Annotated in this window: 54 protein-coding genes, 1 tRNA gene and 1 pseudogene (1 of these 56 running past the window's edge); 23 read left to right on the top strand and 33 right to left on the bottom strand. The window is 48.7% G+C overall.

The features are described from left to right. Together AYK67_RS06650 and tnpA are read left to right on the top strand one after the other, a co-directional pair. Positions 1–665 carry the 3' portion of an acetyl-CoA carboxylase carboxyltransferase subunit alpha gene (locus tag AYK67_RS06650; protein ID WP_068084048.1) on the top strand. 292 nt of this gene lie to the left of the window's left edge, so 665 of the gene's 957 nt are visible here — the last part of the coding sequence; its start codon lies beyond the left edge, outside the window; its stop codon occupies positions 663–665. Positions 666–804: 139 nt separating this feature from the next. After that, a pseudogene (gene tnpA, locus AYK67_RS17770) lies at positions 805–1,200 on the top strand (IS200/IS605 family transposase). Positions 1,201–1,388: 188 nt separating this feature from the next. Here tnpA and AYK67_RS06645 read toward each other — a convergent pair. After that, positions 1,389–1,724: a hypothetical protein gene (locus AYK67_RS06645; RefSeq protein WP_068084045.1), complete on the bottom strand. Its 336-nt coding sequence runs from the start codon at positions 1,722–1,724 to the stop codon at positions 1,389–1,391. Positions 1,725–2,124: 400 nt separating this feature from the next. Between AYK67_RS06645 and AYK67_RS06640 the strand changes: the two genes are divergently transcribed. Both AYK67_RS06640 and AYK67_RS06635 read left to right on the top strand, forming a co-directional pair. Beyond that, complete coding sequence (locus AYK67_RS06640; protein ID WP_068084043.1) at positions 2,125–3,372, top strand: Y-family DNA polymerase; 1,248 nt, start codon at positions 2,125–2,127, stop codon at positions 3,370–3,372. A gap of 93 nt (positions 3,373–3,465) precedes the next feature. Beyond that, positions 3,466–3,717 (top strand): hypothetical protein, encoded by a 252-nt coding sequence (locus AYK67_RS06635; RefSeq protein WP_068084039.1) that lies wholly within the window; start codon positions 3,466–3,468, stop codon positions 3,715–3,717. A 315-nt stretch (positions 3,718–4,032) separates the two neighbouring features. Here AYK67_RS06635 and AYK67_RS06630 read toward each other — a convergent pair whose 3' ends face one another. The 4 genes from AYK67_RS06630 to AYK67_RS06615 all read right to left on the bottom strand — a co-directional run bounded on the left by AYK67_RS06630 (position 4,033) and on the right by AYK67_RS06615 (position 8,645). Continuing rightward, positions 4,033–5,076, bottom strand: coding sequence for an esterase-like activity of phytase family protein (locus AYK67_RS06630; protein WP_068084036.1), 1,044 nt, complete (start codon positions 5,074–5,076; stop codon positions 4,033–4,035). Continuing rightward, a complete protein-coding gene (gene cobT / locus AYK67_RS06625) occupies positions 5,076–6,959 on the bottom strand; it encodes a cobaltochelatase subunit CobT (protein WP_068084033.1) in 1,884 nt (627 codons plus the stop codon). The genes AYK67_RS06630 and cobT overlap by 1 nt, the downstream gene beginning before the upstream one ends. Positions 6,960–6,969: 10 nt before the next feature. Further along, positions 6,970–7,956 carry a cobaltochelatase subunit CobS gene (gene cobS, locus AYK67_RS06620; RefSeq protein WP_068084030.1) on the bottom strand — a complete coding sequence of 329 codons (987 nt, stop codon included), beginning with the start codon at positions 7,954–7,956 and terminating at the stop codon, positions 6,970–6,972. A gap of 68 nt (positions 7,957–8,024) precedes the next feature. Then, positions 8,025–8,645: a J domain-containing protein gene (locus tag AYK67_RS06615; protein ID WP_068084027.1), complete on the bottom strand. Its 621-nt coding sequence runs from the start codon at positions 8,643–8,645 to the stop codon at positions 8,025–8,027. Between the two features lie 121 nt (positions 8,646–8,766). On the opposite strand from AYK67_RS06615, the gene AYK67_RS06610 reads away from it, so the two are divergent. After that, complete coding sequence (locus AYK67_RS06610) at positions 8,767–9,039, top strand: BolA family protein (RefSeq protein ID WP_338012329.1); 273 nt, start codon at positions 8,767–8,769, stop codon at positions 9,037–9,039. A gap of 5 nt (positions 9,040–9,044) precedes the next feature. On the opposite strand, the gene AYK67_RS06605 is transcribed toward AYK67_RS06610, so the two are convergent. From AYK67_RS06605 to AYK67_RS06595, 3 genes are read right to left on the bottom strand one after another with little or no spacing between them, the layout of a single operon-like run. Beyond that, positions 9,045–10,346, bottom strand: coding sequence for an HlyC/CorC family transporter (locus tag AYK67_RS06605; protein ID WP_068084021.1), 1,302 nt, complete (start codon positions 10,344–10,346; stop codon positions 9,045–9,047). After that, on the bottom strand, positions 10,343–11,467 hold the full coding sequence (gene aroB / locus AYK67_RS06600) for a 3-dehydroquinate synthase (protein ID WP_068084019.1): 1,125 nt from the start codon (positions 11,465–11,467) through the stop codon (positions 10,343–10,345). The genes AYK67_RS06605 and aroB overlap by 4 nt, the downstream gene beginning before the upstream one ends. A 2-nt stretch (positions 11,468–11,469) precedes the next feature. After that, on the bottom strand, positions 11,470–12,102 hold the full coding sequence (locus AYK67_RS06595) for a shikimate kinase (RefSeq protein ID WP_068084016.1): 633 nt from the start codon (positions 12,100–12,102) through the stop codon (positions 11,470–11,472). A gap of 203 nt (positions 12,103–12,305) precedes the next feature. Here AYK67_RS06595 and AYK67_RS17260 point away from each other — a divergent pair, with 203 nt between their 5' ends. After that, complete coding sequence (locus tag AYK67_RS17260; RefSeq protein ID WP_173645105.1) at positions 12,306–12,446, top strand: hypothetical protein; 141 nt, start codon at positions 12,306–12,308, stop codon at positions 12,444–12,446. A gap of 8 nt (positions 12,447–12,454) precedes the next feature. Beyond that, positions 12,455–13,417 carry a site-specific tyrosine recombinase XerD gene (locus tag AYK67_RS06590; RefSeq protein ID WP_068084014.1) on the top strand — a complete coding sequence of 321 codons (963 nt, stop codon included), beginning with the start codon at positions 12,455–12,457 and terminating at the stop codon, positions 13,415–13,417. Positions 13,418–13,510: 93 nt separating this feature from the next. Here the strand turns inward: AYK67_RS06590 and AYK67_RS06585 are convergent. Next, a tRNA-Leu gene (locus AYK67_RS06585) sits at positions 13,511–13,596 on the bottom strand. Positions 13,597–13,913: 317 nt separating this feature from the next. On the opposite strand from AYK67_RS06585, the gene AYK67_RS06580 reads away from it, so the two are divergent. Together AYK67_RS06580 and AYK67_RS06575 are read left to right on the top strand one after the other, a co-directional pair. Next, complete coding sequence (locus AYK67_RS06580; RefSeq protein ID WP_068084011.1) at positions 13,914–14,492, top strand: YqaA family protein; 579 nt, start codon at positions 13,914–13,916, stop codon at positions 14,490–14,492. An 11-nt stretch (positions 14,493–14,503) separates the two neighbouring features. Next, positions 14,504–15,037 (top strand): disulfide bond formation protein B, encoded by a 534-nt coding sequence (locus AYK67_RS06575; protein ID WP_068084008.1) that lies wholly within the window; start codon positions 14,504–14,506, stop codon positions 15,035–15,037. Positions 15,038–15,106: 69 nt separating this feature from the next. Here AYK67_RS06575 and ppa read toward each other — a convergent pair whose 3' ends face one another. After that, positions 15,107–15,646, bottom strand: coding sequence for an inorganic diphosphatase (gene ppa, locus AYK67_RS06570; protein WP_068084005.1), 540 nt, complete (start codon positions 15,644–15,646; stop codon positions 15,107–15,109). Between the two features lie 453 nt (positions 15,647–16,099). On the opposite strand from ppa, the gene AYK67_RS06565 reads away from it, so the two are divergent. Further along, entirely contained in the window at positions 16,100–16,480 is a 381-nt protein-coding gene (locus AYK67_RS06565) for a DUF2794 domain-containing protein (protein ID WP_068084002.1), read from the top strand. Between the two features lie 126 nt (positions 16,481–16,606). Here the strand turns inward: AYK67_RS06565 and AYK67_RS06560 are convergent, their stop codons facing one another. The 3 genes from AYK67_RS06560 to AYK67_RS06550 form a co-directional block, all read right to left on the bottom strand. Beyond that, positions 16,607–17,395, bottom strand: coding sequence for a Bax inhibitor-1/YccA family protein (locus tag AYK67_RS06560; protein WP_068083999.1), 789 nt, complete (start codon positions 17,393–17,395; stop codon positions 16,607–16,609). Between the two features lie 211 nt (positions 17,396–17,606). Further along, positions 17,607–20,183 carry an ABC transporter permease gene (locus tag AYK67_RS06555; RefSeq protein WP_068083996.1) on the bottom strand — a complete coding sequence of 859 codons (2,577 nt, stop codon included), beginning with the start codon at positions 20,181–20,183 and terminating at the stop codon, positions 17,607–17,609. Continuing rightward, entirely contained in the window at positions 20,180–20,887 is a 708-nt protein-coding gene (locus AYK67_RS06550; RefSeq protein ID WP_068083993.1) for an ABC transporter ATP-binding protein, read from the bottom strand. The genes AYK67_RS06555 and AYK67_RS06550 overlap by 4 nt, the downstream gene beginning before the upstream one ends. Before the next feature lie 172 nt (positions 20,888–21,059). Between AYK67_RS06550 and AYK67_RS06545 the strand changes: the two genes are divergently transcribed. The 3 genes from AYK67_RS06545 (at position 21,060) to thpR (ending at position 23,536) form a co-directional block, all read left to right on the top strand. After that, positions 21,060–21,707 (top strand): arylesterase, encoded by a 648-nt coding sequence (locus AYK67_RS06545; protein WP_068083991.1) that lies wholly within the window; start codon positions 21,060–21,062, stop codon positions 21,705–21,707. Positions 21,708–21,785: 78 nt separating this feature from the next. Then, on the top strand, positions 21,786–22,838 hold the full coding sequence (locus AYK67_RS06540) for an aldo/keto reductase (RefSeq protein WP_068083988.1): 1,053 nt from the start codon (positions 21,786–21,788) through the stop codon (positions 22,836–22,838). Between the two features lie 161 nt (positions 22,839–22,999). Continuing rightward, positions 23,000–23,536 carry an RNA 2',3'-cyclic phosphodiesterase gene (gene thpR / locus AYK67_RS06535; protein WP_068083985.1) on the top strand — a complete coding sequence of 179 codons (537 nt, stop codon included), beginning with the start codon at positions 23,000–23,002 and terminating at the stop codon, positions 23,534–23,536. Between the two features lie 108 nt (positions 23,537–23,644). On the opposite strand, the gene AYK67_RS06530 is transcribed toward thpR, so the two are convergent. Both AYK67_RS06530 and AYK67_RS06525 read right to left on the bottom strand, forming a co-directional pair. After that, on the bottom strand, positions 23,645–23,965 hold the full coding sequence (locus AYK67_RS06530; protein ID WP_068083981.1) for a hypothetical protein: 321 nt from the start codon (positions 23,963–23,965) through the stop codon (positions 23,645–23,647). A 242-nt stretch (positions 23,966–24,207) separates the two neighbouring features. After that, positions 24,208–25,884 carry an acyl-CoA dehydrogenase family protein gene (locus AYK67_RS06525; RefSeq protein WP_068083978.1) on the bottom strand — a complete coding sequence of 559 codons (1,677 nt, stop codon included), beginning with the start codon at positions 25,882–25,884 and terminating at the stop codon, positions 24,208–24,210. 170 nt (positions 25,885–26,054) lie between these two features. Here AYK67_RS06525 and AYK67_RS06520 point away from each other — a divergent pair, with 170 nt between their 5' ends. After that, a complete protein-coding gene (locus AYK67_RS06520; RefSeq protein ID WP_082735680.1) occupies positions 26,055–26,963 on the top strand; it encodes a YihY/virulence factor BrkB family protein in 909 nt (302 codons plus the stop codon). Here AYK67_RS06520 and AYK67_RS06515 read toward each other — a convergent pair. Beyond that, positions 26,902–27,789 (bottom strand): DMT family transporter, encoded by an 888-nt coding sequence (locus tag AYK67_RS06515; RefSeq protein ID WP_208976231.1) that lies wholly within the window; start codon positions 27,787–27,789, stop codon positions 26,902–26,904. The two genes, AYK67_RS06520 and AYK67_RS06515, sit on opposite strands and share 62 nt — an antisense overlap. 192 nt (positions 27,790–27,981) lie before the next feature. Between AYK67_RS06515 and AYK67_RS06510 the strand changes: the two genes are divergently transcribed. After that, positions 27,982–29,172: an NAD(P)/FAD-dependent oxidoreductase gene (locus AYK67_RS06510; RefSeq protein ID WP_068083975.1), complete on the top strand. Its 1,191-nt coding sequence runs from the start codon at positions 27,982–27,984 to the stop codon at positions 29,170–29,172. An 84-nt stretch (positions 29,173–29,256) separates the two neighbouring features. Here AYK67_RS06510 and AYK67_RS06505 read toward each other — a convergent pair whose 3' ends face one another. After that, a complete protein-coding gene (locus tag AYK67_RS06505; protein ID WP_068083973.1) occupies positions 29,257–30,045 on the bottom strand; it encodes an alpha/beta fold hydrolase in 789 nt (262 codons plus the stop codon). Between the two features lie 335 nt (positions 30,046–30,380). Here AYK67_RS06505 and AYK67_RS06500 point away from each other — a divergent pair, with 335 nt between their 5' ends. Further along, positions 30,381–31,004, top strand: a complete 624-nt coding sequence (locus AYK67_RS06500) for a L,D-transpeptidase (protein WP_068083970.1) — start codon at positions 30,381–30,383, stop codon at positions 31,002–31,004. Positions 31,005–31,234: 230 nt separating this feature from the next. Here AYK67_RS06500 and AYK67_RS06495 read toward each other — a convergent pair whose 3' ends face one another. The 5 genes from AYK67_RS06495 to AYK67_RS06475 all read right to left on the bottom strand — a co-directional run bounded on the left by AYK67_RS06495 (position 31,235) and on the right by AYK67_RS06475 (position 38,133). Next, positions 31,235–32,074 (bottom strand): DUF4167 domain-containing protein, encoded by an 840-nt coding sequence (locus AYK67_RS06495; protein WP_156453080.1) that lies wholly within the window; start codon positions 32,072–32,074, stop codon positions 31,235–31,237. Positions 32,075–32,499: 425 nt separating this feature from the next. Next, a complete protein-coding gene (gene prmC / locus AYK67_RS06490; RefSeq protein ID WP_208976230.1) occupies positions 32,500–33,363 on the bottom strand; it encodes a peptide chain release factor N(5)-glutamine methyltransferase in 864 nt (287 codons plus the stop codon). Then, positions 33,364–34,437 carry a peptide chain release factor 1 gene (gene prfA, locus AYK67_RS06485; RefSeq protein WP_068083967.1) on the bottom strand — a complete coding sequence of 358 codons (1,074 nt, stop codon included), beginning with the start codon at positions 34,435–34,437 and terminating at the stop codon, positions 33,364–33,366. Positions 34,438–34,515: 78 nt separating this feature from the next. After that, entirely contained in the window at positions 34,516–36,783 is a 2,268-nt protein-coding gene (gene ptsP, locus AYK67_RS06480; protein ID WP_068083965.1) for a phosphoenolpyruvate--protein phosphotransferase, read from the bottom strand. Positions 36,784–36,882: 99 nt separating this feature from the next. Beyond that, positions 36,883–38,133: an aspartate kinase gene (locus AYK67_RS06475; RefSeq protein ID WP_068083964.1), complete on the bottom strand. Its 1,251-nt coding sequence runs from the start codon at positions 38,131–38,133 to the stop codon at positions 36,883–36,885. A 157-nt stretch (positions 38,134–38,290) separates the two neighbouring features. On the opposite strand from AYK67_RS06475, the gene ubiG reads away from it, so the two are divergent. From ubiG to eno, 4 genes are all read left to right on the top strand, one after another. After that, a complete protein-coding gene (gene ubiG, locus AYK67_RS06470; RefSeq protein ID WP_068083963.1) occupies positions 38,291–39,061 on the top strand; it encodes a bifunctional 2-polyprenyl-6-hydroxyphenol methylase/3-demethylubiquinol 3-O-methyltransferase UbiG in 771 nt (256 codons plus the stop codon). Positions 39,062–39,094: 33 nt separating this feature from the next. After that, entirely contained in the window at positions 39,095–39,787 is a 693-nt protein-coding gene (locus AYK67_RS06465) for an alpha/beta fold hydrolase (RefSeq protein ID WP_068083962.1), read from the top strand. A gap of 238 nt (positions 39,788–40,025) precedes the next feature. After that, positions 40,026–40,799 (top strand): hypothetical protein, encoded by a 774-nt coding sequence (locus tag AYK67_RS06460; RefSeq protein ID WP_068083961.1) that lies wholly within the window; start codon positions 40,026–40,028, stop codon positions 40,797–40,799. Positions 40,800–40,871: 72 nt separating this feature from the next. Beyond that, on the top strand, positions 40,872–42,164 hold the full coding sequence (gene eno, locus AYK67_RS06455; RefSeq protein ID WP_068083960.1) for a phosphopyruvate hydratase: 1,293 nt from the start codon (positions 40,872–40,874) through the stop codon (positions 42,162–42,164). Between the two features lie 191 nt (positions 42,165–42,355). On the opposite strand, the gene AYK67_RS06450 is transcribed toward eno, so the two are convergent. The 4 genes from AYK67_RS06450 to AYK67_RS06435 form a co-directional block, all read right to left on the bottom strand. Further along, entirely contained in the window at positions 42,356–42,961 is a 606-nt protein-coding gene (locus AYK67_RS06450) for a DUF1178 family protein (RefSeq protein WP_068083958.1), read from the bottom strand. Beyond that, positions 42,954–43,808, bottom strand: coding sequence for a carbon-nitrogen hydrolase family protein (locus tag AYK67_RS06445; RefSeq protein WP_068083957.1), 855 nt, complete (start codon positions 43,806–43,808; stop codon positions 42,954–42,956). The genes AYK67_RS06450 and AYK67_RS06445 overlap by 8 nt, the downstream gene beginning before the upstream one ends. A gap of 18 nt (positions 43,809–43,826) precedes the next feature. Next, positions 43,827–44,087: a glutaredoxin 3 gene (gene grxC, locus AYK67_RS06440; RefSeq protein WP_068083955.1), complete on the bottom strand. Its 261-nt coding sequence runs from the start codon at positions 44,085–44,087 to the stop codon at positions 43,827–43,829. A 230-nt stretch (positions 44,088–44,317) separates the two neighbouring features. Further along, positions 44,318–45,115 (bottom strand): ComF family protein, encoded by a 798-nt coding sequence (locus tag AYK67_RS06435; RefSeq protein ID WP_068083953.1) that lies wholly within the window; start codon positions 45,113–45,115, stop codon positions 44,318–44,320. A 153-nt stretch (positions 45,116–45,268) separates the two neighbouring features. Here AYK67_RS06435 and AYK67_RS06430 point away from each other — a divergent pair, with 153 nt between their 5' ends. Further along, complete coding sequence (locus AYK67_RS06430) at positions 45,269–46,150, top strand: methyltransferase domain-containing protein (RefSeq protein WP_068083951.1); 882 nt, start codon at positions 45,269–45,271, stop codon at positions 46,148–46,150. Here AYK67_RS06430 and AYK67_RS06425 read toward each other — a convergent pair. The 5 genes from AYK67_RS06425 to AYK67_RS06405 form a co-directional block, all read right to left on the bottom strand. Then, positions 46,147–46,377: a Flp family type IVb pilin gene (locus AYK67_RS06425; RefSeq protein WP_082735678.1), complete on the bottom strand. Its 231-nt coding sequence runs from the start codon at positions 46,375–46,377 to the stop codon at positions 46,147–46,149. The genes AYK67_RS06430 and AYK67_RS06425 overlap by 4 nt on opposite strands. A gap of 14 nt (positions 46,378–46,391) precedes the next feature. Then, on the bottom strand, positions 46,392–46,799 hold the full coding sequence (gene mutT / locus AYK67_RS06420) for an 8-oxo-dGTP diphosphatase MutT (RefSeq protein WP_068083949.1): 408 nt from the start codon (positions 46,797–46,799) through the stop codon (positions 46,392–46,394). 48 nt (positions 46,800–46,847) lie between these two features. Then, positions 46,848–47,663: a GNAT family N-acetyltransferase gene (locus AYK67_RS06415; RefSeq protein WP_068083947.1), complete on the bottom strand. Its 816-nt coding sequence runs from the start codon at positions 47,661–47,663 to the stop codon at positions 46,848–46,850. Further along, the gene (gene argJ / locus AYK67_RS06410; RefSeq protein WP_068083945.1) at positions 47,644–48,876 is read right to left on the bottom strand and encodes a bifunctional glutamate N-acetyltransferase/amino-acid acetyltransferase ArgJ; all 1,233 of its coding nucleotides are present in this window, start codon (positions 48,874–48,876) and stop codon (positions 47,644–47,646) included. Before argJ ends, AYK67_RS06415 begins: the two co-directional genes overlap by 20 nt. A 102-nt stretch (positions 48,877–48,978) precedes the next feature. Next, a complete protein-coding gene (locus AYK67_RS06405; RefSeq protein ID WP_068083943.1) occupies positions 48,979–49,851 on the bottom strand; it encodes a peptidylprolyl isomerase in 873 nt (290 codons plus the stop codon). Positions 49,852–50,118: 267 nt separating this feature from the next. On the opposite strand from AYK67_RS06405, the gene secA reads away from it, so the two are divergent. Beyond that, entirely contained in the window at positions 50,119–52,914 is a 2,796-nt protein-coding gene (gene secA, locus AYK67_RS06400; protein WP_068083940.1) for a preprotein translocase subunit SecA, read from the top strand. Between the two features lie 73 nt (positions 52,915–52,987). Here secA and AYK67_RS06395 read toward each other — a convergent pair whose 3' ends face one another. Continuing rightward, a complete protein-coding gene (locus AYK67_RS06395) occupies positions 52,988–53,743 on the bottom strand; it encodes an MOSC domain-containing protein (RefSeq protein WP_068083937.1) in 756 nt (251 codons plus the stop codon). A 281-nt stretch (positions 53,744–54,024) separates the two neighbouring features. Here AYK67_RS06395 and clpB point away from each other — a divergent pair, with 281 nt between their 5' ends. Next, on the top strand, positions 54,025–56,607 hold the full coding sequence (clpB, locus tag AYK67_RS06390; RefSeq protein ID WP_068083934.1) for an ATP-dependent chaperone ClpB: 2,583 nt from the start codon (positions 54,025–54,027) through the stop codon (positions 56,605–56,607). A gap of 319 nt (positions 56,608–56,926) precedes the next feature. Here clpB and AYK67_RS17360 read toward each other — a convergent pair. Beyond that, on the bottom strand, positions 56,927–57,269 hold a 343-nt coding region (locus AYK67_RS17360), incomplete at its 5' end, for a hypothetical protein (RefSeq protein WP_206597509.1).

Below are 57,269 nucleotides of genomic sequence, written 5' to 3'. Positions count from 1 at the left end.
TGATTGCCGGATTCGGTCGTTTTCGCGGGCAATCCGTTGCAGTTCTCGGGCAAGAAAAAGGCAACGATACTCAGTCCCGCCTTGAGAGAAACTTCGGCATGGCACGCCCAGAAGGGTACCGTAAAGCTGTCCGTATTATGGAGCTTGCCAATCGTTTCCAAATTCCGGTTGTCTCGTTTGTTGACACCGCTGGCGCTTATCCCGGTATTGGTGCCGAGGAGCGCGGACAAGCAGAAGCAATTGCGCGCTCTACAGCCGCTTGTCTGGATTTAGGCGTTGCAAATGTATCGCTCGTAATTGGTGAAGGTGGATCAGGTGGTGCTATAGCCATAGCCACAACAAATCATGTAGCCATGCTGGAACACGCTATTTATAGTGTAATTTCTCCAGAAGCAGGTGCTTCAATCCTATGGCGTGATAGTACGCGTGCACAAGATGCTGCCACCAATATGAAAATCACTGCTCAGGATTTAAATAGCATGGGTGTGATTGATGAAATCATTAGTGAGCCGGTTGGTGGTGCTCATCGGGCGAAAGAAATTGTTATCGACCGTGCTGGTTCAACAATTGAAAAAGCGCTAGCGCAGTTTTCTGGCATGAACAGCCAGGAGATCACCAAGCATCGAAAAGATAAATTCCTGCGCATTGGTCGCGAGCTGCCTTAGGCACCTATTAAAATACACGTGTGATAAGAATCGTAAGTACTAAGGGCGCATCCAGCGCCCTTTTTTTGTTGTAGGCAAAATAAGCGCCCACCCTTGGTGGAGGACTGGAAGAGTTTTATATTTTAGTTATGGGACCCTCCTGCTTGGGCCGCTGTTTTTTAGCAGTAAATACCGCACAAAACGGCTTTATAGTGAGTTGCGAAGAGAGCTGTAAGACCAGTTTATCAGATTGGCGCTGGAAAAGGATGCCGTTTTGAAGAAGGCGAGCTCATGCCTGACCAGGTGCATATGCTTATCTCTCTTCCACTTAAGTAATCGGTGGCGCATCTCGTTGGATTTTTGAAAGGCAAAACGTCTCTTTATATTGCCATTAAGTATGCGAGGAAACGGCCCCATAAGGGATATCATTTTGGCGCGAGGATACTTCGTTTCAACGACGGGCTATTAAGAACAGGTCGTTAGACACTATATCCAAAATCAGGAGAAGAAGGATAAGGCAAGTGACGGCGACGATCTGTTTAAAGTTAGCTATTAAAGGCAAGAAAAGCTACTTCACAGTGGTGCAAGCGAAGCGTTTTAAAGCTCCCACGCTCATATGTATTAGTCAGTAGAGGGACGTTATGTTGGATGGTTTGAAGCATTGAAACCTAATTTTCTGTACAAAGCGAAAATTCACCTATAATTTTTGTGATTGTCCGATTATGCGCAAATGAGGCGGTAAAGTTAAGATACCATTTTATTATAAAGGCTCTGAAGTTGCTCTCTCATTATTGTATTGGGTGGAAAATTACTCTTTTGTTCGTTTTTAGGATTTGAAATATTACAGTTAATTGACTTTGTTTTTATATCTTTATTTATTTTTCTAAGATATTTACGTTTTTTGTTCTCAAGTCGCTTAAGAAGCTTTAACTCTTTTTCTTTTCTTCTGTATTGGTCTCTTATTTTTTCTGCAGCTATTTCCTCATCGGTCTGAATACGAGAAGATACAAGGTATTGTTCAGGGGATTTACTTCTACAAGGTCCGTAGGGTGAGCCATAAAACATTTTGCCATTTCCCATTGTCATCTCCTTATATAAAGATAATCATCTTATCTATACAATAAAAATCACATTGTTTGAACTGAGTAAATTTTGGTGTACTTTAGTTACTTAGATAAAATGAGTAGTTTATCTTCATATTATCATTTATTGGTAAGTTATTTTGGTTCTTATCTATAAGGATATAATATAGTAAGGTTCAGTGCCCATAAAAATATTTGTATTTGAGCTGAGTTGTGTTTCAAGCTCTCCAACTGGAGATTTTGATGTCAGGTGACCATTTTAGGCTTTCACCAGAACAGTTCGATCAAATATTGCTATCGTCATATAGATTGGTTCAGTTTAGACAGCTCATCCGCTGATATCGTTTGATTGACTCTGTTCTTTATATGTTCTATTTTTGTTCTATGCAGAGGACAAAATGCGACAGCCGACTCAAGTAGAACATTTATATCTGGATTTTGATGGTTTTTTTGCCTCGGTGGAGCAGCAGGCAAGGCCAAATCTACGTGGCCGCCCTGTGGGGGTTGTACCTTTTGCCGGTACGGACCGTACTTGCGTGATTGCGTGCTCGAAAGAGGCAAAAGCGCGCGGGGTTAAAAGCATCATGCGGGTGAATGATGCCTTGAAACTTTGCCCCTCGCTTGTCTTGGTGCCGCAATCTCCGGATTTGTATCGACGGGCGCACAATGCATTGCTATGCGAAATTGAAACGGTGGTGCCTATTGATGCCATCAAGTCTATCGATGAGCTGGCGTGTCGCGTCGCTTTAGCAGACCGTACGAACCCCGAAGGGATTGCACAACGCATCAAAGCACGTATTGCAGCCAATGTGGGGCCGCATATTACTTGTTCTATCGGTTTTGCCGCCAACAGGCAGCTTGCTAAAATAGCCGGTAAACTAAATAAGCCAGATGGGGTGACCATTTGGCAGCCCTCACAAATGCCAGAGCCTTTGTTTCAAGTAGCGCTGGCAGATATTCCGGGTATCGGCAAGCGTATTGACCAGCGACTAGCGCGAGCACATATTGGCACCACACGCCAGCTTTACGAAACCTCTGCCAAACAGTTGAGAGCTATTTGGGGTAATGTGACCGGTGAGCGCTTGTGGTATGCACTGCATGGTTATGATGTCGCATCGCCTCCGTCTCACCGTGGTATGTTTGGCCATAGCCGTGTGCTGCCACCCGAAGCGCGTAGTCTTGAGGGGGCACGAGAAATATCGCGCTTGCTTTTGATTAAAGCTGCAAGACGTTTGCGTCGTGAAGGGTTTTATGCCAGCGGTCTCGGACTTGGACTCAGTCTCTCTCAAAACCACTGGGGTGAAGCCTACAGCTTGCCTGTTGTGCGCGATGACCAAGCTTTTTTGGCGGCACTAGAGCGGCTCTGGGAACAGGCGCGGCAAGGTGTGCAGGCGCGGGCAAAGGTTTTCAAGGTTTCAGTCGTATTATTCGATCTGTCCGCTGCGCAAGAGCGGCAGCTGGATATGTTTTTAGATGATGATCGGGAGCGGCAGAACTGGGAGCGGCTTTCTTCTTTGAGTGATGATTTGAACATGCGCTATGGGCGCACGCTGGTGTCTATGGGCCATTGGGCACCACCTGCCGGGGGACATGTCGGCGGGAAAATCTCTTATACCCGCGTGCCGGATGCCGAGGACTTTTGGTAGCTGGCAGGTGTACGGGCTTTTGGTGCTGCGTCTACCCCGCCTAAGATTGCGCTCTGTGCAGTGGGCTTATGACTTGAGGTGAAAGGATAGTGTATGAGCTGGAAAGATAATATTCAATTACAAGACTTGGAGCCTGATCAACGGCTTGAGTTCACCTGTAAAACGTGCGGACATGTTTTTTTCCGCCCTGTAGCGGAGTATTTAACAAAGGAAGAGCAACGCTACTTGTATTTAAGCGAGGTTGAGGAGCGGCAGGTCTGTGTTCAACGGGGATGCGGAGGTACTGTGCGTTTGGCAGTTTCGCACAAAAGCAAGATGAGTGCGTTTGTAGGTGGGCTAGCTTAAGAATAGCTTTTGTAGTGTTTTTAGCGCACTCACTTACGTTGGTAATGCTCTTGCTTTCTAAACCAAATAGCCGAGTTTTTTGAGACCCAACTGTATACAGGCAACTGCCAGCCAAAAGGTATCAATAACGCCATATAGTGATTTTGGAGAGGTATTGAGAGTTTGCGAGAGGGTGATCTACATCTGACTAGACAACAGGTATGTGAAACCAGTTTTCTAATTAATATGCCGGTTAGCTAAGCTATGATAATCCACGCCCTGCAATAGATAGGACAGGGCATGGTATGGTCCTGCATGAATAAGGGTTACGTGCTTTTACATCGCGAGTTTAAAGCGCAGAAGCAAGGTACGCTGGATCATGTTATGGTTATCATCGGAGAGCAGGGTCAAGATGGCATCACCGTTCTGATCGCTATGGATAGCCAGCGCCTCAAAGTTATCAATCCGCTTGCTCATGCCCACATCAAGAAGAACGTCTCCTGTGACTTCCGCTCCGGGCTTGATATCCTTGGCAGCAATACGACGCATGCGAAAATTCAAGCCGACTGAAATACCTATTTGACGCTCAAGAAAGATAAGATCACCATTAGGCAAAAAGGCAGCATCGGTAATATCATAGCCATCTATATCTTTGATGATGAATTTATTCGATCTGGCAGGGTGCTCAAGATTAATCTCATAGGCCAACCGGTCATCTGTCGAGCTTCCAGATCTCTCAGACAAAGCAAATACGCTGCCTGCATGTATGGAACCGCGCGGGGCATAGGCAAGAGCCTCAATGCCCTTGTTTTTTTCCAACATATGCAGATCTTGCGGTACGGAAAGGTCTTCAGGTGCGGCTAGTTTACCATTGGCTTTATATTTGTAAGCGAGAATCCCGCCGTAGCCTTCATAGGAGACCAGCAAGCGGCCTTTGCCGTCTACTGTAAGGGCCTCAGTATCCGATTTATCTGTACTGGCAAGTGCAGTTTTGCCTATTCCATCCATCGGTTCCATGTAGGCATTGGTGAGCTTTAATGGGGCACCATTTTTTGCTTGCACCAAATCAGCCGTAAACCAGAGAGCACGGTCAGATACAGCTGTGAGTTTTTTACCGTCGGGGCTGACGATTAAGCCGGAAAAGCCGCCAAACCAGCGTTCATTGGAGTTTAACTCCAAACCTCCGAGAAAAGTCAGCTTTCCAAAGGAGGTTTCAGCTGTATCGTCCGGGTCAAAACCATCCAGCTTTGCGGCTGTTATTTCGATTGTCTGGCCATCAGGACGATATGTTGACCATACGGGCTGCAAATCAATGATGATAATTACGAGTGCAAAGGTGAAGAGAAGCGCAGAAAAAATAAATGTTTTTGAATATTTCATTAGTGTTTGCGCCCTCTCCCTTTGGCGGTATCCAGATTTTCATCAAACAGGTCTGCAAGTTGATCGGTCATCGCACCTGCAAGTTCTTCTGCATCAACAATTGTAACGGCTCTTTTGTAATAGCGTGTGACATCGTGGCCGATCCCGATTGCAATGAGTTCGACCGGCGATCGGTTTTCAATATCATCGATGACTTTACGCAGGTGCTTTTCAAGGTAATTGCCGGGATTAACCGAAAGGGTTGTGTCATCAACAGGGGCACCATCAGAGATCATCATCAAAATGCGGCGCTGTTCAGGGCGTGCTAATAGGCGTTGGTGGGCCCATTCCAGCGCTTCACCATCAATATTTTCTTTTAAAAGTCCTTCACGCATCATGAGGCCTAAATTGCGCTTGGCGCGGCGCCATGGGGTGTCAGCGGCTTTGTAAATAACATGGCGTAGATCGTTCAGCCGTCCAGGGTTGGCAGGCTTACCATCAGCCAACCACTTTTCACGTGATTCGCCGCCTTTCCAAGCTTTTGTTGTGAAGCCGAGAATTTCGACCTTAACGCCGCAACGCTCCAATGTTCTGGCCAGTATATCGGCGCAGGTGGCGGCAACTGTAATTGGGCGGCCGCGCATGGAGCCTGAATTATCAAGCAGTAGTGTCACCACAGTATCGCGGAACTGCGTGTCGCTTTCCCACTTGAAGGCCAAGGGCTGTAACGGATCAGTGACCACGCGGTAAAGACGGGCTGTATCCAACATGCCTTCGTCCAAATCAAAATCCCATGAGCGATTCTGCTGTGCCATGAGCTTGCGTTGCAAGCGGTTGGCTAGCCTAGCAACCGCTCCAGACAGATTCACCAGTTGCCGATCCAAAAAGCCGCGCAATCGGTCAAGCTCTTCTTGGTCGCATAGCTCATCAGCTGCGATTATTTCGTCAAAGCCATGTGTATAGGCCTTATAGACCTCAGGGTTCGGCTGATTGGTAAACGGGAGTTCGCGGCGCTCTTGCTGGCCCGGCTCTTCAGAAGGGCTGGCCATATCCTCAGGCATTTCCTGATAGTCGCCATCAGCGCCTTCGGTCTCGCCAAGTTCTTGCTCATCACCAGAAAGCTCCTGCTCTTCCGGTGCGCCTTCCTGTTCGCCGCTGCCCTGCTCTTTATCGCCTGCAGCATCCGCCCGCTGCTCGTTCTCTTCTGCTGGTGCTTCTTCTTCTGCCTCTTCGTCTTGCGGGTCGTCACCGACTTCATCGGACATGTCTAGCGAGCGCAACAGATCGCGGGTCTGGTTGGCAAACTCGGCTTGGCTTTCGATAGATGACACCAGATGATCCAGTGCGCCATCAGCCTTATCGTTAATCCACTCACGCCACATGCCAACTAGATGTTGGGCGTTTTCCGGTATAGGGCGACCTGTGAGTTTTTCGCGCACCATCAAAGAGAGGACATCATGGAGCGGTGCCTCAGAACGATTGGTGGCTGTGGCGAATTCTTCACGCGCGTAGCGGGCATTTAACATGGCATCAATATTGTCGCCAACGCCGGTCATGCGTAGAGAGCCGAGGGAATCGCAGCGTGCCTGCTCCAGACTGTCAAAAATTGCCTTCGCATTTGTGCCAACTGGCGATAATTTGCGATGGACACTGTTATCGTGACAGGCTTGGCGCAAAGCCATTGAATCGCCAATACCACGAGTGACAGCAATATCTTCATACGTGGCGCTACGGTTTAGGTCTGGTAAGCGAACACGGTTGCCCGCCATGCCAGCCTTGTCTTGTGTGAACTGCACCTCAAGCTCTGAGTTGGCAGCAATAGCCCTAACGGTTTGGCTTATGGCCTGCTTCAGAGGCAAGGTGGCGGATTTACTTTTTTGCACCAAGTACTTGCGGTCCGCCATGGGAATGTCCTTAGCTCATAACAACGTTGGCAGCAGATTCTGGCAGTTCCTCACCAAAGCAGCGCTGGTAGAATTCCGAAACTAGAGATTGCTCGGTTTCATCGCATTTATTCAAGAACGTTAGACGGAAAGCAAAGCCGAGATCGCCGAAGATATCCGCATTTTCAGACCAAGTGATGACCGAGCGCGGGCTCATAACGGTTGAAAGGTCGCCATTGATAAAGGCATTACGGGTCAGGTCTGCAACACGAACCATTTTAGAAATAATGGTACGGCCTTCCTCGGACTGGTAATGGGGCGACTTGGATAGAACGATTTCGACTTCGTTGTCGTGCGGCAGGTAATTCAAGGTGCTGACGATAGACCAGCGGTCCATTTGTCCCTGGTTGATTTGCTGGGTACCGTGATAAAGGCCCGATGTATCGCCAAGGCCGACGGTGTTGGCAGTTGCAAACAGGCGGAACGCCGGGTGTGGGTGAATAACGCGGTTTTGGTCGAGCAGGGTTAGGCGGCCGGAAACTTCCAAAACACGCTGGATCACGAACATCACATCCGGGCGACCAGCGTCGTATTCATCAAACACCAATGCGACGTTATTCTGCAATGCCCATGGTAAAATACCATCTTTAAACTCGGTTACCGTGTGGCCGTCTTTCACGACAATCGCGTCCTTACCCACCAGATCAATACGGCTCACGTGACTGTCCAAGTTTACGCGTACACATGGCCAGTTCAGACGGGCTGCAACTTGCTCAATATGAGTTGATTTACCAGTACCGTGGTAACCGGTAATCATGACGCGGCGGTTTTTTGCAAAACCCGCTAGAATTGCCAGTGTGGTGCCGTGATCAAACAGGTAGTCTTTATCAAGTTCCGGCACGTGCTCGGTTCTGGTGGAAAATGCGGGAACCATCAGGTCGCTATCAATACCAAAGACTTCGCGAACGGAAATGGTGTGGTCGGGGAGGTTTTTTAAAGGGTTGCTGTTTTCACTCATAATTTCCTCCAAGCCCCAATGCCGTTCTGGGGTTAGTCAATAAGGATCGTTTTTTGATAGCGGCTGCTTTAACAGTAACCGTTTTTCTTAAGTAGGTTATAAGCTTGAATAATTTCTCGCAGGCGATCTTCCGAGGAACGGTCGCCACCATTTGCGTCGGGATGGTGGATTTTAACAAGCTCTTTATAGCGCGACTTAATTTCCGCTCCACGAGCAGTAACACGCAAATTAAGGGTTTCAAATGATCTTTTCTCAAGAGCTAAGACTTTTCTTTGTGGACCTTTAGGGGCGCTTGTGTCACCTAATCCATCCTCAAGAAAATCAAACTTATCCGAGAATCTATTATCATTAATATTCGTGCGAGAGCCATCGCGGCCCGGTGCTGCATTGGGGTCTGAGTTTACCCCCATTTTCCACGTGGGGCGATTGCCTGTAACAGCATCTTCTTGGATATTTTTGATGGAGTCATCATCCAATCCAGAAAAGTAATTGTAGGACTTATTATAGGCCCGTACATGCTCCATACAGAAATTAAAGAACTGGCCCTCGCGATCACGCCCTTTAGGGGCTTTATGGACACCAGGGTTTTGACAACCCTCCCAATCGCATTTAGGGCTTTCTTTCTTTGCTTGCTTTTTCTTGTCGGGTTTCACACGGATCCCGTCAAAAAGGGATGAATTGATTTTCATATTGTGAAGTCACATGCCTTGTTGAACGAACTGCCAGAAGGAATACCGGTCGGCATTGATAGGAAACAATTAGGGGGTAATGCAAGACCCAAGACTAAGTTTCCTGAGGGAGGATATAGGATTGACTACTATTAAAGCTAGCATGATTAACAAATTACAGCAGGCTTTTTCGCCGCAGATGCTTGAAGTTATCGATGAATCTGAACGACATAGGGGGCATGCTGGCTATCGTGTGGGCGGTGAGACACACTTTAGAGTTAAAATCGTATCCACAGCCTTTACAGGCATGCCACGGGTTGCTGTCCACAGAGCAGTACATAATTGCATTCAAAGCGAGCTTGATAATGGCATTCATGCGCTTGCTATTGAGGCAAGTGCACAGACAAAAGAATGAAGGCATTAACTGCCTTCACGTTTTGTTTTTGCCAGTGCAGTTGCGAGCGGCATCATGCGTAAACGGGTGATGCGGTTTTTCTCGCGCTTCAAAACTGTAAAGCGGAAGCCGTGAAACGTGAATATTTGCCGCTCCTCGGGAATAACCTTGGCCTCGTAAATCACAAGGCCCGCAATGGTGGTGGCTTCATCATCAGGCAGTTCCCAATCCGTAGCACGGTTTAAATCACGAATGGGGACGGAACCGTCAACAATCACCGAACCGTCCGTTTGCGGGTGAAGGCCGGGGAGTTCATTGTCATGCTCGTCGGCAATTTCTCCAACAATCTCTTCCAGAATATCCTCAAGGGTCACCAGCCCCATAACTTCGCCGTATTCATCTACCACCAAAGCAAAGTGGGTTTTGCGCTTCAAAAAGGCGTTGAGCTGGTTTTGCAAGCTGGTGGTGTCGGGAACAAACCAAAGGGGGGTCATAACCTTATCAAGCTTGAACTTGCTGGTATCACCTTTTACCGCTGCTAAGGCACGCAGAACATCTTTGGCATGTAGCAGGCCGACAAATTCGTCGGGGTCATCGCGCCATAGGGGAATACGGGTAAAAGGGCTGGCAAGTACCTCTTTAATCAGCTCCTCAGGGGGGAGATCAGCATTTAAGGCAAATACCTTGGTACGATGCACCATGACGTCAGAAACGTCTAATTCGGCCAAATCGAGTAGGCCGCCAATACGGTCACGGTCTGCTTTAACCAGTGCGCCTTCCTTATGCTGCAAGTCAAGCGTACCGCGTAGTTCGTCGTGCGCCGAAAGGACAGCGGTCTCCTCATCGATACGTATGCCGAACAGGCGTAGGATAAGGCGAACGATAACTTCGATTGTTGCCACAATGGGGCTGAAAATCGCAACGAGCGGGCGTACGACCGGCGCAACTGATAGCGCGAATTTATCAGCGTTGGATATCGCCCAGGTTTTTGGGAGGACTTCGGAAAAAATTAGGACCAGAGCTGTCATCAATAAGGTCGCATAGGCAACGCCGGCATCGCCGAATGTTTTCAATAATACTGATGTTGCCAGTGCGGATGCTAAAATATTGACAAGATTGTTGCCCAAGAGCAGAGCACCAATGAGCCGCTCGCGAGCTTGGATCAGCCTTGAGACCACAGCGGCTTTCTTATTTCCCGATTTTTCCATTTGATGCATGCGAGCTCGCGAGGCAGCGGTAAGCGCCGTTTCGGAGCCGGAGAAAAAGCCGGACAATACAAGTAGTAAAGCGATGCTGCCTACAGAAAGCCACAGTGGAAATTCGGTCATCTTGCTAGTTTTGCTCCAAGGAAGCTAGAGAGTTGTTGCGGGTCTACCGTTTTATCTATGTAGGATTGGCCAATGCCGTTTGCCAGTATGAATGTTAATTGACCACGGCTGACTTTTTTATCCTGAGCGATGAGCGTTAAAAAATGCTCCAATGGCGGTAGTTGGCCGGGGATTTGGTCAATGCGTGTAGGCAGGCCAACTTCACTCAGATGGGTGATCACTCTTTGCGTATCTTCTTCACTGCAAAGACCAAGTTGACTTGAGAACTGGAAGGCAAGCGTCATGCCAATGGCAACACCTTCGCCATGCACCAGGCGGCTGCCATCGTATTCAACTGCTCCCTCAAGGGCATGGCCGAAGGTGTGCCCAAGGTTGAGCAGAGCACGCTTACCCGATTCGCGCTCATCCTCTGCCACAACACGGGCTTTTGCACGGCAAGAGTGGGCAACAGCTTCAATACGTGCGCTGCCACCTGCAAAAACATCCTGCCAATTGTTGCAGAGCCATTCAAAAAAAGGCGCGTCATCAATCAGGCCATACTTGGCAACCTCGGCATAACCGGCGCGGAACTCGCGCCGGCTAAGGGTGTCGAGGGCTTGTGTATCGGCCAGAACCAATGCGGGTTGATGAAAGACACCCAACAAGTTTTTACCGTGACGGCTGTTAATGCCTGTTTTACCGCCTACGGAGCTATCTACTTGTGCAAGCAAAGTTGTGGGAACTTGAATGAACTTCATACCTCGGCGGACAACACCGGAGACAAAGCCGGTGAGATCGCCCACTACACCGCCACCAAGGGCAACGAGTGCGTCGCCGCGCTCTAGTTTGCAGCTGAGCACTTCATCACATAAATGCTCAAACTGGCTAAAGCACTTGGTTTTTTCGCCAGCTGGCACAATAAGGGTTTCAAAAGAAACATCGTGCTCTTTCAAGCTGGCTTCAAGAGTTTTTAAATGTATGTCGGCAACGGTTTCGTCGGTGACAATGGCGCAGCGCCCCCCAGGTAAAGCTTGGGAGATGTGTTTGCCTGCTTCAGCCATAAGGCCATTGCCGATTATAATTGGGTATGAGCGGTTACCAAGTTCAACATTTACAGTTGTTGCTGTTTGTTGTGGGCTCACAATTATTCCTCGCTATCAATGTTAATGGCCGGGGTTGCCGAAGGCGCGCCAAGGGGCGGAAGACCAGCCTCTAGGACTTTAAGAATCTCTTCCATGACCGCTTCATGGGTGACATCGCGGGACCAAATGGACAAATCGGCTTCAGCGTAGATGGGATACCTTTCGTCCATCAATCGCTTTAGTGTGCCTTCCGGGTCTTCTGATTGCAGCAAAGGACGTGTGGGCCGCTTTTTTACACGTGCCATTAAAACCGGTAGCTCGGCTTTCATCCAAACAGAAACACCGCCTTTTTTAATGCGTTCGCGGGTCTCGGTATTCATAAAAGCACCGCCACCAGTAGCTAAAACTTGCGGACCTTCATTTAAAAGTCTTGCGATAACTCTTTTTTCGCCTTCTCTGAAGTAAGATTCGCCATGTTCCTTAAAGATTTCGCTCACGGTTCGGTTGGCTGCGCGTTCAATTTCAGAATCAGCATCAACGAAAGGCAAAGAAAGGTATTGGGCAAGGCGTCGGCCAACTGTGGATTTTCCACACCCCATGATGCCGACCAGAACAATTGATTTGGTGCCAAGGCGCTTTATAATGCTTTGAGCGCGTTGTATTTGGCTTTCTGGTCTTGTTTCGCTGGCACTCACACCCGTTCCTCTCTAACTTTTATATGGTTATGCTTGCTTTGAGCGTATACTTGGGTCTGCTGTCAAGTTTCATGCGAGACGGCCGTGTATAGTACACATCTATAAGGGTGCACAGGAAGCGAAATTATGGCGTATTTGCCTTTCGTATTGAATGGCACCTCCCTTGGCTTTTATAGATATAAACAGGAGTTTGCATTTTCACCATGCCTACATTAACCAGACTTCTTTCAATAATCGGAATGATTGTACTTGGTGTTGTGCTGAGCATGTATGCACTCGCGACCTTTGTCGAGCCAACGCCACGACAATTCCATGTCGAGATTTCTAATGATGGCTTGGGGTAGGGTGTTGCATGCGCAGCTCATTTGAATGTGAAGCATTTTTTGAAATGCTGACAGTGGAGCGCGACAGCGCTTTTAATACACTGGAAAGCTACCGCGCCGACTTCGACGACTATGATGATTTCTTGGTTCGCCAAGGCGTTAAGCTATTAGATGCGCAAGCAGAGCATATACGAGAATACCTGATTGATTTACACGAGCGCGGTTTTGCCGCGACCTCGCAAGCACGCCGGTTGTCTGCACTACGCCAGTTCTATCAGTTTACTTATGGGGAAGGGATGCGTAGTGATGACCCTACCCGTACCATTTCATCCCCAAAAAAGCAGGTTTCACTACCATCGGTTTTGAGTGAGGATGAGGTGGATCGGTTACTTAAAGAAGCGGAAGACAACACAAAAGCAGATCATAATAGCGATGCCAAGCACATTAAGGCGCAGCGGCTCTATACGCTTCTAGAAGTGCTTTATGCTACTGGCCTACGTGTATCTGAATTGGTTTCTCTGCCAGTTAGTGCTGCACTGCGTGACAGCCGGTTGCTGACCGTTAAAGGCAAGGGCAATAAAGAGCGGGTGGTGCCGTTGAGTGTACGGGCGCAAACTGCCATGGCTGAATATGTACGTTTGCGGGCAGCGCTGGGCAAATATGAAGATAGCGTTTGGCTGTTTCCCTCGCATGGTGAAAGTGGGCATTTTACCCGGCAAGCTTTTGGCCGTGACTTAAAAGACCTGGCGGTAGCGGCGAAGCTGGACCGCTCGAAAGTGTCGCCACACGTACTGCGGCACGCGTTTGCATCGCATCTTCTGCAAAACGGGGCTGATTTGCGTGTGGTACAAAAACTATTAGGCCATGCGGATATCACAACCACACAAATATACACACATGTACTGGATGAACGCTTACATCAGCTGGTGAATGATCATCACCCTTTGGCAGCAGCAGATGGTGATATAGCTACAGCTAGCGGGGAAGAGTAATAAGGGGGGCTTTTATTGGAGCGCGTGTCGTCCCCTAAAGGCAATAATACACCCTGAGTTATGATGCGATATAGCATTTATATAGGGAAAGAATGGTGCCCCCGGCCCGAATCGAACGGGCACGCCCAGTGGGCAGCAGATTTTGAATCTACCGCGTCTACCAATTCCGCCACGGGGGCTAAGAAAACCGCTTGTTGCGGCTGCGATGGGGGGAATATATCCAGATCCGTTTCAAGGTCAATGAAAACTATTAAAAAACCACAACTTCGGTGGAAAAGTATGTTTGCTAACTCGCTCTGAAGACGCTGCTTTTTTGATGCTGGCCTTAAAAATACCGCGAAGCTGCGGTTTTGAAAAGCTTGTTGGTTGTGTACTTCATTGCTTTGCCTGTTGATAGTTTTAGGTTTGCTGTTGCGCTTATAGGAGATCTGGTTTGTCTGCCTTTTGTAAATGCACGGATGTTCCGGCTTGCTGATGAGTGGAGATACTTTTTTAAATGCTACGACGTTTATATGATTGGACATTATCGCTCGCTGAAGGGCGTAAAGCGCCTTATGCGTTGGGAACGGTTGCATTTGCTGAAAGCTCGTTTTTTCCTATTCCGCCGGACATTCTACTTATTCCGATGGTTATCGCGAAACGAAATAGCGCATGGTGGTTTGCGTTCATCGCAACGTTAACCTCGGTATTGGGCGGAATGCTTGGCTATTACATTGGAGCTGCGCTTTTTTCCCAAGTAGCCGAGCCTCTCTTACAGTTCTATGGTTATTCCGAAAAATACCAGCAATTTAGAAGTATTTTCGACGACTATGGTTGGTGGTTTGTGTTTTTTGCCGGGCTAACACCGTTTCCCTATAAAGTTATTACGATTTCAAGCGGGGCATTTGGTTTAAGTTTGCCAGTGTTCATATTTGCAAGCCTGGTTTCTCGGGCCCTGCGCTTTTTTGTCGTGGCAGGGCTTTTATATTTCTTTGGGCCAGCCATGCGTGATTTCATTGAAAAACGACTTGGCTTGGTGTTCACTGTGTTTATGGTGTGCTTGCTAGGCGGCTTCGCACTCTTGAAAATTTTGTAAAGGTTTTTCAAATGCTGAAACAAATGTGGTCATTGGTGCTGCGCAACCCCAAAGCCAGCGCTGCACTTCTGGTTATTTTAGGGAGTGCTTTTTCTATTACTATGGCATGGGGGTTTCAGCTTATAGGCGGTTATTTACCTTGCGAGCTGTGCCTTGCCCAGCGTGTGCCTTATTATGTCGGCGTGGTTTTAGGCCTGGGGGCATTGGGTTTTGCACTCACAGCACGCTTTAAGTGGTTGGCAACACTTTGCCTGTTAGCAAGCGTCGGTTTCTTTATATACGGCGGTGGTGTGGGGATTTATCAAGCTGGTGCTGAATGGGACTGGTGGCTTGGCCCGAACGACTGCGGAGGCGGTGCTGCGCCGCAACTTGGTAGTGCAGCCGATATGCTCAAGACGCTGGCACATACGCGGGTCGTGAGCTGTTCAACGGCTTCAATCCGCATTTTGGGCCTGTCATTTGCAGGTTTAAACGTGTTCTACTCGCTGGGAATGTCGTTTGTTGCGCTTTGCGGGGTTGTCTTGCGTCCAAGTGCGAAAGCGTAGTTTGCTATCTGTTTTCATAGAAAAACCCGCGTGTGTAGACGCGGGTTTTTGTGTTTTGAAAGAGTTGGCTTATTTGCCTTCTTCTTTATTGTAGCGCTCAATTGATTCGGTGATGAGTTTTTGGGCTTCTACGACACCCTGCACACCCTTGATTTTAACCCATTTGTTTGGCTCAAGGTCTTTGTAGTGTTCAAAGAAGTGCTCAACCTGCTTAATTGTAATTTCTGGCAGGTCCTCAATTGTCTTAATGCTCTCATAGCGACGGGTCAGCTTGCTGCTTGGTACAGCAATGATTTTTTCATCCTGCCCTGACTCGTCTTCCATAATCAGAACGCCAATTGGGCGGCAGTTCATAACCGCACCAGGAATCACAGGACGCTGATTGACAACAATTACGTCAATTGGGTCGCCATCACCACATAAAGTGTGAGGAACAAAACCATAGTTTCCAGGGTAACGCATTGGTGTGTAAAGGAAACGATCGACGAACATTGCGCCGGATTCTTTTTCCATTTCGTATTTAATCGGCTCGCCGCCAACAGGAACTTCAATAATTACATTTACATCTTCAGGTGGGTTTTTACCCATCGGGATTTGATCAATACGCATAAATACAGCACTCCGATTTTGATTGATGCTTGTATTGCAGGAGTGGCCAAGGGATTCAAGCGCTAATTTAGTCTTTTTCTAATAGGCTTTTTGCCTAGTCGCTAAAGTTACGTGATGTATTTTAGTACCCGGTTTACTTTAGGTATAGCAGTGAAAAAGGTCCGGCTTCAACCACCAAGGAAATGAGGGGAATAGGGTAGTGGCAGTTGAAGCCGGATCAGCTTGGGCAACAAGGAGATATTGGCGGCTTATCGTGGCTGGCCCATGTTGAGATTGTGACAATGTCATGGTTATATTGCGTAGATTTATGAATAGTGATTTGTTTTTTGTTGCCGCTATACCGCCGAGACCACATAGTTTGATGGTTGCTAGAAAAATTGTTAGGCTGCTATATATTCTAGGCAGGTTCACGCCGCTTTCTTAAGGCGAAACCTTAAGTCAGGAGGCTGTGGTATGGGGAATGAAACACCAATACAAATTGTGCCGTCTGCGCTAAAAGGGCAAGGGCAGCCCCAACGGCGTAAAGCCTTTATTCCGGTTGCTTTTCATCGACGTGAACTGGATAGCATCTTACGCGTTTACGGGCGTATGGTGGCTGCTGGTGAGTGGCGGGATTATGCACTTGATATGGGCGGCGATGTCGCTGTTTTTGCTGTCTTTCGTCATAGCGGTGAAGTGCCGCTGTACCGCATAGAAAAAGACCCGAAACTGGCACGTCGGCAAGGGGCGTATCGTGTGGTGGCGGCAAGTGGGCAAATACTAAAGCGCGGACATGACCTTGTGCAGGTGCTAAAAGTATTCGACCGGAAAAGCCACCTTCGTGTTGTGGAGTAAGCAGACAATCTAGGCGACTTGTAGGGAGTGAAGAGCCGTAAAAACAGATCTTTTCATGTGCTGTTGAGTTTTTAGGCATAAAAAAAGCGCGGTGGGTGCCGCGCTTTTGGTCGTCAGTCAGCTGTTTTAGTCGCGGTTGCCGAACAAAGACAGCAACATCATGAACATGTTGATGAAGTCCAGGTACAATGTCAGCGCGCCCATAATGGCCTTTTTGCCTGCTATGTCGGAGCTATCAACAGCAGCATACATTTCTTTAATGCGCTGCGTGTCGTATGCAGTGAGGCCCGCAAATACCAGCACACCAATAACCGAAATCGCAAAGTGAAGCGCAGAAGAACCCACAAAATAGTTGACGATAGAGGCAACGATAATGCCGATCAAACCCATCATGAGGAATGAACCCCAACCTGACAGGCTCTTTTTGGTTGTGTAACCGTAGAGGCTTAAGCCACCAAATGAAATCGCGGTAATGAAGAACACCCGGGCGATGGAGCTAGATGTGTATACCAAGAAGATGGAGGACAGGGAAATGCCCATAATGGCCGCAAATGTCCAGAACATCATCTGAGCGCCAGATACGCTCATTTTATGAACGCGGGCACCCAGCAGGAACACCATGCCAAGAGGAGCTAGCATGACCACCCAGCGAAGCGGGCTGGTGTAGAGCATCACGCCAAATTCGGTAAGAAACAGATCGCTTTTAATCTGAGCTACGGCCTGAGGAGAACCTGCTGGTGCTGTTGCGAGAGCTGCCACAGCCATTGCCATGAGGCCGGTAATAACCAAACCCACAGCCATGTAGTTGTAAACGCTGAGCATATATGCGCGCAGTCCGGCGTCAAAGCTGGCGGCGTCGGCATGTCCGCCGGCCATCCCATACCGCTGTGCGGAGTTGCGGTCGAAGGTCGACATGTCAATTCCTCTTACTGTTGTGTTTGCCATTATGGCGACGTAAAAAACAATTCATCATAGAATATGGTCTGAATGATGACGGGAAACAAGACCCCTACGCAAATAGACGTACAAAGGGGCCGAGTTTTCGTCGATCAATCTATTATAGCAAGTGTTAAACCTGCCTTAAGTAATTATTCATAGGTAATAGCATAAGGCCATTACACCTTCATTACAACTCACGCAAAACCGCACCCGGCCGTTCACCAAGGATTCGCCATGTTCCGAGCAGACCAAAGCCAATTGTCAGCCCAATGGCAATAAGAATGGCGGATACAGCGGTTAAGGGGTAAAAACTAAAGCTGCCCCCCATAATCTCTGCGATCACGTAGTAGGCAGATATACACCCGGCGATGATGGCAAAAATGGCGGTAGTTGTGCCTAGCAGTGCGTATTCAATAATATAAGCTTTCATGATGCGGCCACGTGTTGCGCCCAATGTTTTTAAAAGCACGGCATCGTGAATCCGGCTTTGGTGGCCAGCGGCCAAGGCACCGGCCAATACCAGCACGCTTGCAAGTAGCGTAATGGCCGAGGCACCGCGGATGGCCCATGCCAATTGGGCAATTAAGCTATTTACCTGCGTGATCGCATCTTTCACTCTTATAGCTGTTATCGTTGGGTATTTTGTTGTCAGTGCACTCAGAAGGGCGAGCTCGTCTTGTGTCGTGGCCTTGTTGGGCCACTTAATTGTGGTGAGCATGGTATGCGGTGCGCCTGCAAACGTATTTGGCGAGAAAACCATGACGAAGTTAATACCCAGACTTTCCCATTCAACTTGCCTGAAGTTGGCAATATTGGCTGTTATGGTGCGCCCTAATACATTTACAGAGATGCTATCGCCAATTTTTAAACCAAGTGCCTGACCAAGTTCAAAGTCAAACGAAACCAGTGGTTTGCCTGTGTAATTATCTGGCCACCAACTGCCACTAATCAGCTTTGAGTTTTCTGGTAATTGGCTGGAATAGGTTATTCCCCGATCAGAACGCAGTACCCATGCTGCTTCTGGTGGCGGCGTAATTTGGCTTGCCGGAATGCCAGCAAGCGAGAGTATGCGACCACGCAACATGGGGACAGTTTCCAGCTGGGCCTGGGGTGCCTTTGTTTGTATGAAACGGCTTAAGTTATCGATTTCATTGTGTTGTATATCGAGTAAAAAGAAGCTTGGTGCCTGCTCGTTTGCAGTACGTGTTAGCGTTGCTCTTAAGTTGCTGTCTGTTAGTGCCAAAGCTACCAGCAGTGTGAGGCCAAGTCCAAGTGACATAACAACTGAAGGGGTTAATGCGCCGGGACGGTGCATATTGGTGATGGCCAGACGCCATTCGCAGGAGGCAATGTGCGGCATGCGGCGGGCTAATGCCATAATTAGCTTGGCGATTAATAGCAAAAGTATGAATGTTGCCGCACACGCAAGAATGAAGAAAATGGTTACCCGTTGATCGTAGGAGAGTGCTATGGCAAATGCTAGCAGCAACGCCAAAGTACCCGCCGTTGCAATGTAATATCGTAGTTTAGGCTGTTTTTTCTTGCTTGAGGTATCTTCGCGAAAGAGCAGTGAAGGTGAGACATCATGCGCACGACCTAGTGGCAGTAGAGCAAAAGCAAGTGCTGTTAAGTAACCATAGGCGATACCCGAAAGAAGCTCGCCGGGGTAGATGGCATAGCTAAGGGTGATGGGCAGGCGAGATTGCAATAGTTCGGTTATCACCAAAGGGGCTAATGCGCCAATAAGGGTGCCTAGTACCACGCCAAGGGTCGCCAAAATCATGACTTGGATGAGATAGATTTGAAAAACCAACGCACCTGATGCGCCAAGGCATTTGAATGTGGCTATAGTACTGCGCCGTGTTGCCAAATAACTGCGAACCGCATTGGCAACACCAACACCACCAACAATAAGCGAGGTTATGCCAACCAAACTGAGAAATTGCGCGAAGCGGGAAATATTGGCTTGCAGGGAAGGGGCTGCTTGCATACGGCTGCGAATACGCCAACCTGCATCGGGGTACTGGGTTTCCAAATGGTTGATGGTTTGCTTGAGTTGTTCGCTATCCGGTTCCGGCTCCAGTTTAATACGGTATTGATACGTGGCAAGACTGCCAGGTTGTATCAGGCCAGTGGCTGCTAATGCCTGCTGGCCGATCATCAAACGCGGACCCAAAGTCATGCCACTGCCGAGCTTGTCTGGCTCCTGGGTGATCTCGTCAACAATTTCCAGTTTAGTGCGGCCTACCTCTATTTGATCGCCAATGGATATATTCAGTCTGGCGAGGAGTTCTGGGTCGGCAAACGCCGGAAAAATAGAAGCCGCTGTTTGATTTAGCGTTTGGGCCTTGTTCGTATTTGTTTTTAATTTCAAACTACCGTTAAGGGGATAAGCATGGTCAATGGCTTTGATTTCGACAAGCGTTTGTTGTTGATCGTGAGTTGAGCGCGCCATTGCCCGCAAAGTGGTGATGCTGGACAGCTGGCCGAGCTTTGCGAACGCAGCTTTTTGTTCGAGTGATACCGGGCGGTGAATTTGGGAAATAGCAATATCACCGCCGAGTATTTGGCGTGCTTGGGTGGTAATTGACTGGGTTAAAGTTTTTGAGACAGAAGCCACACCCGATATTGCCGCAACACCAAGTGCGATACAGGCAATAAAAATATAAAAGCCTTTTAGGCCCACGCGTAGTTCGCGCAGTGCCAAGTGTAAGGCAAGGGTAAAACTCATGGAATTATGTGTTGCTCTTGACTGTTTACTCATAGAGCACCCGCCGCTTTTTGTTGTGCCGGTTTTTCAAATATATTGCCCTCACGAACCGTTATTGTGCGATCGCAGCGCTGGGCTAAAGAAGGGTCGTGGGTGACAAGAACCAAAGTTGTATCGCGCTTTTCTTGTGCGTTGAACATCAACTCAATGATTTGCTTACCGGTGGTTTCATCTAGGTTTCCTGTGGGCTCATCGGCAATTAAAATCTCGGGGTTGGGAGCCAAGGCTCGGGCTATAGCCACGCGTTGTTGTTCGCCGCCAGAAAGCTGGGCAGGATAGTGGTGTAAGCGGTGAGACAGGCCAACTGAGGTTAGCTCTTGCTCTGCCAGTTGGCGGGCATTTTTATTTCCCATTAATTCAAGTGGAATTGCTGTGTTTTCAAGCGCCGTCATATTGGGGATAAGGTGAAAAGACTGAAATATTATGCCCACATGTTTACCGCGAAATTTGGCCAGTTGGTCTTCGTTCATCTCTTGTAAAGTATGCTTTGCAACATTCACATGGCCGCTATCGGGCCTCTCCAGCCCGGCCATAACCATCAATAAAGTAGATTTTCCAGAGCCAGAGGGCCCAACAAGCCCAACAGATTCGCCCGCCCGAATAGTGAGATCAATGCCCTTGAGTATGTGCACACGCCCGGCACCTTCTCCAAGGCTGAGCTCTATCTGGTCCAGTGCTATGGCGAGTTGTTGTGACATTCTTGAAGCTTTCTATTTGTTCAATAAAGACAGTTGATTTTATGCGTTGCTTTTTAGCTTTGGCCAGCATTTACAAAGTATCTATAAGCGCACATATGGGGGTATACTATCTTGGCGTCCAGTGGGGGCGGGATTTTTAAATTGTTCCTATCGCCTTCCAAAGGAGTAAAATATGCGAAAAAGCTCAAGTCTCTTTGCGTTTGTTGTATTGCTTTTTATTGGTTTTAGCTCTTATGCCGTTGCACAGGGGAAAAAGGTGAGAATAGTTGCTTTTGGCGATAGTTTAACCGCTGGATATTTGCTGTCGGCAGATAAGGCGTTTCCCGTTCAACTTGAAAATGCACTTAAAGCTTCAGGCTATGATGTTTCGATTGCTAATGCTGGCGTTTCCGGTGATACAACGGGTGCGGGGTTGGCACGATTGAACTGGTCGGTCCCTGAGGATACACAGGCTGTTATTCTTGAATTTGGCGGTAATGATACCCTACGTGGTTTCCCTACAGAGACCACAAGAGACAATCTTGAGAAAATGATAGTTGAATTACAAAGGCGCGGCATAAAAGTTTTGTTGGCCGGTATGATGGCTCCGCGCAATATGGGTGAGGATTACACAAAGAAATTTGATAGTATTTATAGTGAGTTAGCAGTTAAGTACCAAACGTACTATTATCCATTCTTCTTAGAGGGTGTGGCGACAGATCCGCGCTATACTATGGCAGATGGCATTCACCCTACGGCAGATGGGGTTGCTGTTATTGTTAAGAAAATCCTGCCCTTTGTTGAAGAAATGATAATTGCTGTTGAAACTGATGGGCATTAGTACCAGTTTATAGCTTTGCCCATAACTTGCCTGCCGGCATTGTGCTGGAAGCATTCAATTTCAGGATAGTTGGAACCGATGGATTATCGTCAGTTGGGACGCACCGATATCAAGGTGAGTAGCCTCTCACTTGGTACCATGACTTTTGGTGAACAAAATACCGAGGCCGAAGGCCATGCACAACTTGATTACGCTTTCGAGAACGGGATTAATCTTGTTGATACGGCTGAGCTTTATTCTATTCCGCCAAAGCCTGAAACTCAGGGGCGCACAGAAGAAATAATTGGCACATGGATGCAGGGGAAGGGAAATCGCGATAAAGTGGTGCTGGCAACCAAGGTTGTTGGACGTTCGCAGCTTTCCTGGTTTCGTGAGGATGGCTCGACAACGGCACTGACAAGAGCGCAGATTTTTGAAGCGGTCGAGAACTCTTTACGGCGTTTGCAAACTGATTATATCGATCTCTATCAAATCCATTGGCCTGAGCGGAATGTACCGCTGTTTGGTTCTGTGCCGGTGATATGGAATGACCCCAAGCCCTATGAGAACGAAGCATCTATCGAAGAAACCTTGGGTGTGATGCAAGAGTTGGTGCAGCAAGGGAAAATCCGTCATGTGGGTCTTTCTAACGAGAGCCCGTGGGGCACGATGACATTTGCCAAGTTGGCTGAGTTCAAGGGCCTGCCGCGGGTGGCATCGATCCAGAACGCGTATTCTCTCATCAATCGCGTGTTCGAAGGGGGGCTTTCAGAGGTTGCACTGCGCGAAGACGTTGGCCTACTTGCCTACTCTGCTTTGGCCCAAGGGTTCTTGACGGGCAAGTATCGCAATGGTGCCCGTCCTGCCGGATCGCGTAAAGTGTTGTTCGAGCGCATGCAGCGCTATGAGACACCACATGCGGAAGCGGCGATTAATGCTTATCTTGATTTGGCGCTGGAATTGGGCGTCGACCCCTCTGTTCTGTCTTTGGCTTTTGCAGAAAGCCGCTCGTTCATGACATCGGTTATTCTGGGTGCAACAACCCTTGAGCAATTGAAAACCGATATGGGGGCGACAAGCCTCAAAATTACCCCAGAAATTGAAGGACGCATTAACGATATCCACCTTCAGTACACAAACCCGTGTCCCTAAGATAATGGATTGTTATTGAAATGTTTTTGGGGAGCTTTGGCTCCCCTTTTTTATGGAGTACGCCCTTCTCTCTACACTATGATTTAATGGATTGTCATTTTTTGGTTGTGTGTTGGCAATAAAAATGGCCTCATATAAATGCAAGAACGGAGGGAAACGTTATGCCGAGACTGTTTACAGGCCTTGAAATCCCTTCAACCATAGCCACGCAGCTTTCTTTATTGCGTGGCGGCTTAAGAGGGGCACGGTGGATTGACCCTGAAAACTATCACATCACATTGCGCTATATGGGCGAGGTTGACGATCGGATTGCCGATGAAGTCGCCTTCGAACTTGGGCGCGTGCGTCGTGAGCCGGTGAGCCTAACCATTCAGGAACTTGGTTCGTTTGGTAGTGGTAAGCCCCATAGTTTGTGGGCCGGTGTGAAGCCTTGTCCTGCATTATTTGAAATGCAGGCAGAGCAAGAGCGTATTTTACGGCGACTTGGTTTTGCTGCGCAAACCCGTCGCTACACACCACACATAACGCTTGCGCGTTTAAAGGGAACCAGTGATCACGAGGTTGCCAGCTGGCTTAGTATGCGCTCGGGTTATAGTGCACAACAGTTCACAGTCGAGCGGTTTGTGCTGTTCTCATCGCGTAGTTCGGTTGGTGGCGGCCCATATCTGGTTGAGGAAGCCTATCCTTTAGCTGCTTAAAGATGTGTTTTGTATCTTGTTACCTTGGTCGATGGGGCACGTTGTTGGGCTCAGTGACAGAGCTGGTAGCCAGTGGCATTTATAACTGCGTCAGAACGTTGTTATGATTTAGATTTCTACTTTATAGGCTCTGCTGGTTTTTATCGGCATGGGAATAAGCCCAGGCTTACTTGTTAATGCTGGCCATTTTTGTAGTTTTTTCTGTTTGGGCTTGTTTTTAAAGCTCAATAGCCTACTGGTTGGCGACAAGGGGTGTAAGCGTGACTTTATCTTGTATTCCTTCAGGGTGTTTTCAGGAGCTGGTAGTTGCACAAGGCCATTTTTGACCCTTTGCCATGGCACGAGTTTGTAGGCATATGCACTTGAGGATACAGCCAACAAAAGTGTAAGAGCTGTCGCTGATAGTAGCAGTAAACTCGTTTTCGCCATTTGGTCACCACACCAATAAATATAATTTTAATAAAATTTTAATTAATTATGTGTGTGGTGATGCAAATTGCAAGAAAATAAAATCGTCCCAAGTAGATTTGAGCTTAGCTGAACTACTATGGTCAACTTATAGTCGCTAATTACTTCAAATATAATAGGTATATATCTATTATGTAGACACGATGAATAACTATTAACCATAGGTAAATATAATGGCCGCCACTTAAATGGCGGCCCTGTTTTTATGATTCGAGAATTCTTCTTGCAATAACTTGCGCCTGAATTTCAGAAGCGCCTTCGAATATGGAGAGAATTCTTGCATCGCATAGCAAGCGCGATACCGGATACTCAAGAGCGAAGCCGTTGCCACCATGTATCTGCAAGGCATTGTCTGCACAAGACCATGCCACTTTGGCGGCCAACAGTTTGGCCATGCCCGCTTCCAAATCGCAGCGGTGCTCCTGGTCTTTCTCGTTGGCAGCAAAATAAGTGAGCTGGCGAGCCAAAAGCAGTTCAACAGCCATTAACACCAGCTTATTGGCAACGCGCGGGAATTGGTAGATGGCTTTGCCAAACTGGTTACGCTCCAAGGCGTATTGCAACCCTGACTCTAAGGCCGATTGAGCAACGCCAACAGCACGTGCAGCGGTTTGAATACGAGCGGCTTCAAAGGTTTGCATCAATTGTTTGAAGCCTTGGCCTTCTACCTCACCCAGTAAGTTCTTGCTAGGGACTTTGAAATCTTCAAAGGCGATTTCGTATTCCTTCATGCCACGGTAGCCGAGCACCTCGATTTCACCGCCGCTCATGCCTTCCGCTGGGAACGGGTTATCGTCATCGCCTCTCGGTTTTTCGGCGATAAACATGGAAAGACCCTTGTATCCGGTTTGATCGGGGTTGGTGCGTGCCAGCAGAGTCATGATGTCAGCGCGCACAGGGTGGGTGATCCATGTTTTGTTGCCGTTTACGCTATAGGTGTCTCCTTGCTTTTGTGCTCTTGTGCGTAGTGATGCTAGGTCAGAGCCGGTATTTGGTTCGGTAAAGACAGCGGTTGGGAGAATTTCACCACTGGCAATGCGCGGAAGCCAGTGCTGTTTTTGTGCCTCTGTACCACCGGCCAGAATAAGTTCGGCGGCGATTTCCGAGCGCGTGCCGAGCGAGCCAACACCGATGTAAGCACGAGATAGCTCTTCTGAAACCACACACATAGCCGTTTTGCCAAGACCCAAACCGCCGTACTCCTCGGGAATGGTAAGGGAGAAAACGCCCAATTCGGCCATGGCTTCAATAACGTCCAGAGGAATATAAGCGTTGTTTAAGTGCCATTCGTGGGCGTGGGGCACCACTTCTGCCTCTGCAAAGCGGCGCATTTGTTCGCGTATTTGCTCGCTGGTTTCATCAAGACCGGAGGTGGCGATTGTTGGGGTATCGGTTCGGTGTTCCAACTCTTGTGCGATTGCAGCATACAAGGAAGCGTCATTGGCCTGCGCAATGAGTTGTTCAATCGCCCCTTGCTTGTAGCCCGCTATATCTTTCGGGCTGTGACCAAGGCTTTCCAAGCGGGCAAATTCCAGCTGGCTCATGGGAATACCGGCAAAGATTTGTGTCAGGTACTCGGCAAAGCCAAGACGGATCAAATTGTCTTCAAATTCGGAAAGATTGCCGTTTTCTATCAGGTTTTGTCGGTAAGCGGCGAGTTGGTGCAGTGCACTCACATAGGTGGCGAGCCATGCCAGAGCATGGGCCTGTTGTTGGTTGTGTTCTAGTTGCTGCGCACTTACCCGGCCTGCAACACAAATACGCTCTCGCAGCTTTTCTTTACTCACTGTCACAACTATATCTAGTGTGTCCAATGCTTGTTGGTAGAGGTTTGTCTGCGTTATTTTGTTATCTGCTGGTGCTAGAGTGTCTTGTGTCATATAGCGCGCTTTCTCTTGATATTGTGCAATGCAAAATTAGCGCAGATATGTCACAGTTCAATGCCCCTTTGGTGCAATTTGTTTGCAATCCGGCAATTCTTGAGGTGCGCTACAGCTTTGGTTTCTATTATTCTTTACAGTGAATTGAGCGGATAGAAAGATTAGGTGGAATGATCCTAACCAATATGAAATGGTTTTTGAAACAATGCCTGCAGGTACTGGCAGATGTATATGGCCATTTCGCGCAGGACGAGGGATTTGCGGTTGCCAGTCATGTGGCGCTGTCCTCGCTAATGGCGCTGTTTCCCTTTTTAATATTTGTAACCTCGCTGGCAGGTCATTTCGGACTGACAGACTTTGCCCAAGAAGTTACAACGATTATTTTTAATGCTTGGCCCGCACAGGTTGCCAAACCGGTGAGTGATGAAATTCAGCGGGTTTTAACCCAGCCACGCGGTGACTTGCTCACCTTTGGTGTGGTGGTAACCCTTTGGTTTTCTTCCAACGGGGTCGAGGCCATGCGGGTGGCGCTCAATCGTGCCTATCGGGTGCGCGAGGCACGGCCTTGGTATTATTGCCGCGCCCAGTCTTTGGTGGCAGTACTTGCCGGGTCGCTGGTATTGGTTGTCTTCACTGTATTAATCGTCTTTGGGCCACTTATTTGGCAGACACTACTGCGCTTTTTCCCGCATGCAGACATGTTTGGCTATCACGCCAATTTTATTCGTTATGCTGTGACTTCAATATTGTTGGTGCTAGCGCTTTTGGGGGCACATATTGTGCTGCCTTCCGGCAAGCGCAGCTTTTTTCAAGTACTGCCCGGCGTTGTGTTAACGTTGGGGTTATGGCTGGTTACCGGCGCGGCTTTTGGTGAGTATCTGGCACGTTTTGCTAATTATGTATCTATTTATGCAGGGCTTGCCGGTGTGATGACGGCCTTGGTTTTTATGTACCTTACTGCCGTCATCTTTATTTTAGGGGGCGAATTTAACGCATCAATAATGCGGCTACGTAAAATCAATCGCTGGCGGGCGCAGGGATCGGACGGGGACGCGCTAACAAGATTGCCGCCATTATAACGCACATGCCAAGCAATTGTATCGGGTGCAAGGTTTCGCCGAATAACAAATAGCTCTCGATCGTGGTTGCAACCGGTACAAGATAAAACAGGCGTGCGGTTGATGAAACGGCTCCTTCGCGGATGAGTACCAGTAGGAGCAAAACCGCTCCTATAGAGAGAACCAGAACCAGCCAACCAAGGGCAAAAATAAATTCTCCGCTCCATGTTACCTGCCAGTTTTCACTTATGGAAAGAGGCAGGAGTACAAGAAGCGCACCAATATATTGGTAGGTGGTTGCCGCTATAAGGTTCGTTCCCTGTGGCATTTTCTTTTGGTAGGCGGTGCCGCAGCTGATTGTAACCACTGCAATAAGGGCTGCCGGCAGCGTATAGAGTGGTATTTCTTCCATACTTCCCCCCAGTTTGGGCAGGATCACCAGCATCACACCGATAAGGCCGCAGGTAAGTGCACCCCATTGTTTTGTTGAGATACTTTCGCCCAACAACAGTGCCGAGAACATGCCGGTGAGCAAAGGCTGCACGCCCATAATCATGGCGGTTACACCCGCTGGCAAACCTTGGTCAATACTCCAAAAAACACCGGCAAGATAAACCCCATGCACCAAAGCACCGGTGATAATGGCATGCATAGCGGTTTTGCGCGGTAAGGTGAAAGACTGTTGTTGCCAGTAGAGAATGAGAGCGAGGAGCGGTAGCACGCAAAAGAAGCGGAGCGTGAGAAACACAAAGGGCGAGGCGTAGGGTGCGCCCATTTTTGCGCCAATAAATCCGGTGGACCAGAACAGCACAAAGGCGGCGGGAATGAGTTTTACAGATGTAGTCAAGATAAGCCTATGAATGCGAATGTCATATGTGTTGTAAGAGTGGTGCTTGCTTAGGGCAAGTGTCCATTTATGCTCGAGCGCTCATTAAAACGTCTTATTGTCTCATAAGCACTAAGAGTAGGGTTCCCGTATTGCGCCCGATATCTAAACAGTTTAGGCTTTGATATCCCGCTATAAAATCTTAGGTTTGAAATGAAGTCCATCTGTATTGTTGGTGCCGGTCAAGCTGGTGCACAAGTTGCTATTTCGCTGCGCCAAAAAGGCTATGAAGGTGCACTCACTATCATTGGTGATGAAGGTCATTTGCCTTATCAGCGTCCACCTCTATCCAAGCGTTATCTGAAAGGTGAAATGCCTCAAGACGGGTTGTATTTACGACCAGCTGCCTTTTATGAGCAACAAAAGATAGATGTGTTGAATGATCGTGTAACCCAAGTAGATATGGCCGGACATCAATTAACACTGGCGAGTGGCGAAACGAAGGGGTTTGATCGCTTGGTGTTTGCCACTGGCACGCGGGCGCGCCAATTGCCTGCAGAGCTGGATGCGCGAGGTAAGCAACTGGCTGGTATTTTCAATGTGCGCAGTATCAGTGATATTGATCGGCTACGCCCACACATGCAAGCGGGCAAGAAACTGGTTATCGTGGGCGGCGGCTATGTGGGGCTAGAGGTTGCAGCTGTGGCCAAGCAGCTCGGGCTTGATGTGGTGGTGTTGGAAGCGCAGGAACGTTTGTTGAAACGGGTTGTGGCACCGCAGATTTCCGAGTTTTTTGCAGGGCTTCATGCAGCGAACGGTGTGAAAGTACTGTGTGGACAGGTTTTGAAACAGTTCCATGGCACCGAAAGCGTGAGCGGTGTCGAAACGCAAGAAGGCGAGGTTTTCCCTTGTGATCTGGTATTAAGCGCTGTGGGGGCATTGCCTAATGACAGCTTGGCACTTGCGAGTAATATTGAATGTGATGATGGTATTTTGGTCGATGGGCAAGGCCGGACATCGCACGAAGATATTTATGCTTGCGGTGATTGCAGCCGCTTCTTTTCTCCTCGCTACAACTGCTCTATGCGCTTGGAAAGCGTACAAAATGCTATAGATCAAGCGAAAATAGTTGCTGGTAGTTTAATGGGTGAAGGTGCGGAGTATGATCCGCTGCCTTGGTTCTGGTCGGATCAGTATGACTGTAAATTGCAAATTGCCGGTTTGGCGCGAGCATATGAGCGTGTTGTCGAGGTTGGTTCGCGTGACAACCACAGCTTCTATATCGCCTACCTTCAGGACGACAAGCTGGTTTGTGTAGACAGTGTCAACCATCCAAAATCTCATATGATGGCACGGCGCGTTATTGGCCAGCCATGGCGGGAAGATTTATTACCCCCGGCATAGCTTGGATTTGGATACAGCATTCATAAATGGAAACCGCTGCATTGGTTTGCGGTGGTTTTCGTGGCTTCTGGTAGAAGCTGTTTATTATGTGGCCTGTTCAATATTGGCTTTTATGGCGGTAATAGTTTCCTGCGGTCTTTCAAGATGAACCATATGACCGGTGTCTTTCAAGATTGGTCTTGCTACACTTGGTGGCAGATTGTTCAATTGCGAGACAGGCACAATTGCGTCCTGTTCCCCCCAGATAACGGAGAGCGGGTAGGGTGTGCTGGCGAGCTTATCGAGCGGCAGGGTGCCTTGTTCACCATTCTTCGTGATCTGCGCGAGTATATTATTCAAGCGCTCATGCATGCCGGGTTTTATGCGTTGCTCGTAGACATAGCCTGGCATTTTACGGGGGAGTTTGAATGTGGGGGCAACAAATTCCTGCAGTACTCGACGTGCTTCTGCTTCACTGTTGATATTGGCATAGGCTTGCATAAGCGGATAGTTTATTTCATGTCCAAAGCCACCTGGAGCTAAAAGGGTGAGGCTTTTAACCAATTGTGGGTTCTTCATGGCAATTAATGCAGCGATTGCCCCGCCCATGGAGTGGCCAACGAGATGGCAATGCGTTATTTCCATATTTTTAAGGCTGGCTTGAACTTCTTTTGCGGCTGTTATGGCGTTTCCTTGCCTTGGCCAATCTTGCGCTTTGCCATGTGCAGGTAGATGAAAAGCAATACTGCTATATTTTTTGGAGAATTGCTGTTGAATATTATGCCATGTGTTGGCATCACTACCAAAGCCATGGATGAAAATTATTGAATTATCTGATGTATTATTGAATGATATATAGGGTAATGTATTTTCTAAATGTTGTACAATGTTCACGAGATATTTCCTCAGGGGCACAAATCCTATTTATTGAAAATAATAGAAAAGTTTGGATATAATTCAATAGATCATTGAGTTAGGTTCTGTGAATTGCATGGCATGACTTTAGGTTACTACCTATTACAATGATCAGTTTTTTTATAGTAAAGGTTTATAGTAGCTACTTCTTTCCACTGGACTGCTTAATTTATGGGTTGCATTGCTGTGGTTTTATTCCTAAAGAACCAATTAGAGCACAAGAGGCTCGTTTCTTGCTATCGGCATATTTCGCTGGAATACCAATAAATAGCAAATTCGTGAGTAGCAATAAGGCATTCTTTTGGGGGTTTGCAATGCGATTTGGAATAGGTGCAAGCGCCATTTGTTTGGCTCTCATGACCGCTGTTTTTACAAGTACGTCATTTGTTGCAAGCGCTACGGCTGGGCAATACTGGGACAATGAAAAAGGCGAATGGGTTACCTACCGCGATTCAGCTTCTACTTTGGCTCGTAAAGCACGCAAGAAATTCAAGCGTAAGATTATTCCCTATGATGGTAAAGAAACTCCGGGTACAATTATTGTTGATACAAAAAAACGGCAGCTTTTACACGTCATGAAAGGTGGCACCGCTATGCGCTATGGCATCGGTGTCGGTAGAGAAGGTTTTGAGTGGAAAGGAAGACAACGCATTAGCCGTAAAGCCGAATGGCCGGGCTGGACACCACCGCCAGAGATGGTTGCTAGAGAAAAGCGTGAAAATGGTCGTGACTTACCTGCTTTCATGGAAGGTGGCCCTAATAATCCATTGGGTGCACGTGCGTTGTATTTAGGCGATACGATTTATCGTATACACGGGACCAATGAAGACTGGTCCATCGGTCTTGCCATGTCATCTGGCTGTATACGTATGTTCAATGATGATGTTGAGTATTTATACGATCAGGTGAAGGTTGGTACAAAAGTTATCGTTCGTTGAGTTACTTGCTGTTGCTTTAATATTATCCTTGCTTACTAAATAATAGCAGTTGATGGATAAAATATATTATAAAAGCCCGCTTAGGCGGGCTTTTATGCTTTACATATCTTGATAGGTATAGAGCAAAAAAATCCAAAGAGCTTTCACTCTCTCAGCAACCGAAATGCACTATTAAAAATGTTAGGGCGGTCACTTGCCGTTTGATTGAAGTTAAACAAACGGCAAGTGCGCTAGTTGTCAGTGTCCGCTGGAATGCTCGCTGGCGTTGAAGCTTGCGGAGCATCATCGCCACCTACGCCAGGCAATTCGGTTTGCTGTAGAGCATCTGCTGCAGGGCGTCTACCGCGACCGGTTGCTGTACGTGGGGTTCTCGGGTTCCTTGCGCGCGGTGTCCTTGGTGTTCTGGGCCTACGCGGTTTGACCTCGGCTTCCTCGGTTGGTGCCTGCTGTGAAGACGCTTCGGCCAGTTCGTCAGGCAATGCGGCAACAGGGGCTGCATTTGCGCGGCGAACCCCACGACCACGGGTGCCACGAGCGCGGCGGCGTGGTTTGTCTTCGTCTTCATCTTCAAGTGTTGAAGGTGTCGGCGCAGGAATTTCCTGAGAGGAATTATTGCTGGCGTCTTCAATAAATGGCTGTGGAGCATCCAGACCCATTACAGGGCTCGCATCCGACGTAACAACTGTTTCTGCCGCAGCTTCTGCTGTTAAGTCGACACTTGTAGCCACTTGCTGGCGTTCAGCATCAGCATTGTCTTGCGGTGCAGCTGGTGTTGCCATCTCGCTATTATGTCGTCCTGCATTGTTCGAATGCGCGGGGGACATTTGTGCCTGAGCTGCAGCAATAATACGCTGATAATGCTCAGCATGCTGACTGTAGTTTTCTGACATGACGCGGTCGCCAGCTGCTTGTGCATCACGTGCAAGCTGGGTGTATTTTTCCGCAATATGCATGGCAGTACCGCGAATCTTTACATCAGGTCCGTTCGATTCAAATGTTCTGGTAAGCGTGTTAGGCGCTTTGCGTCCACGACCACGCATCCGATTGTTTTTTTGATTTCCTGGTCTCATTCTGCCGTTTTCTTTCACGAACGGCGATCAACACAAAGTGCTGACCTTCCACTCGGTTCAATACCCATTCACGGATAAACAACCCACCAATAAACTTTTGTGTTGTTCGACATCATTGTCGCCCACACTCAAATGCAATCGCACTCAATCCCATTCGTTTGTTTTATGCGATAGGCCAACGCTACGAAAAAGCTACCCAAAGGCACGCATTACCAATATTGCGATAGCAAGAGCTTCCAAATTGTATCCTGAAACAATTTCACCGTCTTTTTGGAGCTACTCATAAAATTTGAGTATTACCCTTATCAGCTTATCGCTGGTAGTGCTTGTCGGCGCATTGAACCTAGCCGCTTTTGAGAGATTTTCCAAGGACTTTTTTCTTAACAAATCCTATAAGATGTCATTGGCTGTTAACTTCCGGATTTTCAAAATTCAATTGTGATAACCCTAGGTTGACCAGCTAAATCGTGTTGACATGTGCAAGACTTGCCCAGCACTTCCATACTGAGTTTTTCAAGGTCGTTTTGTTGGTCGAAACCTATTTCCATATGCAAGCTGCCACCTAGCTTAATGATATTATTCGCTTGTTCTATCAATGGCTTGTACGGATTTAAACCATCACATCCCCCATCAAGTGCCAGTAAGGGATCATAGTCTTTTACGGTCTGATCGAGTTGTTGCAAAACCTCTGTTTTGATGTAGGGGGGGTTACTTACAACAAAATCAAGGCCAGGACGGGCGGCATGTAAAAGGTTACCTTGAACAACCAAAAGTCGGCTTTCTACACCGTTGAGCTGTGCATTTTTTTTTGCCATTTGCGCCGCGCCAAGCGATAAATCCACAGCTATTGCCTGTGCATATGGTAATTCCGTCAATAGAGCTATGGCAATAGCACCGCTACCGGTTCCCATATCCGCAAAAAATAATGGGTCATTAAGTTTGTTTTTTTTGTCCAGATTGGCCAGCACGCTATCAACAAGTGTTTCCGTATCCGGGCGCGGTTCCAACGTGTCAGCTGAAAGCCTAAACTGGAGGCCCCAAAATTCGCGATAGCCTATAATTCGCCCCACTGGCATCCCGGCAAGACGTTGTTCTTGCCAGTGAGCCAGTTTGTCTTGGACCGGGGGCTCTAGTAAGCACTCATAGCTAAGAGGCAAAGAGGCTAGAGTCTTTTGACATGCCTCTGCCACAAGTACTTTAGCGTCGAGCTCAGCCTCTGTTATTGCTGCTTCTCGAAACTTTTGCCGCATAGCACGGTAGTACTCACCTATCGTCTTTTGCGATGCCACTTATAAACCTTCGGCTGCCAGCAAGTTGGCCTGATGGTCCATAATCAATGCATCAACGACTTCCCCCAAACCATCACCGGCAATAATCTGGTCCAGCTTGTAAAGGGTAAGGCCAATACGGTGGTCGGTCACACGGCCCTGAGGGAAGTTATAGGTGCGAATGCGCTCAGAGCGGTCGCCAGAGCCAACCTGCAAGCGGCGGGCTTCCGTGCGCTCAGATGCTGCACGCTCACGCTCTACTTCAAAGATTTTTGCCCGCAGCAACTTCATGGCGCGGTCTTTGTTTTTATGTTGTGAGCGCTCGTCCTGTACAGCCACCACAATACCTGTTGGCTCGTGGGTAATACGCACTGCGGAATCGGTGGTGTTGACGTGCTGACCACCGGCACCGGAAGCGCGGTATGTATCAATGCGCAGCTCTGACGGGTTGATTTCCACGTCGACTTCTTCCGCCTGTGGCAGTACAGCAACTGTGGCGGCAGAGGTGTGAATACGGCCACCGGATTCGGTTTCCGGTACACGCTGCACGCGGTGCACACCCGATTCAAACTTGAACTTGGCGAAAACCTCGCTGCCTGTTACGGCAGCTACAATTTCCTTAAAGCCGCCCACTTCGCCTTCACTGGTGGAAAGAATTTCAACCTTCCAGCCGTTGAGCTCGGCAAAGCGCTGGTACATGCGGAACAAATTACCGGCAAACAGCGCAGCTTCATCGCCGCCGGTACCGGCACGCACTTCCAAAATAACATCGTGGCTGTCGGCCTTATCGCGCGGCAGCAGGCCAACACGAACTTTTTGCGTCAGCTCTTCCACTTGGCTTACCAGCTCGTCGCGTTCCAGCTGCGCCAACTCTTTCATTTCAGCATCGGTGCCGGCATCTTCAAGCAGGGCTTTTGCCCCTTCCAGGTCACTTTCTGCTTTGCGCAGTTGGCGAATGGACTGAACCACTGGATCCAGTTCGGCATAATCGCGGGAGAGTTTGATGTAGACCTGCGGATCAGGCCCTGACGCCATCTCGGCCTCAATCTGTTCAAAGCGATTTAAAAGTGTATCTAGTTTTTCTGGCGCCAGCATGTGCGCTCTTCTCCTTATCAAGCATAGGCACATTAATAACCCGCGCTATTGGTTTAATGCGCGGGCTTTAATATATGCCTATACAGGGATGTTATGATCGGCGGCAAAGCTTTTTAAGAACGAGCGCACATCGTCCAACCCGTTGCACAATTGCAAGTGTGTTGAAAACTCAGGGCGCAGTTTTTCCAAATCCAGCTGTAAAAGCATGGTTTTCACAGGGCCAATTGAGGCTGGAGACATGGATAGACGCCGGTAGCCAATAGCCAGTAGTGCCATAGCCGACAAGGGGTGACCTGCCAGCTCACCACACAAGGTAACCGGTTTGTCCAGTCTGTTTCCAACTTCAACAATAGACTTGAGTGCGCGCAAAAATGCCGGAGCAAGACTATCGAAGCGTTCAGCCACACGGTTGTTGCCACGATCTGCTGCATAAAAGAACTGGAACAAGTCGTTAGAACCGACAGAGGCGAAATCTACCTCTGAGAAGATTTCTTCCAACTGGTAAAGCAGGGCAGGAACTTCAATCATCACGCCCAGTTTCAGCTCTGCGGGTACTTCATGGCCATGTTGTTTCAAATGAGCCAGCTCTTTTTCTACCAGTTCGCGGGCGCGGCGGTATTCGCTGGTGTTAGCCACCATAGGAAACATAATACGCAATTTGCGGCCTGCACCAGCGTGGAGCATGGCACGAATTTGTGTGCGTAGCATACCGGGGCGGTCAAGGCCGAAGCGGATGGCACGCCAACCCATGGCAGGGTTTTCTTCCTGCGCAAAGCGCAAATACGGTAATACTTTATCGCCGCCGATATCAAGCGAGCGGAAGGTCACTGGCTTATCGCCCGCCATGTCCAGCACTTTTGAATAAAGCTCTTGTTGCTCACTCATACGCGGGATGGAAGAGGCAACCATAAATTGCAGTTCGGTTCTAAATAGACCGACCCCGTCAGCTCCGGCATCGACCATGGACGGCATATCAACCAGCAAGCCCGCATTAAGCTGAAGCTTTACGTTTGTGCCATCCTTGGTGCGGCTTTCCATTTCCCGTTGCTGGCGGTACTGCTCTTGTCTCTTGGCTCTAAAGCGTACTTTGTCGGCAAAGGCTTGTTCGACATCACTCGCTGGGCGCAAGAAAATTTGTCCCACTTCGCCGTCAACAATAATGGCATCATTAGCTTCGGTAAGAGAAACAATGTCTTCCACTTGCCCGACGGCGGGTATGCCGAGCGCACGGGCCACAATGGTCACGTGGCTGGTGGGGCCGCTTTCTTCCAGTACCAAACCGCGAATACGATCACGGTCATAGTCCAGCAGTTCGGCAGCGCCCATATTGCGGGCAATGATGATGGCGTCTTTGGGTAAATCGCTATCATTGGCACCATGTTCGCGGCCCATAAGCTCGCGGATGAGGCGGTGGGCGAGGTCATCCAGATCATGCAAACGCTCGCGCAGATAAGGGTCGGTCTGCCTCAACATCTGGGCGCGCGTGTCGCTTTGTACCTTTTCCACGGCAGCTTCGGCGGTTAGTCCGTTGCGTATAGCTTCTTCAATTTTGCGCACCCAACCACGATCATAGGCGAACATGCGGTAGGCTTCCAGCACCTCGCGATGCTCGCCATGCTGTGAAAACTCTCCAGAGGCAAGCATGCGGTCAAGCGACTGACGCAAGCGTAGAACGGCGTCGTCAAGGCGTTCTTTTTCGCTATCCGCGTCCTCTGCAATCAGATTGGTGATAACAACGCGCGGCTCATGCAGCACCACATGGCCAAGGCCAATACCGTCGGCCAAGCTTACGCCGGTCAGGTGCATCGGGCGAATGACATCAATTGTCGTGCCTTTTTGGGCGATCGCTTCCAGCTCGCCTGCTGCAACCATTTCGGCAATAACCATTGCCGTGGTTTGCAAGGCCTCGACTTCATCTTCAAAGTACGTGCGGTGCTCTTTGTTTTGAACAACCAAAACGCCAAGTGTTCGCCCAGCGCGCAAAATGGGAACGCCAAGGAAAGAGTTGTAATGCTCTTCTCCGGTTTCCGGCCGATAAGCAAATGATGGATGAGCCTGTGCATTTGGCAGGTTCAGGGGGCGTGCATTGGAAGCAATAAGGCCAACCAAGCCTTCGCCCACGTTGAGAGCAGTTTCATGAACCGCCCCTTTATTGAGACCTTCTGTGGCAAACAGCTCCAGAATACCGTCGGCGCGCAATATGTATACAGAGCAAACCTCTGCAACCACATTTGCTGCAATCAGACGAACAATATTATCGAGCCGCTCCTGCGCGTCGATGGGTTCTGCCATCACCTCACGGAGGCGACGCAGTAGAACGCGTGGTCCGGCCAAGCTGCTGCGCATACCTGCCCTACCCTGTATTTGAGTTTCAGGCCATTATAGCCAATTGCACGCTCCGGGTAAAACCAGAGCGTGAATTCTTAAATTTGGTAAGAAGAGATTCTAACCGTCAAGACCGTATAGCGAATGCAGAGTCCTTACTGCAAGCTCAGTATACGCAGAATCTATCAATACAGAGATTTTAATTTCCGATGTGGTAATAGCACGGATGTTGATGCCCTTCTCGGCAAGACCACGGAAACACTCGGCAGCAACACCAGCATGAGAACGCATGCCCATGCCAATAACCGAGACTTTTACAACGTCTGTAGCCCCTTCGATGTTCTCAAAGCCAATACCTTCCAGGTTGCTTTCAATCACCTGACGGGCGCGTTCATAGTCGCTTTCAGGTACCGTAAAGGTAATATCGGTGCTTTTGCCATCTGGGGATATGTTCTGGACAATCATATCCACATTGATGCTTGCCTCAGCCAGCGGAATGAACACATTACTGGCTACACCGGGCTTGTCGGCTACATTGCGGATTGAAATCTGGGCTTCGTCCTTAGAGTAGGCGATGCCTGTGACCACTTGCTGTTCCACTATTTCGTCCTCGTCACAGATCAGGGTTCCCGGCGGTAAGCCGCCTGCGCCCACTTGCGGCGCATCCGGGTCGTCAAAACTTGAGCGTACAAAGGTGCGTACACCATGTATCATTGCCATTTCTACTGAGCGGACTTGCAAGACCTTGGCACCTAGTGATGCCATCTCCAGCATTTCCTCAAAGGCAACGCGGTCAAGGCGCTGTGCTTTGGCAACGATACGCGGGTCCGTGGTGTAGACACCATCTACATCAGTGTAAATATCGCAACGGTCGGCCTCAATTGCGGCTGCAATGGCTACGGCACTGGTATCAGAGCCACCACGTCCAAGCGTTGCTATGCGGTTGTCAGGGGCCAGCCCTTGGAACCCGGCAATAACTGCCACTTGTTTGCGTTCAAGGCGCTCGATCAGCGTCTTGCCTTCAATGCTCTTTATTCGAGCAGCGCCATGCGCTTCGTTGGTGCGGATGGGGATTTGCCATCCTTGCCACGAGCGGGCATCGACGCCCATGTCTTGCAGTACAATCGACAGGAGGCCGGAAGTTACCTGTTCTCCAGAGGCAACCACGGCGTCGTATTCGCGTGCATCATGTATTGCTGCAGCTTCTTTTGTGTATCCGACAAGTGAGTTGGTAACCCCTGACATTGCAGAGACAACAACTGCCACTTCGTTTCCTGCGTCCACTTCTCGTTTCACATGCCGCGCAACATTGCGGATGCGGTCGAGGTCGGCGACGGAGGTGCCGCCGAATTTCATTACTAATCTGGCCATCGCCTAATTTTTCCTCCGAGGGCCTTGCAGCAGGCTGTATAGGAGCCATAATTCGTGCCCATGCATACAGCTAGTGGCTATTCATCGCAACCTGTGACTTGACAAATTCGTCAAGACGAACCACCAGTTGGCCTGTTGCAGAGTGAGGGATGGTATCATGAGCGCCGCGCAAAATGACAGCACTGTTAATCGTGCCACAATTGATGAAGCCGAAGTTGCCCGCTTTTCGGCGATTGCCGCCGAGTGGTGGGACCCGAGTGGAAAATTTCGTCCCTTGCACAAGTTTAGCCCGGTGCGGGTGGGCTACATAAAAGAGTATATTTGTGACGCTTTCGATTGTGATGAAAAAGACCCTCAGGCTTTAAGCGGCCTGAAGATACTCGATATCGGTTGTGGTGGCGGTCTGCTTTCTGAGCCGATGGCACGGATGGGTGCAAGCGTGACTGGCGCGGATGCTTCGGAAAAGAACATCAAGGTGGCGTCCGTTCATGCGCAAGAAAATGGGTTAGAGATTGACTACCGCGCCGAAACTGCCGAGCAACTGGTGGCAGCAGGCGAGCAGTTTGATGTTGTTTTGAACATGGAAGTTATTGAACACGTTGCGGATGTTGACCTTTTTCTTGAATCCTGCGCCAAGTTGGTGAAGCCGGGCGGCTTAATGTTTATTGCTACATTGAACCGCACTTTAAAGTCATATGCATTGGCGATTATCGGGGCTGAATATATTTTGCGCTGGCTGCCAGCAGGTACCCACAGCTATGATAAGTTTCTCAAGCCGGAAGAAATTGAGGTGCCGCTCAAAGGCTTTGGTATGGAAGTTTTCGAGCGGTGTGGTGTGAGCTATAATCCACTCATGGATTCCTGGTCACGCTCGACGGACCTTTCGGTGAATTATATGATGATTGCCCGTAGGCCAAAATCTGCCTAAAGGTATAAGCTTTAGAATTCGGGAGTGGTTTCAATGGGGCAGCCAGTTGTTGTTTTGCCCGCGCTGGTGTGTACGCAAGCGCTGTTCGACCCACTATTCAAAGCGCTGCCTGATCATGAGATAATCTGTGGTGACACTTTTGAAAATGACAGTGTAGAGGCCATGGCGGCGGCAACGCTGGCACGCGCCCCGGCCTCATTTGCACTTATGGGTGTCTCCATGGGAGGGTATGTGGCGATGGAAATGATTCGCCAAGCACCTGAACGAATTAATGCTTTGATTTTAATTAGTACCAATGCAAAGTCAGATAGCCTTGAAATGCAGCGTACACGTGCGCAGCAATGCGAAATTGCGGCCAAGGGCGGTTATGGCAAAATTATTAGGGCGCAATTTCCAAGTATGTTTGCGCAGGCACAGCAGGGGCGGGATGATTTGCGTCAGTGCCATCGGGCTATGGCCGAGGCTGTGGGTGTACAGGGGTTCGTCAACCAGCAAAAAGCAATTGCTGCACGTCCTGCATCACTTGAAACATTGAGCGGGTTTGCAGCCCCTTGCTGCCTCATTCATGGTGGGGAAGATATCGTTACACCCTATGAAATGATGGATGAAATGCATGCGGTATTACCTGGCAGCCAGTTGCAGCAAATTTCCGGAGCAGGGCATTTGTGTTTACTAGAGAAGCCTAGGGAAGTTGCCTTTAAAATCTCTGGGATATTGAGCAGCTAGATTTATAGTCTTGCTCCCTTATTTTTAATTGTAATCACAATGACCTACAGCTATTTCGGGAACCCATAAATCACCCGTTAAATATGAGGGATATCAGCTCGACCGTTTCCTTGCCTATAACCTTCGCCAAGGTGTATCAAAAAATGACGGCACCGATTGTTGTGTGTGATCTATGCACAACAGAACCTACGCGGACCCAGAGTTTCTACGCTGATAGCAGACAGCGGGAGGAGGCGTTATGAGCAAGGAAGGCAATCACTTTAATTGGTCAACTGATAGTTGGGAGCAAACTTCGCAGGCTTGGTACTGGGCCGAGGAGTTCGACAGGCTTAATGGAACTGGCTTGCAACATATGGCGGTAAGCCAAAAAGACTGGTTTTCAACTGGCCATGATCTGTTGGCACAGCATTTAACGTTCGTCCAAAAACGTTGTCAGGCGCAGTTCGAACTTTTTACACGATTAATGGCGTTTCCGAATGGCCCAGAAATGGGACGTTTAACCTCTGAGTTTATGGGTAATGCGCTAACTGACTATCAAGAATATGGCAGCGAAGCAGCCGGACAAATGCTTTGTGGTTTATCTGGCTGTGTCGAAACAAATGAGCATACAGCACAAGAGTGCGCCCGTGCTTTCAAAGAATTGTCAGAGCGGGACAAAGATAATTTGCATCCAGGAGAGCACAGCTATGAGAAACCGAAGCGAACGGCTCGGGTAAAAAAAACTCAGGAAATTAGCAAAACTGTTGCTGCAAAAAAGGACGAGGATGTCAGTCCTATAACGAAGGCTCCAATGCAAAAGCAGGTGAGCACTAAACCTGCGCCACGCAAGGCCTCTATTGCTGTAAAGGACGAGAATACTATTGCTGTTGATGTGAGTTCTACCCCTGAAGCTGCAACTGAAGTAACTGCTGCAAGCGTAAGCAGCAATGTCAAACGGCCACGTCGCACAGCAAGTACCGCAGCAAAAGCAAAGACAGCAGGCGGAAGGCGGGCACGACAAACGCCAGCATAAAAAAAGCGAAAGCAGGTGTCTCCTGTTTTCGCCCCTAATGCGCAATCATAACAATAATAAAGGAGCGCTGTAATGACAAAAATTACACATATCGCAGCTCGTGAAGTACTTGATAGCCGTAGTACACCAACTGTTGAGGCTGAAGTCATTTTAGAAGATGGCTCGCATGGCTTGGCGATTGTGCCATCAGGTAAATCTACAGGTGCGCGTGAGGCGCTTGAGCTGCGCGATGGGGATGCTCGTTATTTGGGCAAGGGGGTTTTGAAAGCTGTTGACCATGTGAATGGCGAAATCCGCGAAGCCTTGGTTGGTTTGCATGCCGAAGAGCAACGGCAGATCGATATGGGTATGATCGCGCTGGATGGCACCGGAAATAAGGGGCGGTTGGGTGCCAACGCAATATTGGCGGTATCGCTTGCAGTGGCAAAAGCTGCTGCCAATGCGGCCTTTTTGCCGTTGTATCGCTATATTGGCGGCAGCAATGCCCACGTTTTGCCATTGCCAAGTATGAATGTGATTAACGGGGGTGCACACGCCGATAATCCTATGGACTATCAGGAATTTATGATTATGCCCATTGGGGCGGACAGTATGCGCGAGGCGGTGCGCATGGGTGCGGAAGTGTTTCACACACTACAAAAGCAATTGCACAATGTGGGACAGCCTACCAATGTGGGGGATGAGGGCGGCTTTGCCCCGAATGTGGCGAATGCGCGTGAGGCACTGGACTATATTGTTGGTGCGATTGAAGCAGCAGGTTACCAGCCGGGCCGCGATATTGCCATTTGCCTTGATCCCGCAGCTTCGGAATTTTGGCGTGATGGTGCCTATCACTTCAAGGGGGAGAACTTGACCCGCAGCATTGACGCGCATGTGGACTATGTCGTTAAGCTGGTTGAAGACTACCCGATTATTTCTGTCGAAGACCCTATGGGAGAGAATGATAGGGAAGGGTGGAAGAAAATTACCCACGCATTAGGCCAGCATTGCCAAGTGGTGGGTGATGATAATTTTTGTACCAATATCAAATACCTGAATGAGGGGATTGAGCAGGGTATAGCGAATTCAATTTTGATTAAGCTCAACCAAATTGGTACATTAAGTGAAACGCTCGACACCATAGAGCGGGCACAAACGGCTGGCTATACATGTTTTGTGTCACATCGTTCGGGCGAGACCGAAGATACGACAATTGCTGATTTAGCGGTGGCTACGAATTGTGGCCAGATCAAAACAGGCTCAATGTCGCGAACTGATCGCATTGCCAAATATAACCGTCTTATGCGTATTGAGGACGAATTGGGCGATACTGCCGTTTATGGCGATCACAGCTTTATTGAAAGAAGTTTGCGTCGCTTTAAGTAAAATACGTTTCTTGCTGCCAAACCCAGCCAGCTTTTGCATGCAGGTTGTTTGTGGTAAGCTTTTTGACGCGCATAATGTACATCAACGGGTAATCTCATCCGTTGATGCTTTTTGATAAACCAAGGAATACTTGCATCAAGTGCATATTACTAACAAATAATGGATTGTAGTTAGTATAGCGCTTTATCGCGTTAATTCTTGTCTTCTGGCAATGTGGGTAGGGGAACAAGGCCAATGCCTTCGTCCATCAGCTCCTTGGCATCATTAACGGTGGTCTCGCCGTAAATACCCCTGGCTTCACTTTCGCCATAATGGATTTTGCGGGCTTCTTCGGCAAATGCATCGCCAACATAGTCGGCATTTTTTGTTGCTTGCTGGCGAAACTCGCGCATTTTATCCATTAATTCGCGCAGGGGTGCGGGTGTTTCTTGTAATTGAGGTTTGGCCGAGACACTGCCCATTGCAGGTAAAACACTCTTTTTTGCTGTGCTTTCTGCTGATGACAAGGGCGCTTTGGCTGGTGTTGCGGCTTCTTTTTCGGGTTGTTTGGCTGCTTGCTCTTCGTTTGCACTCTTGGCTTTTTGCGCTGCTATTTCTTGTTGGCGCTGGGCCTGCGCTTTTTTCTGGTTGCGCGATGTGGAAACGTTGGGCGCCATTAATTGCTTCTCAACAGATGCCGATTGGCAAACAGGGCAAGTAACGAAGCCAAGCTGTTTTTGTTTTTCATAGTCATCTGAATTGCGGAACCAAGCCTCAAAGCTATGCTTTTGGTCGCAAGCAAGTGAATATTTAATCACCTGAATTCTCCTCTGCGCCTAGCGCAGATACTTCAAAAGAGCGGGCATTGGCAAGGGCCGGTATGCGTGAACGCGCAAGTTTTACCTGCTTCCTGTCAATTTCTGCCAGTAAAACCGCTGGATTGTCATGTTCTAATTCGGCGATGACCTCACCCCAAGGATTAACCACTAAGCTATGGCCGTAGGTTTCGCGCTTGTCTTCATGAAGGCCACCTTGAGCCGCGGATATCATGTAGGCACCATTTTCTATAGCTCTGGCCCGCTGTAGTACGTGCCAATGGGCTTTGCCTGTTTGGCGGGTAAAGGCGGCTGGAGCAGTCAGGATATCGGCCCCTTGTTGGGCTTGGGCTCGAAACAGCTGTGGTTGGCGTACATCATAGCAAATTGCCATGCCAAAATTTGCATAGGGGCTGGTAATAATAGGGGCGGTGGTGCCTGCGATATAGCTTTCAGATTCGCGCCAACTTTCACCATTGGGTAAATCGACATCGAACATGTGAATTTTGTCATAGTGCGTTATAATTTCACCTGTTGGAGAGATGAAAAATCCACGATTGACAAGCATTTTTGGCCCTTGCCGCAGTCCTAGTGAGCCAAGGTGAAGATATATGCCCAACTGCGCCGAGAGTTTACACATTCGCGCTAAAAAAGGGTCTTGCTCTTGTGTGTAGGCAGCCTGCCATTGTGCTTGGCGGGTGCGGGTGAGCAGGTTACTCATTTCGGGCGTTTGTATATATTGTGCGCCTTTGGCAGCTGCTTCACGCACAAAAGCCTCACAGGCTTTCAAGTTCTCTTCAGGGTCTTGGCCTGATCGCAATTGAATTACAGCTGCCCGAAATGTTGTCATGCTCAATACCCTTGCTTGTTAGGCAATCGCCAACAGGGCATCAAGTTGCCCACGGCGTTCCAGTGCGTAGAGGTCGTCGCAACCACCAACGTGCTCTTCACCTATGAATACCTGCGGATACGTTGCAGCGCCATTAGATTTTGAAATCATTTCCTGGCGGTATGCGGGGTCTTTGCTGGCATTATATTCAACATAATCCACATTCTTTTGGTCAAGCAAGCGCTTGGCTTTGGCACAATAGCCGCACATGTCGCGGGTATAAATAACGGTGTTTGCCACGTTCAGTTTCCTTATCTCGTCTTAATGCTCTGTTTTAACGTTGTTTTACAGCATTTCTTGGGAGCATTGGGTAAAACAGTTTTTCCTGAGAGCATCTATATAGGTCACTGGCTGTGCGGTACAAGTGAGCGTTTAATCGCACACGAGGTTTCTTCGCCACCCTCGGTTTTGAAAAGCCTGCGACTTCTAGCGGGCACGGTATGTAACGGGCATGGTTATGGCATGTAGAGTTATGCAAGGGGGACGGTTGCAAATACCGCAAGATCGACAGTTCGTGCCCCGGCAAGGTGTAACTGGTGTGCGCATGCTTGTGCCGTTGCGCCTGTTGTGAAAACATCATCAACCAGAATGACATTTTGCCCCGTCACTAGGCCTATGAATTGCGGTGCTAGTTTAAAACCGTTTTGCAGGTTTTCCTGACGTTGCTGCTTTGTTAGCCCTACTTGCGGCGCGGTGTTTTTTATTCGCTTGAGTGCGGGATAATGTATGCAGCCACTATAGTTTTCTAGTTGATGGCATAAAAGCTCTGCCTGGTTGTAACCGCGCTGCCATAGGCGCACTGGGTGCAGAGGCACACTTACCAAAATACTCTTGTCTGTTACCAGCGCGTTGAAGTTTTGTCGCATAAGCGTGGCCATGAGCTGGGCAAGTTGTGGCATGTTGCGATACTTCAAGTTATGCACCAGAGTTTGCGCTGTCCCCTTGTAAAGGGATGCGGTACGTACACGGGAGATATGGTGTAAGGAACTGGCAAGTGCTGCTGGCGAGTGCGCCTCCTTGCCCAAGTCATAGGGTAATGGTGTGCCCAAGTGCTGGCAAATAGGGGGGGTGATAATTGTTAGTTTGTGATAGCAGGCTGGGCACAGTGCGCTTGTGTTGTGATTTGGTAATGGGGCGATGATTTGCCCACAGGCACCACAGGTGGTAGGCCAGATAAGTTCTTTGATTTGGTGCCAAATTATTTTGGCGAAAGAACCTATATTTAAACGATATTTGTTTTGTGCAGTGTGTTGAGGCAAAAGGTTCATTTAGACAAGTTTCGCAATATTCGCTATGAAGTGCGATTATAACAAGTTGTCGCAGCTCTGCGGCCTCTCTCATTTTCATGGTGCCATTTTGGGTATGTGGAATCGGGGAGCGGTGCATCTAGCTGCACTCTCGTTTTGCAAAGGTACATTGATATGCAAAAAGAACCGCTTTTCGACCATAATTCGCTCGTTTTGCGTCGCAAACTGGCACTAAAACGATACGAAAATGATAGCGGTTTTTTAATGGAAATGGCCGCAGATGATTTGCAAGAACGTTTATGCTTAACCACGAAAAGCTTTGATTTGGGGCTGGATCTTGGGGGCCATACCGGTTTGGTTTATCGGGCGCTGAAGCAGTCGGGGAAAGTGGGAGAGGTCCTGCGCGGTGATTTTTATTGCGCTGATCCGAATTTGCCGAAACCTGATTTTGTTTTGGATGATCGTGCTTTACCGCTGGCTGCAGAGCGTTTCGACCTGATTGTCTCGGCCCTTCACTTGCAGCTTGTTGATGATTTACCGGGCGTATTATATCAAATAAAGCAAAGCCTTAAGCCTGATGGCTTGTTTTTGGGTACCATGCTCGGTCAAGATACACTTTATGAGCTGAGAGATTGCCTGATGCTTGCTGAAATGGAATTGAGCGGTGGGGTGTCGCCGCGGGTCATTCCCTTTGCAGATACAAAAGATTTAGGGGGGCTGTTGCAGCGGGCAGGCTTTGCTTTGCCAGTGAGTGATGTGGACCGGATAACTGTGCGCTATGATTCTGCTTTTAATCTGATGCAGGATTTGCGGGTTATGGGTGTCACCAATCCGCTTAAAGATCGACTTAAGTCACTGAGCCCAAAGAATTTATTTTTCCGTGCCGCCGAAATTTACCATGATAAATACGCCGATGAAGATGGCCGTATTCGTGCCACTTTTACACTGGCTTCGCTTTCTGGCTGGGCTCCACATGAAAGCCAGCAAAAGCCATTAAAGCCAGGCTCGGCAAAGGTAAGCCTGGCTTCTGTATTGCCTTCAAAGCAAGGGAATTAGTCTGTTTGGGGCATATGGTTGGCTGTATTGGCGATTTTATCGCCAGTATCTTCAAAACTGGTTCCCAATGAACTGCCCAACGTTAGAAATGCCGTGACCACGATGACAGCAATGCTTGCGGCAATGAGCGCGTACTCAATGGCAACTGCGCCTTTTTCGTCCTCGGTTAGGTATGGTAGTGAAAAGCCGCAGTGACTTTTGCGCGAAAGCCGCAATAGTGAAATCATAGTTGCCCCGAAACTCACATGGAGGCAAGCTCCATGATATGTGGAATTAGTGGTTCGTCAGCCGGTGGCATATCGTAGTCTCTCAAGCGAACAGGTCTTACCCATTTAAGCGCTTGATTTTCCTTCCCCATAGGTGTGCCGCTCCACCGTCTACAAACGAAAAGTGGCATAAGGAGATGAAAATCTTTGTAACCATAGGATGCAAAGGTGAGGGGAGCGAGGCACTCTTTTTTAACCACAATGCCAAGTTCTTCGTGCAATTCGCGAATGAGCGCTTCCTCGGGAATTTCGCCACTTTCTAACTTGCCTCCTGGAAATTCCCAGAGTCCTGCCATTGATTTGCCTTCCGGGCGCTGGGCCAGCAGTACTCTGTTGTCTGCATCAAGCAAAGCACAGGCGACGACAATAACATTCTTAACCATTTGGAAGTCCCGTTTTGGTACAGTTAGGTATGTGTTTGTTAACTGTAATTATTTTGGTTTTAGGTAGTGGTAACGATAGGCTTCTTTATAGCCAAGCGAGGAATAGAGGTCTTGCGCGGGGGTGTTAACTGTCACTGCTTGTAACCATGCTGTTTGTGCTCCGGCTTCCGCTCCCAGACGTTGAACTTCGATTACCAATGCGCGGGCCAGTCCTTGGCGCCGCGCCCAAGGGGCGGTGGCAACGTCGAAAATTCCAAGGCAGTCGTCGTCTATCACGCCAAGCAAGACAGCTGCAGTCCTGCCGTTGCTATCACTTGCCTTTAAGCATAACAGCTGTGCGGGGACAGCGGATAACGCGACTTCCAAGCTTTTAAGGGCATGCGGTTGAACGACGGCATCGCGTGTTCCACCAATCTCTTTGAAGGCGAGGATAAAGTCTGCAAGCTGGCAGCGTTCAAGGGTATAAGATGCGGGTAAATCTGGCTCTCCGAGGGCCCAGATCGTACGTTCCAGAACAATCGTTTCCCCGAGCCTTTGGGGGCATAATTGCAATGCTAAGGGTTCCACATCCTTAGGCATTAACGGGGTCCAGCGAATGTGGAAAGGAATGCTGTGGTTGGCAAAGCGAGCCCGCGATTGCATCAGGCGAGCTTCGATGTTCTTGTTGTCGCTGGGTTCGTAAAAGTTAAGCGAGTTGATACGCCTTGAAGGGTTTTGTGGTGTTAGGCGGGTTATCCACCCGCCATCAAAATGATTTTTATAAGCCGGGAATGAGTTTAAGTTGGCTTGTTCCAATCGTAAAACCCGCTCCAGTGTACAAACCGGTGCGGGTCCTTGTTCGCATTTAGCTTCTGTAATCACCATTAATGGCCACATATTCCTTTGTGAGATCGCAGGTCCAGACTGTGTTGGACCCTTCGCCAATCCCCAGATCAACTTTTAAGAGAATCTCTTTGTTCTTCATTACCAACGAGGCTTCTTCCTCGCTGTAGTCCGGATCGCGCTCGCCTTCAACAGCGACGCGAATATCGCCGAACCAAATGGCCAGTTTATCACGATCGGCAGGTTCGCCAGCCTTCCCAACGGCCATAACCACACGGCCCCAGTTGGCATCTTCGCCTGCGATAGCAGTTTTGACGAGAGGTGAATTGGCGATGGAAAGGCCGATCTTTTTTGCCGAGTTGCTATCTATTGCGCCTGTAACCTGTACTTCTACAAATTTGGTGGCACCTTCACCGTCGCGGACAATCATATGCGCGAGTTCTCGCATAACATCTTGTAATGAAAGCTTAAAGCCTTCCAGGCGCGGATCGTCAATATCCGTGATTAACTCATTGTTGCTTTTGCCCGTGGCAGCTAGCAATACTGTATCAGAGGTTGAGGTGTCGCTATCTACTGTGATCGCATTGAACGAACCGGTCACACAGTTGCTTAAAAGTTGCTGGAGAACTGGGGCTGCAATTGCGGCGTCGGTAAACAAAAAGCCAAGCATGGTTGCCATGTCTGGTGCGATCATGCCAGCGCCTTTGGCTATACCGTTCAGTGTCACAGTTTTGTCCCCAAGCATGATTTGTCTTGTGGCCATTTTGGGGAACGTGTCAGTGGTCATGATTGCTTCGGCGGACTGGCGCCAGTGGCTGTCGCTGGCCAAACGTACTAGGCCTTCTATAACATTGGCGAAGCGATCGGCTGGCAATGGCTCGCCAATGACACCCGTTGATGCCAAGTACACTTCTTCTTCATGGCAGCCAAGCGCTTCCATCACCATCCTGGCTGAAAGGCTTACAGATTCTTGGCCCTTTTTACCGGTAAAAGCGTTTGCGTTGCCGGAATTTATAAGAATTGCCCTGACTTTACCGTGATCGAGGTTGTGTTTGCACCAATCCACTGGTGCGGACGAACACATTGATTTGGTGAAAACGCCAGCGATTTGAGTGCCTTCATCGAGAATCGCCAAAGTGACATCTGATCGCCCTTCATATTTGATGCCCGCGGCGGCTGTGGCCAAGCGCACACCTGCGACAGGGGGCATACTAGGGTAACTACTTGGTGCAAGTGGTGATAATTGACCAGACATAGAGGGCTCCCGATATAAAAACTCCGGTTGGAGTTAAACCAACCGGAGCTAAATTGACAAGGCACAATTGTGTTAATCTCCTGAGGTGTTCTCAGGAAACTATTATTTCTTTGTGTCTTTCGGAGTTTCTTTTGCAGCTTCACCCTGAGGCTCTGCCTTGAGCACTTCTACTTTGGTATCCGCTTTAAGCTTTTCCATAACCTCTTTGTATTTGGCAACGGTAAGCTCTTGCTTAATATTATCTTTTACCTGGTCAAAGGTTGGTTTTGGTGTTTTACGGCTGTCTTCAACCTTAATGACATGGTAGCCAAATTGTGTTTTTACCGGCTCTTTGCTGAACTCGCCTTTTTTCATGGCGAAGGCTGCCTGTTCAAACTCTGGTACCATTTGGCCTTTGCTGAAGTAGCCAAGCTCGCCGCCGTTCGCGCCAGAAGGGCCTGTGGATTTCTTTTTCGCCAATTCTGCAAAGTCTGCGCCGCCTTCAAGCTCTTTGATGACTTCCTTGGCTTCTTCTTCTGTTTTCAAAAGAATATGGCGGGCCGAGATTTGCGGTGTGCCTTCAAAATTCGCATAGCGCTCATCATAGGCAGCTTTGACCTGATCATCGGAGACAGCGCTTGCGATGAATTTTTGATAGTAAACATTGCGTAGGGCGCGATTGCGCTCAAATTTCATAAGCCTTTTGAAGTTCTCGTCATTTTCCATGCCGTTTTTTTCTGCGGCATTGGCGAGTACATCCATTTCTACCATGACGTCGATCAATACCTTACGCCACTCGGTTGGTGGAACGCGCTGCAACTGGGGTGCATAATCGCGGGCTGCGAAAGCCAAATCGGCTTCGGTGACTTCCTGCTTGCCAACTTTTGCAACAATATCATCAAGCTCTTCGGCATTGGCTTCAAGTGCTGTGATGTTCAACGCAATGGCACAAACGGCCACTGTTCCGGCAAGAGTTTTTGTAAATTTACGAAGCATTCGCGGTCTTTCTCCAGTTACATGGCGCCCAAAATGGACCTTTAATTACAATAAAGCGCAGTCAAGCATGCGCTGTTACCGTTGACAACTTAGTGACCCCCTCTTATCTCTCTGACGCCCTGCTTTTTTTGGGAGGGCTTCTGAAGAGTTGCAGCACGAGACTGCCAAGACGTGGGTCTGTAGCTGCATAGATCAGAAATTTGACGATTTCTAGGGCGCTTGCATCGATTGTGAATGAAGCAGCCCACAAACAGGAAGGACCGCCACATGGTGGGGCTCGGCACACTCGCTCGTAAGATATTTGGTTCAGCTAATGACCGTAGGGTTAAAGTGCTGCGGCAAAAAGTTGATATGATTAACGCTTTAGAGCCAGAAATGCAGGCTTTAAGCGATCAGCAACTGCAATCCAAAACGGACGAGTTCCGCCAGAAGTTACGAGATGGTGCTTCTCTTGATGATTTGCTGGTGCCCGCGTTTGCTGTTGTACGCGAGGCTTCCAAGCGTGTGTTGGGCTTGCGCCATTACGATGTGCAGCTCATTGGTGGTATGGTTTTGCATGCAGGCCAGATTACCGAAATGCGTACGGGTGAAGGTAAAACACTGGTCGCAACGGCGCCTGTTTATCTTAACGCATTGACAGGTAAGGGTGTTCACGTTGTGACAGTGAACGATTATCTGGCTAGTCGCGATGTGGAATGGATGGGCAAGGTCTATCGTTTCCTTGGCTTGACCACCGGTCTTATCGTTCATGGTATCAGCGATGAAGAACGTTTGGCTGCTTATGCTGCGGATGTAACTTACGGTACTAATAACGAATTCGGCTTTGATTATCTGCGCGATAATATGAAGTATGAGCGCGAAACAATGGTTCAGCGCCCACATCACTTTGCGATTGTCGATGAGGTTGATTCCATTCTTGTCGATGAAGCCAGAACGCCGTTGATTATTTCCGGTCCGCTTGAAGATCGAACAGATTTTTACAAGACAATAGACGGCTTTATACCGCAAATCAGCACTGAAGATTACGAGCTGGACGAAAAAGCGCGCTCTGCGACCTTCACCGAAGAAGGCAATGAAAAGCTTGAAACGTTACTGGCTGAGGCCGGTTTGCTGAAAGGTGATTCGCTATATGATGTGGAAAACGTTGCGGTTGTTCACCACCTTCAACAGGCACTGAAAGCACACACACTTTTCCAACGTGATAAAGATTATATTGTCCGCAATAATGAAGTTGTAATTATTGATGAGTTTACAGGTCGTATGATGCCAGGCCGCCGCTTTTCCGAAGGGCTTCACCAAGCCTTGGAAGCGAAAGAAAGTGTTGCTGTTCAGCCTGAAAACCAGACGCTGGCTTCGATCACGTTCCAGAATTACTTCCGTATGTATGAAAAACTTGCCGGTATGACAGGTACCGCTATGACGGAAGCCGACGAGTTTATGGATATCTACAGCCTTGAGGTTATCGAGATTCCTACGAACTTGCCTGTAAAGCGTGTGGATGAGGATGACGAAGTCTACCGGACAGCTGAAGAAAAATACAACGCGATCATTGAGTTGATTGATGACTGTAATGGCCGTGGTCAACCGATACTGGTGGGTACGACGTCCATTGAGAAATCAGAGTTGATTGCCGAGCTTTTGAAAAAACATGGATACAAGCAAATCGACTTGTCTAACCCAAAAGCCTTTGCGCCGCTCTATGAAAGCAAAGATGGTAAACACCCTAAGCTGTTTTCTGTTTTGAATGCGCGTTATCACGAGCAAGAAGCCTCTATTATTGCTCAGGCCGGTGTGCCGGGTGCCGTGACGATTGCAACCAATATGGCGGGCCGTGGTACCGATATTCAATTGGGCGGTAACGTGGACATGCGGTTGGCTGCCGAACTTGGTGATATGGCTGAGGGGGCAGAGCGCACTTCAAAAGAAGCATCCATTAAAGAACAGATCGAGAGCTTAAAGCAGACTGCGCTTGAAGCCGGTGGCTTGTATGTGGTTGCTACCGAACGCCACGAAAGCCGGCGTATTGATAATCAGCTGCGTGGTCGTTCCGGCCGTCAGGGTGATCCGGGCTGCTCTAAATTCTATTTGTCATTGCAAGATGATTTGATGCGCATTTTTGGTTCTGAGCGCATGGATTCCATGCTGCAGAAACTGGGCCTAAAAGAGGGCGAGGCAATTGTTCATCCATGGATCAACAAAGCGCTTGAAAAAGCTCAACAAAAAGTTGAGGCACGTAACTTCGATATTCGTAAGAACCTTCTGAAATTCGACGATGTTATGAACGACCAGCGTAAGGTGGTGTTTGAGCAACGTCTTGAAATGATGGATGGCGAGGTTATTCAAGAAGCTGTTGCGGAAATGCGTGAAGAGGTTATTGAAGACCTCGTTGCCAAGTATATTCCCGAGCGCGCCTACCCAGAGCAGTGGGATACAGAGAGCTTACAAAGTGAAGTTCACAATGGCTTGAATTTGGACCTACCGATTGTGGATTGGGCCAATGAAGAAGGCATTGCCGATGAAGAAGTGACCGTACGGATAAAGAAAGCGGCTGCGGAGGCTATGGCTGCAAAAGCTGCCAATTATGGTGCCGATATTATTCGTCAGGTCGAAAAAGCTATTCTTTTACAGACAGTTGATCATTTATGGCGCGAACACTTGGCGAACCTTGACCACTTGCGCTCTGTTGTCGGTTTGCGTGGCTATGGCCAACGTGATCCGCTACAAGAATACAAGACCGAGGCTTTCTCGCTGTTTGAAGCAATGCTCTCGAACTTGCGCATGGCAACCACAAGCCAGCTAATGCGGGTTGAGTTGGTGCAAGAACAACCACGTATGCCAACCAATGCGGACCTGCCGCAAATGAGTGCTCACCACACTGATGCCACAACAGGTGAAGACGAGATGGCATTGGCCGATCGTCAATTGGCTGCAGCGCGCGCGGCAGCGGCACCAGATGGACGTGATCCTGAAAGTCCAGAGACTTGGGGTAAGGTTGGGCGTAACGAACCTTGTCCTTGTGGTTCGGGCAAAAAATACAAGCACTGTCACGGTGCTTTGGTATAAAGCTATCGAATGCGACGGGAGGCTTCGGCCTCCCGTTTTTATTTGTCCTTGAGAATCTATTGGGCTGGTGCCGCTAGATAACCTTTAGGGTGTCGCCATCAGCGAGTGTGCCGTTATTTTCGACTTTTAAATAAATGCCAAAGTCCATATGGCCATAATTTTCGCTTAGGATTTTAGGTAGTGGCAAGTCTCTTTGGGCACTCTCAAGATTTACAGTTGTTGCAGCGCATCGCTTGGTGGCTTTGTGGAACGAGAAACGCACGCCTCCGCTGCTTTCGATGGTTTTGTCTTGCCATTCGAACTCTTGCCATGGCTCTAATCCCTCTACCAAGATGTTGGCGCGAAAGCGCAGCGGATCGAGTTGTTGACCTGTGATCTTTGAAAGCTCACGCAGGCTTTGCGCATTAATCAAGTGGATGCGTTTTTCTTTTAAGTCCGAAAAGGAATGGTTTGCAGCGTTCAGGACTTTTGCTTTTCCTGTGAGCTCATCGTGCATTTCCGTATCAAAGAAATCTTCAATTTCTTTCCGACCTTCAGGCTCTAACAGGCAGCCTTGCGCAAGTGTTTGGCCGCTCTTATGGATAGTAAGTATTTGTGTTTGCATGTCAAAACTGGTTTTAAGTTTTGCAAGGCTGGCAAACCGTGCCAAAACGATGAAGCGCATTTTGGAGATATGCTGCGGGTTTTGCGGGTCAAAACCGGCAGGACCATTTTCAATTGCATAAGCCCTGTCAAAGGGGAATGTGCCCCCGGTTTGTAAATCAACACTTTTTAGTTTTTCTGGACTTAAGCCTTTTACGGGGTAGGTCCATAATTGTGAAATTTGCATGTGCTTACCTGGCAAACAATTGATTTAGGTGAAATCGGGAGTTGGAGTGTACAGCTAAAGTGCTGAGGACGAAAGAATTTTCGTGGTTTGGTCTGGGCGGGGCAAGGTTGGAATGGCTAGCATATTAGAAATAAAAAAATGTCTTCCCCTTTTGTGCGTAATTTACATGACTATATCAAAGGAGTGGGAAGAAAATTCCCTTATGTGAGTGCTTCGAAGAAGGCTCACGGTTTCTTACAGGCCGTACACGCTTCGGGTGTGCTGGTAACAGGAGATCATAGATGAATATTGAAAAGTATACAGAACGTGCGCGTGGCTTTATCCAGTCGGCTCAAACTTATGCCATTGGTCAAAACCATCAACAATTTACGCCAGAGCACATCCTTAAGGTTTTACTGGATGACAAAGAAGGACTGTGTAGTGGTCTGATTGAGCGCTCCGGCGGCCGCACGCAGGATGTACGCTTACAGGTGGAAGCCGACTTGGCTGCAATGCCGCAGGTTTCTGGTGGCAATGGCCAGCTCTATCTGGCCGCAGAAACAGCACGCCTCTTTGAACAGGCTGAGAAAATCGCCGATAAGGCGGGGGACTCTTTTGTCACAGTTGAGCGGTTACTCCTGGCGTTATGCATGGATAAAAGTAGCAAGGCTGGAAAAGCTTTGGCACAAGCTGGTGTAAACGCTAGTGGTTTGAACGAGGCAATTAACGCATTGCGTAAAGGGCGCACAGCTGATTCTGCATCAGCCGAAAACCAGTATGATGCGTTGAAGAAATACGCGCAGGACCTCACACAGGCGGCGCGTGATGGCAAGTTGGACCCGGTTATTGGCCGTGATGAAGAAATCCGTCGCGCCATACAAGTTTTGTCACGTCGCACGAAAAACAACCCTGTCCTCATTGGTGAACCCGGTGTTGGTAAAACGGCCATTGCTGAAGGCCTTGCCCTGCGTATTGTTAATGGAGATGTGCCGGAATCATTACGTGATAAACAGCTACTTGCATTGGATATGGGTGCATTGATTGCTGGTGCCAAATATCGTGGTGAGTTTGAAGAGCGCCTAAAGGGTGTTTTGAACGAGGTGCAAGCGGCCGAAGGTGGCATTGTGCTGTTTATTGACGAGATGCACACTTTGGTTGGGGCAGGTAAGTCTGACGGTGCCATGGATGCCTCAAACCTGCTCAAGCCTGCCTTGGCGCGTGGTGAACTGCACTGTGTGGGTGCCACAACGCTGGATGAATATCGCAAGCATGTGGAGAAAGATCCAGCATTGGCGCGGCGTTTCCAACCGGTGTTTGTCAGCCAGCCCAGTGTGGAAGACACTATTTCTATTTTGCGCGGCATTAAAGAAAAGTACGAGCTGCACCATGGGGTGCGTATTTCCGATAGTGCTATTGTCGCTGCGGCGACGCTTTCTGATCGCTATATCACCGATCGTTTTCTACCTGATAAAGCCATTGATTTGGTCGACGAAGCGGCAAGCCGTTTGCGCATGCAGGTGGATTCAAAGCCGGAAGAGCTGGACGAGTTGGATCGCCGCATTATCCAGCTGAAGATCGAGCGTGAAGCGTTAAAGAAAGAAAGTGATGATGCCACAAAGGAGCGGCTTAATCGTCTGGAAATCGAACTCAGTGATTTGGAAGAACAATCGCAGGCACTGACCCAGCGCTGGCAAGGCGAAAAAGACAAGCTGAGTTCGGAGCAAAAGCTAAAAGAGCAGCTTGATGAGGCACGTATTGCATTGGAGCAAGCGCAACGTCGTGGTGATTTGGCCAAGGCAGGCGAGCTTGCCTATGGTGTTATTCCCGATTTAGAGCGCAAAATAACGGCTGCAGAAGCTTTAGATGAAGACGACACAGCGACGATGGTCAATGAAACCGTTGAGAGTGAAGGTATTGCACAGGTGGTTTCTCGCTGGACCGGTATCCCGATTGATAAAATGCTGGAAGGTGAGCGTGAAAAGCTGCTGCGGATGGAAGAGGAAATCGGTAAGCGGGTCATTGGTCAAGCCGAAGCGGTGAGTGCTGTATCTACCGCAGTGCGACGTTCGCGTGCCGGTTTGCAGGACCCGAACCGTCCAATTGGCTCATTTTTGTTCTTAGGTCCTACCGGCGTGGGTAAGACCGAGCTGACCAAATCGCTGGCGTCTTATCTGTTTGATGACGAGACAGCTATGGTGCGCATAGACATGTCCGAGTTCATGGAAAAGCATAGTGTCGCCCGTTTGATCGGAGCTCCTCCCGGTTATGTGGGCTACGAGGAAGGGGGGGCATTAACCGAGGCTGTTCGTCGTCGCCCCTATCAGGTTGTGTTGTTCGATGAAATCGAGAAAGCGCATTCGGATGTCTTTAACGTTCTGCTGCAAGTGCTTGATGAAGGGCGCTTGACCGATGGACAAGGGCGTACCGTCGACTTTCGCAATACACTGATCATTTTAACTTCCAACCTGGGGGCAGAATTTCTTGTTCTTCAGGAAGAGGGGCAAGGTGTTGACGCGGTACGTGAGCCGGTTATGGCGGCAGTGCGCAACCACTTCAGGCCTGAATTCTTAAATCGTCTAGACGAGATCATACTCTTCCACCGTTTGCAACGAGAGCAGATGTCGGCGATTGTGCATGTACAATTGAAGCGCTTGCAAAAGCTGCTGGATGATCGTGGTATTCAGCTTGATCTGAATGATGCTGCCATAAACTGGCTGGCAGACAAAGGCTATGATCCAGCCTATGGCGCACGACCATTGAAACGGGTGATCCAAAAGCAGGTGCAAGATCCGCTAGCTGAGTTAATCTTGGGGGGGGAAATAATCGAGGGGCAAAAAGTCGAAAGCACAATTCAGGATGGCCAATTGACCTTTACAACAATGTAAGCATCTTTGGGCGTAAACTCATAGAAACCCTCGCCAGAATGGCGGGGGTTTGCTTTTCGCATTAGTCTTTTCTTTCACTTCGTCCTCTCCTGGCACTTTTTTGCCAGATCTTGCTCTCGTTTGGGGCTCACTTATTTATTGATCTTTGCGCTTGGTGTTTGTCTGGTTGTTCGCTCTCCACTTTGTCTCTGTGTTTGTGTTTTCTCTCTCTCCTAGGTTCGGCTTTTCGTTGTTTTGCTTGTGCTGTTGATTTTAGTAGTTTGTTAAGGATTGGTGGAAAAGAGGGTTGTTTATAATGGTTTAGTTGAATTGCTGGGTGTTATTTCGTGTTGTGTTTCTGCGGGTTTTCCTGTTTTGTTCTTGTGTGTATATCTATGGTTGTGAGGGGGGTGTTTTGGTGTAGTTTGAGGGTGTTTTTGGGTGCTTTGAGAAGTTTTTTGCGCATTTTGTTATTTTTTATGCTTGTGGTGTTGACGGGTTGGGTTTGAGTGCCTATAAACCGCTCCACGCCAAACGGACGGGCCCCACGGGGTTGCCGGATGGGGTTGAAAAAAGCGAGGAATTTCCTCGGGTTCATTGACAATTGAATATGATTTAGAAAGAGAAACGTAGGCGGCGCTGTCTGCGACTTGGGATCTGGATGAGAGTTTGGATTTTGAGTT

Source organism: Polycladidibacter stylochi (assembly GCF_001562055.1).
GTDB lineage: Bacteria > Pseudomonadota > Alphaproteobacteria > Rhizobiales > Stappiaceae > Pseudovibrio > Pseudovibrio stylochi.
This window is presented reverse-complemented; position numbering and strand designations above follow the sequence as displayed.

Coding starts and splice junctions, on each gene's coding strand:
- AYK67_RS06545 (WP_068083991.1), top strand. CDS start 21,060: ATGCGAAAAAGCTCAAGTCTCTTTGCGTTTGTTGTATTGCTTTTTATT.
- AYK67_RS06565 (WP_068084002.1), top strand. CDS start 16,100: ATGGGGAATGAAACACCAATACAAATTGTGCCGTCTGCGCTAAAAGGG.
- ptsP (WP_068083965.1), bottom strand. CDS start 36,783: ATGCGCAGCAGCTTGGCCGGACCACGCGTTCTACTGCGTCGCCTCCGT.
- AYK67_RS06555 (WP_068083996.1), bottom strand. CDS start 20,183: ATGAGTAAACAGTCAAGAGCAACACATAATTCCATGAGTTTTACCCTT.
- AYK67_RS06550 (WP_068083993.1), bottom strand. CDS start 20,887: ATGTCACAACAACTCGCCATAGCACTGGACCAGATAGAGCTCAGCCTT.
- AYK67_RS06395 (WP_068083937.1), bottom strand. CDS start 53,743: ATGCAAATTTCACAATTATGGACCTACCCCGTAAAAGGCTTAAGTCCA.
- clpB (WP_068083934.1), top strand. CDS start 54,025: ATGAATATTGAAAAGTATACAGAACGTGCGCGTGGCTTTATCCAGTCG.
- AYK67_RS06630 (WP_068084036.1), bottom strand. CDS start 5,076: ATGAAATATTCAAAAACATTTATTTTTTCTGCGCTTCTCTTCACCTTT.
- AYK67_RS06415 (WP_068083947.1), bottom strand. CDS start 47,663: ATGGTGATTACAGAAGCTAAATGCGAACAAGGACCCGCACCGGTTTGT.
- AYK67_RS06405 (WP_068083943.1), bottom strand. CDS start 49,851: ATGCTTCGTAAATTTACAAAAACTCTTGCCGGAACAGTGGCCGTTTGT.
- AYK67_RS06580 (WP_068084011.1), top strand. CDS start 13,914: ATGCTACGACGTTTATATGATTGGACATTATCGCTCGCTGAAGGGCGT.
- AYK67_RS06635 (WP_068084039.1), top strand. CDS start 3,466: ATGAGCTGGAAAGATAATATTCAATTACAAGACTTGGAGCCTGATCAA.
- AYK67_RS06645 (WP_068084045.1), bottom strand. CDS start 1,724: ATGGGAAATGGCAAAATGTTTTATGGCTCACCCTACGGACCTTGTAGA.
- AYK67_RS06575 (WP_068084008.1), top strand. CDS start 14,504: ATGCTGAAACAAATGTGGTCATTGGTGCTGCGCAACCCCAAAGCCAGC.
- AYK67_RS06435 (WP_068083953.1), bottom strand. CDS start 45,115: ATGAACCTTTTGCCTCAACACACTGCACAAAACAAATATCGTTTAAAT.
- AYK67_RS06465 (WP_068083962.1), top strand. CDS start 39,095: ATGGGGCAGCCAGTTGTTGTTTTGCCCGCGCTGGTGTGTACGCAAGCG.
- mutT (WP_068083949.1), bottom strand. CDS start 46,799: ATGGTTAAGAATGTTATTGTCGTCGCCTGTGCTTTGCTTGATGCAGAC.
- AYK67_RS06520 (WP_082735680.1), top strand. CDS start 26,055: ATGATCCTAACCAATATGAAATGGTTTTTGAAACAATGCCTGCAGGTA.
- AYK67_RS06590 (WP_068084014.1), top strand. CDS start 12,455: ATGCGCAGCTCATTTGAATGTGAAGCATTTTTTGAAATGCTGACAGTG.
- AYK67_RS06640 (WP_068084043.1), top strand. CDS start 2,125: ATGCGACAGCCGACTCAAGTAGAACATTTATATCTGGATTTTGATGGT.
- AYK67_RS06530 (WP_068083981.1), bottom strand. CDS start 23,965: ATGGCGAAAACGAGTTTACTGCTACTATCAGCGACAGCTCTTACACTT.
- cobT (WP_068084033.1), bottom strand. CDS start 6,959: ATGGCGGACCGCAAGTACTTGGTGCAAAAAAGTAAATCCGCCACCTTG.
- AYK67_RS06460 (WP_068083961.1), top strand. CDS start 40,026: ATGAGCAAGGAAGGCAATCACTTTAATTGGTCAACTGATAGTTGGGAG.
- AYK67_RS06445 (WP_068083957.1), bottom strand. CDS start 43,808: ATGACAACATTTCGGGCAGCTGTAATTCAATTGCGATCAGGCCAAGAC.
- argJ (WP_068083945.1), bottom strand. CDS start 48,876: ATGTCTGGTCAATTATCACCACTTGCACCAAGTAGTTACCCTAGTATG.
- prfA (WP_068083967.1), bottom strand. CDS start 34,437: ATGCTGGCGCCAGAAAAACTAGATACACTTTTAAATCGCTTTGAACAG.
- AYK67_RS06495 (WP_156453080.1), bottom strand. CDS start 32,074: ATGAGACCAGGAAATCAAAAAAACAATCGGATGCGTGGTCGTGGACGC.
- ubiG (WP_068083963.1), top strand. CDS start 38,291: ATGAGCGCCGCGCAAAATGACAGCACTGTTAATCGTGCCACAATTGAT.
- AYK67_RS06540 (WP_068083988.1), top strand. CDS start 21,786: ATGGATTATCGTCAGTTGGGACGCACCGATATCAAGGTGAGTAGCCTC.
- secA (WP_068083940.1), top strand. CDS start 50,119: ATGGTGGGGCTCGGCACACTCGCTCGTAAGATATTTGGTTCAGCTAAT.
- thpR (WP_068083985.1), top strand. CDS start 23,000: ATGCCGAGACTGTTTACAGGCCTTGAAATCCCTTCAACCATAGCCACG.
- AYK67_RS06525 (WP_068083978.1), bottom strand. CDS start 25,884: ATGACACAAGACACTCTAGCACCAGCAGATAACAAAATAACGCAGACA.
- AYK67_RS06510 (WP_068083975.1), top strand. CDS start 27,982: ATGAAGTCCATCTGTATTGTTGGTGCCGGTCAAGCTGGTGCACAAGTT.
- AYK67_RS06560 (WP_068083999.1), bottom strand. CDS start 17,395: ATGTCGACCTTCGACCGCAACTCCGCACAGCGGTATGGGATGGCCGGC.
- AYK67_RS06615 (WP_068084027.1), bottom strand. CDS start 8,645: ATGAAAATCAATTCATCCCTTTTTGACGGGATCCGTGTGAAACCCGAC.
- AYK67_RS06500 (WP_068083970.1), top strand. CDS start 30,381: ATGCGATTTGGAATAGGTGCAAGCGCCATTTGTTTGGCTCTCATGACC.
- eno (WP_068083960.1), top strand. CDS start 40,872: ATGACAAAAATTACACATATCGCAGCTCGTGAAGTACTTGATAGCCGT.
- ppa (WP_068084005.1), bottom strand. CDS start 15,646: ATGCGTATTGATCAAATCCCGATGGGTAAAAACCCACCTGAAGATGTA.
- AYK67_RS17260 (WP_173645105.1), top strand. CDS start 12,306: ATGCCTACATTAACCAGACTTCTTTCAATAATCGGAATGATTGTACTT.
- AYK67_RS06425 (WP_082735678.1), bottom strand. CDS start 46,377: ATGATTTCACTATTGCGGCTTTCGCGCAAAAGTCACTGCGGCTTTTCA.
- AYK67_RS06605 (WP_068084021.1), bottom strand. CDS start 10,346: ATGACCGAATTTCCACTGTGGCTTTCTGTAGGCAGCATCGCTTTACTA.
- AYK67_RS06430 (WP_068083951.1), top strand. CDS start 45,269: ATGCAAAAAGAACCGCTTTTCGACCATAATTCGCTCGTTTTGCGTCGC.
- cobS (WP_068084030.1), bottom strand. CDS start 7,956: ATGAGTGAAAACAGCAACCCTTTAAAAAACCTCCCCGACCACACCATT.
- AYK67_RS06475 (WP_068083964.1), bottom strand. CDS start 38,133: ATGGCCAGATTAGTAATGAAATTCGGCGGCACCTCCGTCGCCGACCTC.